Consider the following 57,671-nt stretch of genomic DNA (forward strand, 5'->3'; position numbering starts at 1 on the left):
AGACGTGCCTTCGCGCATTGACTTTAACTACAGCATTCCGGATGGTTATGATCAGGACATAAAGGATTTTATCAAAGAGAAAACCTATCCCTACGGCAGATGGTGACACCGACAGATGAAATCTGCCGGATAATATGCGCCGGAGCGGTGTGCTCCGTCTCTCCGATCGGGAAGCCTGGGGTTATCTGGCCATCGGTAGCGTGGCGGCACTGCTATTTGCTGTCACCATTGCGGTAATGTCGAACCGTGGCGGGACCAATGTGGGTCACATCTATTCGGTGATGACCTATATGTGGATGTTTGCCATGAGCCTGGATGATGGCCCACAGCTGCTGGAAAAATATTCCCAGTTGAAAGACATAGGTCGCCGGGTAAATACCGGCACGCACTGATTTGGCCGATTCATGCGCTGCCTTCTTTTGGGCGTTGTCTCAGTTGAGGGCTCAAGCAGCCGCCGGAGGGACCGGCGGCAACGGAGGTGAAGAATAACGAGCCGACTCGGGACCGAAAGCGATCACGGCTCAGGGAGGGGCTAATAATCCAGTTCACCTGGCGCAAATGCCCTGAATGCGTTATCAGACGGCGTATAGCCCAGCACTTCTCGCGTCTGTGTCAGATCAAAGCGCTTAAAGCGGTTATCGGAAATGCCGTAGCCAATAAAGAAGGTGATCTTCTCTGCCTCGACAGCGCCAGTCAGCAATCTGACGGCATCTTCCGGACTCAGCCATGCGCTGTAATCCCTCGCATTATGCAGGCTGTTATCCAGTGCAGGTTCAAACGCCCCGATTCTCAGCGCCACACAGCTCAACCCGTGCTGGCTGGCATAGAAGGCGCAAAGTGCTTCACCATAACATTTGGTGACGCCATACAGATTCGCGGGAGAGATAGCCATGCCAGGATGTATCTGCACATCCGCCGGGTAGCCCTCAATGGTCTGCGCACTGCTGGCAAAGACCAGACGACGACAGCGGTGCTCAGCTGCTGCCTTGAGTATCCAGGTCGTAGAGAGAATATTGGCGGGCAGCAGATCGTCGAAACTGGCCTGCGCATCCGGGATACCGGCGAGGTGGATGACGGTATCAACAGGCTCTTCAGCCAGTAATTTCTCCGCTGCACCAGGTTGTGACAGATCCGCCACAATAAAACGATGGGGTGCGGGTATCGCGTAATCCGGCTCACGTAAATCGGTCAGGATAAAACGGTAGTTGTTCTGGCTGGCCGCAAAGAAAGTGCGCCCGATTCGCCCGCTGGCACCGGTAAGAAGGATAACTCTGGTCGTCATCTGCTGATTCCTGTTATGCAAAAGAAGCGCTGAGAGGTCAGTTAAACAGAGATTCACGACTCAGGCCTGCGTAGCTTTCCGGATTGTGATCTTAAACAGGTCGCTATGCGCCAGAGTGGCACGGATAAATGCCCACGTTCCCGCAGCCTTCACTGTGCGCCAGATCACATAAATGGGTTGCTAAGCGTAGCCTGACTTTTTATAGTCTGCCCGCTTCACCCGGACGGGAACACGCGCTGCTTTCTCTCTCCGGCTCACTTCAGTTTTTTCAGTTCTGGCCATTGGGAATCAATTTTGTTAAGAAAAAATCATAAAACCGACGATGCCGGTTTTGTCCGCTGGGCATTACTGGCCCTCGCGCTGGGCGGCTTTGGCATCGGTACCGGTGAGTTCATCATGATGGGCCTGCTGCCAGATGTTTCACGCTCCCTGGCGATTACCGAGCCGCAGGCGGGCAACGCCATCGCCAGTTACGCACTGGGCGTGGTGGTCGGTGCGCCGTTTATTGCGGTGCTGGCGGCGCGAATGGCGCGTAAATCGCTGCTGCTGATCCTGATGGCGCTGTTCAGCATCGGGAATGTTGCCAGCGCGATGGCCGACAGCTATCACGGCCTGCTCGTGGCGCGTTTTCTGACCGGCCTGCCTCACGGCGCCTACTTTGGTGTGGCGTCGCTGGTAGCCGCCTCGCTGGTGCCGATTGAACGTCGTGGCCGCGCGCTGGCGTCACTGATGCTGGGACTGACGGTGGCGACCCTGATTGGTGTGCCGCTGGGCTCCTGGATAGGTCAATTATTTAGCTGGCACGTGGTGTTCACCTTTGTGGGCGCAATTGGACTGCTAACCTGCCTGCTGATTGGCCGCTATGTTCCTTACACGCCTGGCGATGTGGATGCGCATCCGCTGCGGGAACTGGGCGCGCTGAAAAACGCGCAGGTGCTGCTGACCCTGCTGGTGGGGGCGGTAGGATTTGGCGGGATGTTCGCCATCTTCAGTTATATCGCGCCGACGCTGATTAACATTGCTGGCATCTCCCCCTCGCTGATCCCCTGGGCGATGGTGGCGTTTGGGCTGGGAATGATCATCGGTAATCTGGTGGGTGGCCGTCTGGCTGATGGTCCGGTGCTGAATATTATTGGCTGGACGCTGTTATGGAACGTGCTGGTGATGCTGGCCTTCCCGGTGCTGGTTCAGCATGTGGCAACCGGCCTGCTGGCCACATTCCTGATCGGCACCTGCTCAGTGTTGCTGCCGTCATTGCAGATTCGCCTGATGGATGTCGCCAATGAGTCGCAAACCCTGGCGGCTGCGATGAATCACTCGGCGCTGAACATTGCCAATGCGATGGGCGCTTATCTTGGGGGCCTGACGGTGTCGCTTGGCTATGGCTGGATCTCAACAGCGTGGGTGGGTGTTGCGCTGGGCGTGGCCGGTCTGATGGTGTTTGTGCTCACGGCGCGACATGCTGCCCGTCAGCAGACTCAACTGGCCTGAGTTCTATAAAGCAGGGCGCAGCGATACTGTTTACGCTGCGCTTTATCGCTACATGGCCGCCGTATAATTTTTCAGCAATGATTAACCGCACTATTATTGACTCTCTGACCGTTCAGCGAAAATTATCATTCTGTCAGCCCTGATATTTCAAAATGCTCGGAAAATCAACAAGGGCGCTCCGGACGTCTGGATGTTAAAAGTAAATTAAAATAATGTTTGCTAATGTCGGCGAGGCGTGGCTTAATAGCGTCATCGGTTTGGAACACAGACCTTATCAAAGCAGTTTTAGTAAAGCAGTCCTCAGTGCAAGCGATATCACAAGATACCCTTATTCATGAGTCTCCTCCTAAAAGCCTGGTAAGTTACCTTCTGAAAGACAGGCCATCTTCGCCACTTTGTGGCTCATAAATTAAGGAATTATCGATGTCTAATAAAATGACTGGTTTAGTAAAATGGTTTGACGCTGGTAAAGGTTTCGGTTTTATCTCTCCTCAGGATGGCAGCAAAGATGTATTCGTACATTTCTCTGCAATTCAGAGCAACGATTATAAAACTCTGGACGAAGGTCAGCAGGTCGAATTCACTATTGAAAACGGCGCTAAAGGTCCTTCAGCGGCAAACGTTGTCCCTATGTAAGCCTTAATTATCAATAGTGCTTATCAACGCGTGATGGCAATAGCCTCAGCAGATAAGCCTGATATTGATAATTAATTAAAACCCGCCTTGTGCGGGTTTTTTGCGTTTATGATTTGCCTGATGCTTACGCGATGTTTTTTGCCCGCGCCAGATATCGGCGCAGGCCAGTAAAAAAATGTTCAGCGCACGCTGGCGACCAGCCACTGCTGCAATTCTGTCAGCTCCGCGCGTTGCTCCGGAAAATCCGCAATAAGCTGATTCAGCACCGGTTCAAGGGCATCGGGCCGATAGGTCACACCCTGCAACCGCTGCGCCAGCGCTTCCAGCGGCGCAGGGTTGAGGCTGTCGCTGAAAATCTGACAGCGGCTGATCACGCCGCGTTCTACATCGAAATGAATCTCCACACCACCCCAGACAAAACGCTGGTCCAGCAGATGCGAGAAATCGGGTGCCTGACCGAAATTCCACTCCCAGCTACTCTGCTTTGCGAACTGCTCTCTGAAACCCGGCAGATCGGGCAGGGCGTCGGGAGAGATCCTCTCTGGCTCACAGCGCTCACCGTAATAGTTGAAAAATGCGTCCGTCACCGCGGAGCAGATCGCCTGATAGCTGATACCCGGCGTTAACTCCGCCAGATTGGTCACTCTGGCGCGCACTGAGGTAATCCCCTTCGCCTGCAATTTCTTCACATCCGGATTAAGGTAATCCGCCAGGCGAGAGAGGTCGGCATCCATCAGAATAGTGCCGTGATGGAAACCGCGATCCGGCGTTTCACGGTAGGCTGAACCGGATATTTTGCGCAGTCCGTCAGCGGTGTTCACCACTAAGTCGTTACGGCCAGAGGCCTCCGCGGGTACGCCAAGCGAAGCCAGTGCGCGCAGGATGATCTCAGTCGAGACGCTTTTATCATACTCCGGCTTGCCGGCCATAAAGGTAAAACAGCAATTGCCGAGATCGTGAAATACCGCGCCACCGCCGCTGCTGCGACGCGCCAGCCGGATGCCATCTTCGGCCATGCGTCGGGTGTTGCACTCTTTCCACGGATTCTGTGCCCGCCCTATCACCACCGTCTCCGCATTACGCCACAAAAACAGCACCCGCTGGGTGGCCGGCATCTGGCGGAAAATGCACTCTTCTACCGCCAGGTTAAACCAGGGATCGTTGGATGCAGATAACAGTAAACGCAGCGTGGACATCGGTGACTCCCGTTCCTTAAGAGAAGAGGCCCATAAAGCAGGGCAGAAGGCAGAGTGTACCAGCCGGGAAACGGGACTACATGCCTCTTCATGCCGTGATGCTGCGGCAAAAAAAGATAAAATGCCGTCTGCAGAGTAATCGCGGCAGATTGGTGTACGACATTATGACAATATGGATAAGGAGTGTGCTGATTCCCCTGCTTATTTTCCCTTTGAGAGAACAAAAACCGTATGAACGCTTCCGCTGGCATAGCGATGAAGATCACCGCTGCATTAAGTAGCACGCTGATGCTGGCCTGTGTAAAAGAACTCGATGGGGCGATACCGGTCGGCGAAGTAATATTTTTTCGCTCGCTGCTGGCACTGGTGCCGCTGTTAATCTGGCTGCGCTTGCAGGGCAGCGTGCTGGACGGCATTCGCACCCGCAATATTCGGGGGCATTTTGTGCGCGGGCTGGCCGGAACCGGTGGACTCTATTTCAGTTATCTGTCGCTGCTCTACATTTCTCTGACCGACGCCACGGCTATCAACTATGCCGCGCCGCTGTTTACCGTGCTGCTGGCGGCGCTATTTCTGCGCGAAAAAGTGCGTCACCATCGCTGGGTCGCGGTCTTTACCGGTTTCAGTGGCATTCTGGTGATGTTCTCCGGGCATCTCACACTGACGCGCCAGGCAACATTTTCCCTTTCTGCATCGGCGGGTATTCTGCTGGCGTTGATGGCGGCCTTCTGTACGGCCTGTGCGCTGGTGCAGATCCGCTTTCTTAACGGCAAAGAGAAGCCGGGCGCCATCGCTTTCTGGTTCGCTATCACCACGGCCTTAACGTCGCTGGTCACGCTGCCAGGCGGCTGGAAAGTGCCGCATGGCAATCAGCTGGCGTTACTGGTGGGATGTGGGCTGCTGGGCGGTATTACTCAGATTCTGATGACTCTGAGCCTGCGCTATGCTGAAGCGTCCTTGCTGGCCCCGTTCGACTACACCACCTTAATCTGGTCAGTGGCGGTGGGTTATCTGCTGCTCGGCAATCTGCCAACCTCCACCACGGTGATGGGTGCGATTCTGGTGGTGGCAGGCGGCCTTTACTCGGTGCTGTATGAGCGTTACCGCTTCCGTAAAGCGCGGGTAGTTAATGCCAGTCGTTGATCGGCCCGTCCGGCATCGCCTTGTTATTTCCAGAGTGATAACGCAGAGTTAATAATTTGTGATCGCGGCGAAGGAACAGTCGGCTGCATTCGTTTACGTTGTGAGCAATCAGAATGTAATCGATTACTTATTCGTGAGGTTCCCATGATTGCAACAGTGCAGGAGAGAGCAGGCCAGCAGATGCAGCATAAGCTGCTGGTGCCGCGCCTCTCTCTGATGATGTTTATGCAGTTCTTTATCTGGGGCAGCTGGTCTGTGACGCTGGGGCTGGTAATGACCCGTCACAACATGCCGTTGCTGATTGGGGATGCGTTTTCGGCCGGGCCCATCGCCTCAATTCTCTCGCCGTTTGTGCTCGGCATGCTGGTGGATCGCTTTTTTCCCTCACAGAAAGTAATGGCGGTGATGAACCTGGCGGGCGCAGCGATTCTCTGGTTCGTGCCCCAGGCGCTAATCGCGGAGAACGGGGCGCAGCTGATCGCACTGTTGTTTGGCTATACGCTCTGCTTTATGCCGACGCTGGCGCTTTCAAATAACATCGCGTTTCACAGCCTCGCCAGCAGCGAGAAAAGCTTTCCCATTGTCAGAGTCTTCGGCACCATCGGCTGGATCGTGGCGGGGATCTTTATCGGCGTAACCGGCATTGCTGACAGCGTGGCAGTGTTCCAGCTGGCGGCGCTCTGTTCGGTACTGCTGGCGATCTACAGCCTGACGCTGCCACATACGCCGGCACCAGCCAAAGGATTGCCGTTAAAAGTCCGCGATCTCTTCTGCGCCGATGCCTTCGCACTGCTGCGACTGCGTCATTTCCTGGTCTTCGCTGTATGTGCCACCCTGATCTCTATTCCGCTCGGCACCTACTACGCTTTTACCGCCTCCTGGCTGGCGGATGCCGGTATCCGGGAAGTCAGCACCCTGATGTCACTGGGTCAGATGTCTGAAATTGTTTTCATGCTGATCATTCCACTGCTGTTCCGCCGTCTTGGCGTGAAAGTCATGCTGCTGATTGGGATGACAGCGTGGTTTGTCCGCTATGTACTGTTTGCGCTGGGCATGAGTGATGAGACGCGCACGCTGATTTATCTGGGCATTCTGCTGCATGGCGTCTGCTATGACTTCTTCTTTGTGGTGGGATTCATCTACACCGATCGGATCGCCGGTGAAAAGGTCAAGGGGCAGGCGCAGAGCATGGTGGTGATGTTCACCTACGGCATCGGCATGCTGCTGGGATCGCAAATCTCAGGTGCGCTCTACAATCAGCTGGTGGCGGGTAACGCCAGCGCAGAGAGCTGGGCGATATTCTGGTGGATCCCTGCCGTGGCGGCTGCGGTGATTGCGATTATTTTCTTCTTCTCATTCAAATACCGTGATTAAGCGGTAACTGAACTCAGGAGTCACAGATGAAAACAGTTAAGGGACCCGGCATCTTCTTGTCTCAATTCATTACCACCCAGCCGCCTTTCAACTCGCTGACGGGGCTTGCGGAGTGGGCCGCCGGGCTGGGATACCGGGCACTGCAGATCCCCTGCCACCAGCCCGCTATTTTCGACCTTAAGCAGGCAGCGGTCAGCCAGACTTACTGCGACGAGGTGCGGGGAATACTGGCCGGTTTCGGGCTGGAGATCAGTGAGCTTTCAACGCATCTGGAAGGGCAACTGGTTGCCGTGAACCCCGCATACGATCTCGCTTTTGATAATTTTGCGCCTGCCGCGCTGCGAGGCGATCCCGCCCGGCGCACCGACTGGGCCATCGCTACGCTAAAGCGTGCGGCTGCTGCTTCTGAAAAACTCGGCCTGCGCGCACATGCCACTTTTTCCGGCTCGCTCGCCTGGCCCTGGTTTTATCCCTGGCCGCCGCACCATGAAGCGCTGTTTAATGAGGCGTTTGCTGAGCTGGCGCGCCGCTGGCTGCCGGTGCTGGACAGCTTTGACCATCACGGTGTGGACCTCTGCTATGAGATTCATCCCGGCGAAGACCTGCATGACGGTGTCACGTTTGAGCGATTTCTGACGCAAGTGAATCACCACCCGCGCTGCAATATCCTGTTCGATCCCAGCCATCTTCTTCTGCAACACATCGACTATCTGCAGTTCATGGACCTCTATCATCCGCGTATCAAAGCTTTTCACGTTAAGGATGCGGAGTACCAGTTAAATGGACGCAGCGGAGTGTATGGCGGTTATCAGCCGTGGCTGGCGCGCGCCGGACGCTTCCGCTCGCCGGGCGATGGCCAGATCGACTTCAGCCGCATTTTCAGCAAACTTGCCCAGTACGACTATGACGGCTGGGCGGTGCTGGAGTGGGAGTGCTGTCTGAAGGATGGCGAGACCGGGGCGCGTGAAGGGGCGGAATTTATCCGCCGGCATATTATCCCGGTGGCTGACCGCGCTTTTGATGATTTTGCTTTATCAGAGAACGCCCCTTCGGTGCGCCATCAGCTGGGTCTGGATCGCGACGTCTGAGGCGGCATGGATTCAAAGGTTTTCTGTGGGTGAGTTTTAAAAAAGAGGGATCGCTATGTCTATTCAGAAAATCGCCCGGATGGCGGGTGTTTCGGTTGCCACCGTTTCCCGTGTGTTGAATAACAGCGACAGCGTAAAACCGGCTAACCGGCAGAAAGTCCTTGAGGCAATCGAAGAGAGCAACTATCAGCCTAACCTGCTGGCGCGCCAGCTGCGTACGGCGCGCAGCTCGATGATTCTGGTACTGGTTTCCGATATCTCTAACCCATTCTGCGCAGAGGTGGTCAAAGGCATTGAGGAGCAGGCGGAGAGAAATGGCTATCGCATCCTGTTGTGTAACTCGGGCGCCGATATTGCCCGTTCGCGATCCAGCCTGCAACTGCTCTCCGGCAAGATGGTGGATGGCATTATCACCATGGATGCATTCAGCAAGCTGCCGGAGCTGAGCCAGCTGATAGGCACGGCACCCTGGGTTCAGTGCGCCGAACATGATGATAATGGCCAGATCTCCTGCGTCGGGATTGATGATGACGTCGCTGCGCAGTCAGTGGTGCACTATCTGGCCGGACAGGGACGTCAGCGCATTGCGCTGATTAATCACGACCTCCGCTACCGATATGCCCGCCTGCGTCAGCAGGGCTACGCACATCAACTCAAAGAGCAACAACTCGCATGGCAGGCCATCGCTTACGCCAGTGAGTTAAGCTTCAGCGCCGGTAAAGCCGCGATGAATCAGCTGCTGGTGGGCGAGACACGACCGGACGCCGTGTTTGCGGTTTCAGATACGCTGGCAGCGGGTGCCATGGCGGCGATACAGCAGGCGGGTCTGCGGATACCTCAGGAGATTGCCGTGGTGGGTTTTGACGGCAGTGAACTGGCCGACATGGTATCGCCGCCGCTGACGACTCTGGCTCAGCCCTCCAGGGAGATTGGCCGTCGTGCCTGTGAGCTGGTGCTGCAAAAAATCATCCGGCCAGACTCTCCGCCACAATGTGTGATCATGCAGGGAGAGCTGGTGATGCGAGCCAGTAGCTGAAGGATTAATCCGCAAAACCTGGCCCCGCTATAACCTCGTCTTTATTGTCTACTAAAACGCGACAGTCATTGCCAGTTCACGCCATTGTGTGACTACCTGGTTTACTTATATGCTGTTTCCATCGAAGGGCATTCGCACTTCCCGAATCAACGAAGGGGCAGAATATGATTGAGCAAAGATTGTCAGAGCAACGCGGCGTGGGCGATCACGGCTGGCTGAATTCACGTCACACCTTCTCTTTTGCAAACTACTGGGATCCAAAGCAGGCGGGCTTTTCAGATCTGCTGGTGATCAATGATGATCGGGTAGCCAAAGGTCGCGGTTTTGGCGCCCATCCTCACAGCAACATGGAGATTATCTCCTATGTCCTGGAGGGCGCGCTGGAGCATAAAGACTCCATGGGCACCGGCTCTGTGATTGTTCCCGGGGATGTGCAGCTGATGAGTGCCGGTAGCGGTGTGACTCACAGTGAGTTCAACCACTCGGGCACCGAGGGTGTTCACTTTCTGCAAATCTGGGTGGTGCCGGCAGAGAAAAATAGCCCGCCAGGCTACCAGCAGGTCTCCGTCAGCGAAGCGGATAAACGCGGTAATCTGCGACTGATTATTTCGCCGGAAGGTGAAAACGGGGCATTGCGGGTGCGCCAGGATATTCGCATCTATGCGGGACTGTTCCAGGGGGATGAGCAGCAGACAATCACTCTGCCGGACGACCGCTATGCGTATATTCATGTGGCGCACGGCAGTGTCAGGGTAAATGGCCTGCAATTTAGTGCCGGAGACGGTGCGCGGGTTCGCAATGAGAAAACGCTGTCGTTCAGTCACGGTGAAGGAGCGGAGGTGTTGTTATTCGATCTGCGTCCCAACGAAGTGAATCATCCAACCCGTTAAAATGAAAACTGCGCGGCTGTCACCGCGCAGTTTTTTTTGCATCACTGCGCGTTAAGAAACGCCAGCAGATCCTGATTCAGTTGATCCTGATGCGTCACCGCAAAACCGTGCGGCGCATTGTCATAAACCTTGAGTTCAGCACCTTCTATCATCTCCGCCGCCACTTTGCCGGTGGATTCAAACGGAACGATCTGGTCGTTGCTGCCATGAATCACCAGCGTCGGCACATTCACTTTCGCTACATCAGCACGGAAATCGGTCTCAGCAAAAGCGGTGACGCAATCAACGGTGCTCTTCAGCGAAGCGAGCAGCGCGATGTTCAGCGTCTGCGTCATGACGCCATCAGAAACGGTCTGTCCGGCATTGGTACCATAAAACGGCGTAGCGAACTCTTTGATAAACTGCGCGCGATCCTTAAGCAGGCCATCACGAATCCCTTCAAACACCGACATATCGACACCCTGCGGGTAGTCTGCCGTTTTGCCAAAGATTGGCGTGACGGCACCGAGAAGCACCAGTGCCGCGACGCGATCGCTGCCATAGCTGCCGATATAGCGCGTGACGTCGCCGCCACCCATTGAGAAACCCACCAGCGTCACATTCTGCAGGTCAAGATGGGTGATCAAATCGTTGATGTCAGAAGCAAAGGTATCGTAGTTATTACCGGTCCAGGGCTGATCAGAACGACCAAATCCACGACGGTCAAAGGCGATAACCCGATAACCGTGCTCCGCCAGGAAGTTCATCTGGCTGTCCCACATATCGGCATCCAGCGGCCAGCCGTGGCTGAACAGAACCGGCTTACCGGTGCCCCAGTCTTTAAAGTAGATCTGTGTGCCGTCGGTCGTTTTAAAGGTGCTCATGGTATTGCCCTCTGTATGACGTGATGGATGAAAAGATGGTGTGCCAGTCACGCTGGCGCCACCAGATAGCGAACCTCGGGTGAATGTTCACCCTGATGAAAAGCGAAAACCCGTCGCTCTATCTTTTTGTCGTTGATGGTGTAGCGCTCTTTCTGACGCAGATGCTCAACCCAGGAGCCGACGACAAACGTCTCAACGAAAATGCCGGGCTGCAGAATATCTTCATACAGTGACCAGTTGATGGCGCCACCGCGACGCCTGACCCGCCGCATATCCTGCATGCAGACGGTAAAGGCATGTGCATCATCAATAGTAATCCGGTATTCGTAATTCACCATCACCGGGCCGCGTTCATGACGAATATCCAGTGCGGGCGCGTTGACGCCATCACCAATCATATCGAGATTAAGGTCGGGATCCTGGTCGAGACGCCAGCGCCAGACGGTGCTGCTGGCCAGCACCATGCCCAGTGCGGCGATGCAGAGCGACAGCGGAATGCTGAAGTGCGAGGCGAGCTGTCCCCAGAGTGCGCTGCCAGCGGTCATGGAGCCGAAGAACACCGTCAGATAGACCGCCAGCGCGCGGGCTTTTACCCATTTCGCGGCGCTGCGCTGTGCGCCGAGATTCAGCGTCGAGAGCACGGCAATCCAGGCAAATCCGGTAAAAAATTCAAACGCATTCAGTAGCCAGAAGTGGCGTACAAAAGCCAGCGCCAGCATGGTCAGGGCGAAAACAAGACTGGCGAGTACCATCAGGCGATCGGAGCTCAGGTGACGACGCAGGCGCGGCAGCAGCACCGCGCCGGTAATCGCGCCAACACCGATACAGGCCAGCATGATGCCGTAGCCGCCAGGGCCAAGGCCGAGTTCACGACGTGCCACCAGCGGCAGTAATGCCCAGCCCGCGCTGCCAAACAGGAAGAAGGCAAAGGTTCGCACCAGCACATTACGCAACACCGGTGCCGCGTGAACGTAGCGCAGTCCGGCACGCACCGCCGGAAACAAGTGTTCGGGCGGGAGGCGCTGCACGCTCGGCTCCGCCTTCCAGCGCCAGAGCACCCAGGTGACGCCCAGCACTGATAGCGCATTCAGCAGGAAGACCATCCAGGGACCAGTGAACGAGAGGATCAGGCCACCCAGCGCCGGGCCGACGGCACGACTGATATTAATACCGAGTGAGTTAAGGGCAATGGCCGCGCCCAGCTCAGGTTTCGACACCAGATCCGGCACTACCGCCTGAAAGGGCGGTGAACTCATGGCGGCACCGGCGCTCAGCAAGAAGGCTGCCACCAGCAGCACCTCGGGAGTGACATGGCCGGTCCAGGCGAGTACCGTCAGCCCACAGGCGGCGATAAAGGTCCATAGCTGGGAAAACAGCAGATATTTGCGGCGGTCAACGATATCCGCCATCACGCCTGAGGGCAGCGCGAACAGGAACATCGGCAAACTGCTGGCCGCCTGCACCAGCGCCACGGCCAGCGGATCGGCACTCAGCGTCAGCATGCTCCAGTTCACACCCACATCGTTCATCCATGAACCGATGTTGGAGACGACGGTGGCGATCCACAGCATGCGGAACACCGGCCTGCGTAGCGGCTGTAACGGCGAAATCTCGCCAGCGGCCTGGACCTCAGGCTGCTCCTGCTCCAGCTGGTGGATATCATTAACCTGCGCCATGACGAACCCCCTGATGTTTCACCGCGCCGATTCGCCAGCCGCCAGGCCCGGTCAGCGCCAGCGTGGTAAAGATAATCAGCAGCAGCCAGCCGAACTGGCCTTCCGCCAGTGACCAGCCAGGGTGTACCACCAGCATCGCGACCAGCAGCACCGCGATGCTCGGCAGGCAGGCAATCCGGGTACCCCAGCCGAGAATAATAAAGATCGGGCAGATGACTTCTGCCACTATCGCTGGCAGCAGGCTCATCATCGGTCCCAGACCAAACGGGTCTTCTATACGCGTCAGTTCTTCGCTGAAATGCAGAATTTTCGGCAGTCCATGCACCTTTAACAGCAGCAGGCTGCCGGTCAGGCGCAGGAAGAACAGCCCCGCGTTGATGCGGGGCGATTGAGTGATAGCGTTATTCATGATTAAAACGCGAAGCAGCTGCAGCCGAGCGCGCCCCAGAAGGCGTTATCTTCGGCAACCGGAACGCTGGAACCACGGGCGATCTCATGGGAGTGGCGATGAACACCGCAGGGGCCACTACAGTGGTGCACGGTGGGCATCGTACCCGCACGGCTCTGCGCAACCGGCGGAGCGCTGCGATAGTGACCTGGCACATTCACCACTGGTGACCACTCAGGCAGAACCGGAATAGCGGGCGGCGCATCCGCGCTGAACGATCCGGCGGCATAGACAATATTGCCATCCACCACCGTCAGCACTGACTCAATGCCTTTAATTTCCTCTTCCGGCACGCTGAAGAAATCTTTGCTCAGCACGGCCAGATCCGCCAGAAGACCTACCTGAATCCGACCTTTTTTATTTTGTTCGCTGGAGAACCAGGCGCTGCCCTGCGTCCAGAGCATCAGAGCCGTTTCACGGTCAAGGCGGGCATTGACGTCATACATCTGCATGCCACCCACGGTGCGACCGGAAACCAGCCAGTAGAGTGCGGTCCAGGGGTTATAACTGGCGACGCGGGTTGCATCGGTGCCGAGTCCGACCGGGACGCCGGTTTCCAGCATTTTCTGAACCGGTGGAGTATGGCGGGTGGCTTCAATACCGTAGCGCTCAGCAAAGTATTCGCCCTGGAATGCCATGCGATGCTGCACCGCAATGCCACCGCCCAGCTCTTTGATACGATCGATATTGCGCTGAGTGACGGTTTCCGCGTGGTCAAAGAACCAGTGCAGACCATTAAACGGGATATCGCGGTTGACCTTCTCAAAGACATCCAGCATCCGGCTGATCGACTCGTCATAGGTTGCATGCAGACGGAAAGGCCAGCGATGTTCCACCAGATGACGCACCACGCGCTCCAGTTCATCCTCCATGCCAGGCGCTAAGTCCGGACGTGGCTCCAGAAAATCTTCGAAGTCGGCGGCCGAGAACACCAGCATTTCGCCTGCGCCGTTGTGACGGAAATAGTCGCTGCCCTGGCCTGGCGTCAGCATGTCCGTCCACTTCTCAAAATCTTCCAGTTCATGACCCGGACGCTGAGTGAAGAGGTTGTAGGCGATACGCAGCGTCATCTGCTTTTTCTGATGCAGTTCAGCGATCACTTCGTAATCTTCGGGATAGTTCTGGAAGCCGCCGCCCGCATCAATGGCGCTGGTCAGACCCAGTCGATTCAGCTCGCGCATAAACTGACGGGTCGAGTTGATCTGCTGTTCCAGCGGCAGTTTCGGTCCTTTGGCCAGGGTGGCGTAGAGGATCATCGCATTGGGGCGGGCGATCAGCAGGCCGGTGGGATTGCCGTTGCTGTCGCGCTGGATTTCGCCACCCGGCGGGTTCGGTGTCTCTTTGGTGTAGCCGACGACTTTCAGCGCTGCGCGGTTGAGCAGGGCGCGGTCATAAAGATGCAGCACGAAAACTGGCGTGTCGGGGGCCGCTTCGTTGATCTCATCCAGCGTCGGCATCCGTCGCTCGGCAAACTGGAACTCGGTCCAGCCGCCTACTACACGCACCCACTGCGGTGACGGCGTGCGCAGCGCCTGCTCTTTGAGCATTCGCAGCGCATCGGCAACCGACGGCACCCCTTCCCAGCGCAGCTCAAGGTTGTAGTTCAGACCACCACGTATCAGGTGCAGGTGGGAATCGTTCAGGCCCGGCACGGCGGTGTGACCTTTAAGATCGATCACTTTGGTGCCGTCGCAGTGATACTCCATCGCCTCTGCCAGTGTGCCTACCGCAACGAATTTGCCATCACGAATCGCAACCGCTTCTGCCACCGGATTGCTGCGGTCAACAGTATGAAATTTGCCATGGGTCAGTATCAATTCTGCTTTACCCAGCGTAACCATAGATCCTCCTCAACGGGGTTGTCCGACGTAGTGCGGGACAGGAAGTGCCGCAGATAACAGGGCACGAATAAGCCGGATTATGGTGAGCGGGTTAATGCGTCGTCTAGTTATACAGAGGGATACCTATACCTTCGTATAGTTATACGCAGAGATAATAGTTTGCCTTCGCCCGTCGCCCTACACTGCGACCAGACAGCCAGCAGCAGGACGTTAAACCTGCACTGACCGTCCTTTTGCTCCGTGCCAATTGGCGAAAATTCCGTTACATAACCTCTATGGGTGAACGCATGTCCAACGCTAAGCTTGAAGTCCTCACGCCACATAACAGCCAGATTATTTTCATCGACCAGCAGCCGCAGATGGCCTTTGGCGTGCAGTCGATTGACCGCCAGGTGCTGAAAAACAACACCGTTGCGCTGGCGAAGGCGGCGAAAGTCTTCAATATCCCCACCATCATTACCACCGTCGAAACCGAAAGCTTCTCGGGCCACACCTATCCTGAACTGCTGGATGTGTTTCCGGGTCAGGACATTCTGGAGCGCAGCTCAATGAACTCCTGGGATGACCAGAAAGTGCGTGATGCGCTGGCCGCGAACGGCAAGAAAAAAGTGGTGGTGTCCGGTCTCTGGACGGAAGTGTGTAACAACAGCTTTGCGCTGTGCGCAATGCTGGAAGGGGATTATGAGATCTATATGGTGGCGGATGCGTCAGGCGGCACCACCAAAGAAGCGCACGACTACGCGATGCAGCGCATGATTCAGGCGGGTGTGGTACCGGTCACCTGGCAGCAGGTGATGCTGGAGTGGCAGCGTGACTGGGCCAACCGGGACACTTACGATGCGGTGATGAACATCGCCAAAGAGCATTCAGGTGCCTATGGCATTGGTGTGGATTATGCCTACACCATGGTACACAAAGCGCCGTCACGTCAAAAAAGTGAACACCGTACCCTGGCACCGGTTCACGCACCGGTCCGCTAAGGGGCGTCCTGCTGATCGGCTTACGTCTGCCGGTCAGCAGGCATAACAGGAGTCTGGTTATGAATCCTTTACTGCTTTCTCTGGCTGCAGGGGTATTGATTGGCCTGCTTTACGGCCTGCTAAAGGTGCGTTCACCGGCTCCGCCCGCGATTGCGCTGGTGGGGTTGCTGGGGATGTTGCTGGGTGGGGCGCTGGTGCACGCAGTCTTGCCCGCAGAGCATACGACCACCCTGCAGCGATCGGATGCGCCGTTTGTTACACCTGTTTCGCGGGTAAGCTGAACATGTTGAAATCCTACATTATTTCTCTCACGGTGGGGCTGCTTGCCGGGGTAATCTATGCCCTGATCAACGTGAACTCTCCGGCACCGCCGGTTATTGCTTTAGTGGGGCTGTTTGGCATGCTGGTGGGTGAGCAGTTGATTCCGCTGGGTACGCGTCTGTTCCGCCGTCAGCCGGTGACGCTGAAGTGGTTTCGCCATGAGTGTGTGCCAAAAATCAGTGGGACACCGCCACCCGATGGCGATAACCACCCTTAAGTCCTCGCGTGCCGTACGATGAGGCGTTTCAGAGGATAACTGCATGGCGCTGTCACAGCGTATTGTCATTGTGGACGATGAACGCGCGGTCCGCAGTGGACTAAGCAATCTGTTGCATTCAGACGGCTATTCGACCCGACTATTTGAGTCAGGTGAGGCGCTGCTGAGCGATGACGATGCACTTTCAGAGGTGGGCATGCTGATCATCGATGTCGGACTCAAGGGCATGTCCGGCTTTGAGCTGTTCACTATTTTGAAACAGCGGGCAGGTCTGCCACCGGTGATTTTTATCTCGGCAGATCTGGAAGAGACCACCCTGTGGTATGCCATTGCCTTGGGTGCCGTGACTTTTTTGCGAAAGCCGATTGATGTTGATACGCTGCTGACACTGATCCGTTGCGAGTTATCTCAGGGAAAGGTGCGCTGATGAGCATGCTTTCAGTTAATTTTCAGGAGAGTGACGACGCAGGGATCGCGATTGAAGATTTCGACACGCTGACGCCGCTGGCGCAGGATGGCTGTCTGCTCTGGATGCTGGCGCGCCGTCACTCAGGTGAGTCACTGATAATCGCCACCGGACAGAGTGACGACGTCACGTTTCAGGCGACGCAGCGGTTGAAAAATGAGCGCGCGCTGGCCGCTTATCTTTCGCCCCGCTGGGCCATCACCGCGACGGGCACCACCCGTTACCTCAACCGCTATGCGCTGATCTACCCCACGTTTCCGTTTCGCAGCCTGGCGAATAACCTCGCGACCCCTCCCGATAAAATCGCTGACTTCCTGCAGGTTGCATTGCAGCTTTGCTACACGCTCGGCCAGGCGCATCATCAGGGCATCGTGCATGGGGATATCAAGCCGGGCCATTTTTTTATCAGCGACGAGGGCCGGTTCCGGCTGGGCGGGTTTGGTCTCGCCTCGCTGGCGGCGCAGTCGGCGGAAAAAAACAGCCTGCGCGTCTCAGGCGGTACGCTGGCCTATATGTCACCTGAACATACCGGCCGCACGCCGCATCCGGTCAGCAGCCTCAGCGATCTCTACAGTCTGGGGGTCGTGCTGTATGAATATCTCACCGGTAAGTTGCCGTTTGGCTCACCGGATGCGGGGGAGGCGGAGTGGATTCATCATCACATCGCCAGCGCACCCCGGCCAGCCGGACAGGTCAGAGAGGATGTGCCGCCGATGCTCTCTGTGATTCTGCTGCGTCTGCTGGCCAAGTCACCTGCTGACGGGTATCAGACCGTGCAGGGGCTGATGGCTGATTTACGCCGCTGTCAGGCGACGCTGACCGCAGAAAACACCATTGCGCCGTTCACGCCCGGTCTGCAGGAGCGGTTCAGCACCAGTTTCCGGCCCGAGACACTCTTCACGCAACATCCGCAGGCTCGCGTGCTGCTGACGACGCTGGATGCGGTCAACCGTACCGGCACGCAGAGCCTGGTGATGCTGAGCGGTGCGCCCGGCTCGGGTAAGTCCGCCATTATCGCTTCCGCCCTGAAAACCCTGCAGCACCGACAGATTCTGCTGGCCGCCAGCAAGGCCGATCAACATTCGCCTGCCGCACCTTATGCCGCAGTCGCCTCAGCGTTTCGCACGGTCACGCTTTATCTGCTGGGATTGTCAGCCCTGGAGCTAAGCAAATGGCGGGTTCGCCTGTTGCGCTTGCTGGGAGGCTATACCGATTTAGCCATTGAACTGGTGCCTGAACTAAAACAGCTGCTGAATATCCGGACAGTGCAGCCGGTGGTGCGCCATGCTCCGGACGCCCGCGAGCAGTTTAATCAGATGGCGTCTGCACTTATCCAGGCCTTTGCCACGCCGGGCCGTCCGCTGGTGATGCTGATTGATGATGTTCACTGGGCAGACAATGCCACGCTGCAACTGCTGGAAAATCTGATTACCCGTAATGAGCATCTGCCTTTTATGCTGGTGCTCGCCTTCCGGGAGGGTGAGTCGATGCCCTGTCCGATGATTGCCGGGTTTCTGCTGCGCCTCAGAGCATCAGCGGCACGTGTCGTGGCGCTGACGCCGCAGCCGCTCAGTGTTAAAAGCATCACCCGCTGGCTGGCGGGAATGCTGCATACCCGTCCCGGTGGCAATCGTGAGCTGGCACAGATTATCTTTGAGAAAACCGGTGGTAATCCGCTCTCGATGCAGGAGTTCTTCCTTCAGGCGGTGGATGATGGGGTGATTGTCTATCGTCAGAACCCGCTGAAGTGGCATTACGACAGCCAGGCGCTGATTGCGCGTCAGTACACCGACAATGTGGCGACGCTGGTATTAAATCAGCTGGCGCGGATGCCGGAGGCAACACGCCAGCTGCTGGGTTCGCTGGCCTGTCTGGGGGCCAGCGGTGAACTGTCGCTGTTAAGTCATATTAACGCCACGTCCGTATCGCGGATTCAGCAGCAGCTTGAGCCTGCCGTCAGCGGCCGTTTTATAACCCTGACTGGCGGGAACTACGCCTTTACCCACGACCGCGTGCATAACGCAGCGTTTTTACTGCTCGACCTCCGGCAGCAACACTCTCTTCATCAACAGGCGGCGGCATGGCTGTCGGCCGCGGTGGCGAATGCCGATCACAGTGAGACGCTATTCCGCGCGGCTTATCACATCGGCATGATTGCTGAACTGCCGCTTAGTGTCGCAGATCGTGAACGCTATTATCCCCTCTGTTTACATGCTGCGCAGGGAGCAAAACGTGCCGGGGATTATCTCTCGGCGCTGCGCTATCTGCGCAGCGCCCAGCAACTCAGCCAGCGGATGGTGACCGGCAATGACTTTATGCTGGGCATCGATGAGGCGGAGTGCGAATTTCTGCACGGTAATCTCACGACCGCGCAAAAGCTTTGTACCCGACTGCTGAGTGAGCCAGGCACGCTCAGTGAAAAATCGATGGCAGCCTGTCTCTCTGCTGAAATTCATATGCGCCAGTCCGACAACCATCTGGCGCTGGAAACTGCGCTCGCCTGGCTGGCTGTCTTTGGTGTGCATCTCAGGCGTGATCCGGACGACGCGGAGATTGACGCCGCCTGGCAGGCGATCAGGGCGCGGATCGGCGATTCCCCGCAAGCGGCTTTTTCCCACCTGCCACGCAACACCGATCAGGAAACTGAGTCGGTGCTGAACCTGATGGCCAGCACCATCTTTGTCTCCGCCTACGACTACCCGCAGCTGCATCTGTTGCTGGTCTGCCGGATGCTGGAGATGACGCTGGATCACGGCGTGACCGGTGCCTCTGCGTTTGGTCTCGCCTGGTTCAGCGTGCTAATCAGCGAACGTTATCAGGCCTGGCATTTTGGCTATGCCTGCGGCCGGGTGGCCCGTGAGCTGGTGGAGCAGCATGACTTTACCCGCTATAAAGCCCGCACGCTGCTGCCTCTGGATCAACTGGGGATCTGGACGCAGCCGCTGGATGTGGCCGTAGAGAGTGCCCGTGAAAGTTTTCGCGTCGCGGTGATGCACGGTGACCGATCCTTTGCCTGCCTCTCGTTGCGTCATCAGATCATGAACACGCTGACACGCGGCGATCACCTGGAGTCGGTCATGACCTCCATTGAGCGCGGACTCGCTTTTACCCGCAAAACCTTTTATCCCGATGTTGAGAACGTGCTGGTCATGCAGAAGCAGCTGGTGATGCAACTGCGGAACAGCAACGGGTTCAGGGCAGGCGATCGCGATGGCGCTTTGCCGATGGTGGCGGGAAGCGAGCCGGGTGTGATCTCTGGCCCAAAAGCGATGGTGCTGTTCTGGGCGGGATTGTATCGGGGAATGGCGCATTTCTTTGCGGCAGAATACCGGGAGGCGCTGCGCTGTTTTGCAGAAATTCGTCCGCTGACCAGCGCAGTGCCCGCTTACATCTACCTGATGGATATGCATTTTTACAGTGCACTATCGCTGAGCCTGCAGCCCGGTGCGGCTGACAGCAACACGCTGCGCTGCGATCTGGACAAATTTGCGGGCTGGGCCGACCTCAATCCCGGACTCTTTGCTGATAAATATGCCCTGCTCAGGGCAGAATGTGCGCGTCTTGAGGGCAACACGGGTGAGGCGCTCAAGCAGTATGAAAATGCGATCTGTCTCTCCCGCCAGGGGGGATATCTGCACATTCATGCGCTGGCGAATCAGCTGGCTGGCCGCTACTGCAAAGCATTACAGCTAGATACCGCCGCCGATGCCTACGTTAAAGCGTCGATGAGAAGCTGGGAGAGCTGGGGCGCGCTGGCGATGGTACGCCAGCTTGAGCAGCACTATCCGCATCTGACCACGCCGATGCAAAACAGTGCGGTGGCGACCATTCCCTTTACGCAGGATGCCTCGTTCTACGACCTTGAGAGTGTGCTGACCGCCGTGCGCGCCCTGACGGAGGAGATCAACCTTGATCGGTTGATTCATACCCTGATGCGCATCCTGCTGGAGCGGGCCGGTGCCCAGCGCTGTCGGCTTATCCGGATTCTGGATGGTACGCTTCCGGAAACGCAGGCCTGGGCAGAAAGCACGGCTGATGGCGTGCGGGTGCAGATTGTCAAAGAGCGCCCCGTCGCAACTGACCTGCCGCTATCGGTACTGGCCGCGGTGATCCGTACCGGTCAGGAGATACGTACTGGCAAGCCGGAAGAGTTCAGTCCGTTCAGTCAGGATCCTTACCTGGTGGCCTCGGGCGCTGCGGTGTTATGTGTTCCGATGTTCAGGCAGGCCAATATGGTTGGGGTGCTCTATCTGGAGAATCGCCTGATGCCCGATGCGTTCACGGCTGAACACTCCCACATCGTGAAAACGTTGAGTGCTCAGGCGGCGGTTTCGCTGGAGACGGCGCGCCTCTACGCTGAACTGCTGGAGGAGAACAACCATCGGCGACGGGTTGAGAAGCAGCTACGCGCCAGCAAAACCTCACTGATGCTCGGCGAGAAGATCAGTCATACCGGCACCTGGCGCTGGGAAGTGGCAGAGGACATGATGATGGTGTCTGAAGAGTATGGCCGTATTCTGGGCCTGCCAGCCCATCAAAAAGGGTTGTCGATGGCAGACTTTCTGACCCGCGTTCATCCCGATGATTATGAGTGCATCAGCGAACTGGTAACCCACAGCGTCAGTCAGGGACGCAGTATGCAGGCTGAGTTCCGTGTGCTCAGGCCGGATGGGGAATGCCGTTATATCAAAGGCATCGGAGAGCCGGTAGAAAATTTCCCCGAGGTGAAAGAGTACTTCGGCACCATTTCCGATATCACTTCGCAGCGCCAGGCAGAAGATGCCGCGCGCATGGCACAGGCGGATCTGGCCCGTGTAACGCGCGCCACCACAGTCGGGCAACTGACTGCCTCAATCGCGCACGAAATTAACCAGCCACTGATGTCGATCGTGGCCAATGCCGGTGCCAGCCTGCGCTGGTTAAAGCGTGAACCGGTGATGCTGGAGAATGCCAGCAGCAGTCTGGATGAAATTATCAAAGAGGGAAAACGTGCCGGAGAGATAATTCGTGGCCTGCAGGCGCTGACCCGCAATCATGAATCGAGCTTTGCCTCGGAAAACCTGCATCTGATCGCCCGCGATATCCTGGCGCTCTCCAGAGTGGAGCTGGAGCGACGCGGAATTTCGCTGGAGCTGAAACTGAGGGCCGGAAAGGCGGATATCTATTGCGACCGCGTTCAGATTCAGCAGGTGCTGCTGAATCTGGTAATCAATGCCATCGATGCCATGTCCGACGATTTACCACGCGCGGCGCTTTTGCGGCTGACGTCAGAGAACCCGACGCCGGACACGCTGCGTTTTGAGGTGCTGGACAGTGGTTGCGGCTTGCCGGATGGCGTGCGTGAACGAATTTTTGAGTCGTTCTACACCACGAAGAAAAGTGGCATGGGCATGGGATTAACCATCAGCAAAGGGATTATCAAAAAGCATTGTGGTGAATTAGGCGCAGAGAACCGGGCGGAAGGCGGCAGCCGTTTCTGGTTCACTCTGCCACTGGGATAATCGTATTGAGGCCAGGTGTCTGCCTGGCCTTAGCGGCGTCGGGTATGATCAATATTGAGCCGCTCTGCCGCCCGCACCAGATCGGTGAGCGACCGCGCCTTCATCTTCTCCATCACCCGCCGCTTGTGAACTTTAGCCGTGATCTCACTGACGCCCATTTCGGCGGCGATCTGCTTATTCAGCAGGCCGCTAATGGCCAGCAGCATGACCTCGCTTTCACGCGGCGTCAGGGTCTGATGTCGCTCCAGTATCTCCCTTCGCTCCTCGGAAGAGGCCATATTCTGCCCGGCGATCTGTAAGGCTTCTGAGACAGCCTGCAAAATACGATCGGGATCGACAGGTTTAGTCAGAAACTCATAAGCGCCGGTTTTCATCGCCCGCACCGTGACCGGAATCGTCCCGAAGCCGGTTAAGAAGATAGTGGGGATGGCGTAGCCACGATCGATCAGTGCCTGTGCGACATCAAATCCATCTGCACCCGGCAGATTAATATCCAGAATCAGGCAACAGGGAAGGGGAGTAAAAGTGTGAGCCAGGAAATCATCAGCCGAAGAAAAAGAGATAACCGTGTAATCGTCGGCGGTGAGCAGATTACGCAGTGCAGCAGTCACAGCAGCGTCGTCGTCAACGATATAAACGATGGGATTCATAGGGACCTCGTTTCAGCCAGGTATTTACTGATAATTTAATTAAGCATGACGCGTAAAGAGGCCCTGATAAGAAAGCGTCGGGCAGGGTTAACAGGATATTACCATAACAGTTATCATTATCATCTTATAATTATCAGCTTGTTAAAATTAAGATAAATGGCTGATAGGTATGACTAAAATGTGAGCGCCAGCCTCGGTGAAGTGTGCCTTTATTCTGACCATCAATGCTGTTAACTGTCATTTAATCGACATAGCTATGCCATAAATTGTTCGCTCACTCACGGTCAGGAGAATAGTCCCGTTTAATAGCTAAAATAATCCATAAATCCGTTATCCAGATTAAATCGTTTCAGCCTGATATGTACCGGAATAAGTTAGTGGCGGTACGTAATTAATTCGGGAGTAGTCTGTTAACTCGTGGCGGACCTGATAATTAATTTGCCTGAGGGCAAAACGACGGATTGATAAGCGTATCGATCTTTACCCTGCGTCTTATAGCGAAATAAGATAGTTGATTATATAGTTACAACATACGTTATGTTTTGTTATTAACCCTCAACTTTACCATTGTGCGGCCAATGCTTATCAACGCGAAGCCACTCTGCCAGATTCTGACGATCAGCCGGGCAAAAACTGACCCGTTTTTAGCCGGTAAGAAGTCATTACATTTAAAAAAGCCTTAACTGTCAGCGAGTAACCTTGATAAGCGTAGCGGTATTCATGGCGTGGCTGTTAATCCTCACTAAGCTTGTGAAGCAACCCTTTAAATAGAGGGAGATTTTCCATTCGGTAGCTCGTCGCAATGTCGTCATGAGGCTTATATGAGTCAAAATTACTGCACCATTATCTACAATGGTGAACGGTTAAAAGGGTTAGCTGATCAACCGCTAATCGATTTTCTGGATGCTCAAGGGAAAAAACTACCTCATGTCTGTTACCACCCGGCGTTGCCGCCGCTGCAAAGTTGTGATGTCTGCTGGGTAGATGCCAACGGCGAGCGGGTTCGCGGCTGCACGCTCCGCACTGAAGAGGGGCTGGAGGTGCAGAGTGAAGGCAGTGCGCTTAAGGCCGCGCAGCAGGAGGGAATGGATCGGCTGCTCAATCGTCATGAGCTTTACTGTACCGTCTGTGAGCACAACACCGGCGACTGCACGCTGCATAATGCCGTGGCAGATATGCACATTCCGATTCAGTACTATCCTCATGAGCCCAAGCCCTACGCAAAAGATCATTCCAATCCGTTTTACACCTACGATCCTGACCAGTGCATCTTATGCGGTCGCTGTGTCGAAGCGTGTCAGAATGTCGAGGTCAACGAAACACTTTCGATTGACTACACCCAGGCACATCCTCGCGTGCTCTGGGATGGCGGAACGGAAATCGCCGGTTCCAGCTGCGTCAGCTGCGGACATTGCGTCACAGTTTGCCCATGCAATGCGCTGCTCGAAAAAACCATGCAGCCAGACGCAGGCCCCTTTACCGCGATGGATGAAGGGCTGAAGCGTCCGCTGATCGACTTTGTTAAAACGCTGGAAAACAGCATCGGCATGGAGCCGATTACCGGCGTTTCGAAAATCGATGTGGCGCTGCGCCAGTCTGAGATCAACCGCACCAAAACTGTTTGCACCTATTGCGGCGTGGGCTGTAGCTTTGAAATCTGGACCCGTGACCGCCACATCCTGAAAGTTCAGCCGGTTGCCGAAGCGCCGGCCAACGGCATCTCGACCTGCGTTAAAGGTAAATTCGGCTGGGACTTCGTCAACAGCCCGGAGCGCCTGACTACGCCGTTGATCCGCGAGAATGGCCACTTCCGGCCTGCCAGCTGGGATGAAGCACTACAGCGGGTTGCCGAAGGATTACAGGGTATCGCTCAGAATTATGGAGGCGATGCGATTGGCTTTATCGGCTCCAGCAAGGCCAGCAATGAAGAAGCCTATCTGGCCCAAAAAATCGCCCGTTTAATTTTTGGCACCAACAACGTTGATAACTCCTCGCGTTATTGTCAGAACCCGGCCACAGAAGGACTGTTCCGCACGGTGGGCTACGGCGGAGATGCCGGGACGATTGAGGATCTGCAGCAGACCGATTTGATCGTGTTGGTCGGCAGCAACCTGGCCGAGAACCATCCGGTGATTGCTTCACACATCAAACAGAGCCACAAACATCGCGGTCAGAAACTGCTGGTCGTTGATCCGCGCCGTCATGAAATGGCGGAACGTGCTGACTGCTATCTGCGCATCCGACCGGGTACTGACCTGGTCTGGGCCTCGGCGATGGCAAAATATATGTTCGATCACGGTTATGCGGATGAGGCTTTTCTGGCCCAGCGGGTCAACCAGGTTGATGAGTACCGCGCGTCACTCGCTCCCTTTACGCTGGTCTTTGCCAGTGAGACATGTGGACTGAGTGAATCAGAACTGATTGAAGCAGCGGAAATGATCGGCCAGGCGGGCAGCGCCTGTGTGTTGTGGGCGATGGGAATTACCCAGCACAGCCACGGGGCAGACACCAGTACGGCGCTGTCGAACCTGCTGCTGGTCACCGGCAACTATGGCCGGCCTGGCACCGGCGGTTATCCGATGCGCGGACACAACAACGTACAGGGCGCCAGCGACTTTGGCTGCCTCAGTAATCTCTATCCCGGCTATGAAAAAGTCACTGACCCAGCGGTGCGCGAAAAATGGGCGCGTGCCTGGGGCGTCTCACCTGAAGCGCTTTCCGATCAGCCTGGTGCTGATAATTTCAAAATGGTGCAGCAGGCCGGTGAAGGCAAAATTCGCGCGATGTATATCACCGGTGAAGAGACGGCGTTTGCGGATGCCGATGCCACTTCGGTGCATGCCGCCTTCAGCAAGCTGGAATTTATGGTCGTACAGGACATTTTCATGTCACGCACTGCCGAATTTGCCGATGTGGTGCTGCCCGGTGCGCCCAGCGTGGAGAAAGAGGGCACGTTTGTGAACACCGAGCGGCGGATCCAGCACTTTTCACCCGCCATGAAGCCGCTGGGTGATTGTCGGCCCGACTGGGAGATCTTTACCGATCTCGCCGCCCGTCTCGGTCATCCGTGGCATTACCCGAACCCAGGCGCGATTATGGCGGAAGCGGCAGGCATCGCAGAGATTTTCGCGGGTGTCAGCTATGAGCAACTGGTCGGCTGGCAGTCCCAGCTCTGGCCCGTCAGCGCTGCAGGCGAAAGCACGCCGCGACTCTACACGGAACGGTTTAATTTCCCGGATGGCAAAGCGCGACTCTATCCGCTGAACTGGCAGCCGCCCGCCGAGCAGGAGGATTCACAGTATAATCTGCTGCTGAATAATGGCCGGATGCTGGAGCATTTCCAGTCGATGAATCAGACCGGGCAGGGTGGCCGCATGATGTCGCTGTCGCCCAATGCCTTTGTTGAGATCTCACCGGAGCTGGCCGCCGAGCGCGCGCTGAACGAAGGAGAGTGGGTACGCATTACCTCGCGGCGCGGATCGCTGGATGTGCCTGTCGTGATCACTGAGCGTGTGGCAGGCAACGTGCTGTTTATGCCGATTCATCATGGCAAAGATGGCGTCAACGCCCTGACTGGCGAACATCACGATCCCGACGTCAACACACCGGCTTATAAAGAGATTGCCGTAAATATGAAGCGTGTCGATCGCCGGTCGCAGCCTAATCCGGTGCCACTACACAATTTCCGTCACGGCAGTCGTACGCCGCTGGATCACCTGCCGATAGAGCAAAAATGGCAGCAGGCAGGCTATCGGGAACCGCCTGAACATGTCGAAAAACCGGAGAAATTCTAATGGCAGAACGGATGAAATATCAGGTCCCGCCAACACGCACTGAGCCGACCGCCCGGGAGGCGATGGATGAGCTAATCGAAAATCTTCACCAGCACGGTTTTCTGCGGCTGGCGAACGACCTGGTTAAATCAAATAGCGAGGTGGGGAAAATCCTGGTTTCGGGCCTTAATCAGCCGGGTACGCAGAACGCGCTGCAGAATCTCTCGCTACTGATGATGACGCTGGGCAGCGTGCCGCCAGAACGGTTTAATCATCTGCTGTTGGCCGTTCGCGATGCCGCGATGGCCGTTAAACCAGCGCGCGATGAGGCCCGTCAGGATAAAGCCGCGCCGGGCATCCGCGGCATTATCCGGTTACTCAATGATGAGGATCTGTGGCGCGGACTGCGCCCCATCTTCGCGGCGCTTGAAGTCTTCTCACAACAGATCGACCGTGAAGAGCAGAAGCCGATTACCCGCTTCAGTGGTAAGCCCACACGGGAGTAGTTCAGCCTGCGATCGTTCAGGATTGCGTGGGGGTGTAGATCAGATGACCGGCTACACCGCCCGCGCCGCCATCTTTTGGATGATTGATCCCATCGGAGACCGGGACATCGGTAAAATCAAACGGCGAAACCCCCTCAAGGCAGGCGACATTCACCCCGAACTGATCGGGCTGTGAGCGGCTCTGATGAAAGGTGTAAATGCCGCAAACGGAACAGAAGTAGTGGCCCACCTCTTTGCTGTTGAATCGATATTCGGTGAGCTGCGCTTCACCGCGGGTCAGCTCCACTTTTGTCGCAAAGACCACCACCGCGCCGCGCATCCGGCAAAACGAGCAGTTGCAGCGGCGCACCGTATTAAATCCATCCTTCAGCGTCACCCGGTACGCCACCGCGCCACAGTGGCATTGTGCTGTCATTTCATTTTGCATCGTGATCTCCTGTGTAGTGAAACCAGCCAGCTTTCAGCCTACGCCAAAGCCTGGGATTTGGCAGCATCGGGGACGCATTTGTCGACTATTCAGAGTGAAAGTTTCACTCGTCTGATCTGGAAAGAGGTTTTACCTTGCGGACCGGTTCAGCCCGTTTCGCTACTGGTATACGGCGAAAAATAGCCTGCCGCAGAGTTGTCTCGTTGGTGTTCTCATCAAGTAATAGCGCAGCACGTCCCGGCTCCTGCAGCGTCATGAGCAGCTATTTCTGATCGATATTTTTCGCAGAACGAGAGATATCCATAATCAGCATGTCCAGCACATCCAAGGCAAAGACGTGCGCCAAAGTTCCCTGCGCTTTCACAAATGCTTGAGATACATGTTATAAAAAAGGCATAACTATCAGGTTGCTGGAGAAAAGGCTGAGTTCTAAATGAACGATGGTTATATCGGAAAGTCCAGACATCTTTACATCAATAACCGGGGACAATATGGATAATTATAATCAGTTGCTTGCATTCATATGGGCGTATGAATACGGCAACTTTTCTTCTGCCGCCCGGGCAAACGGATTAACGCCTTCAGCGATGAGTAAACTTATCAGCCGACTGGAGACGAGATTACAGGTAAGACTCTTCTATCGCGGGACGAGAACGTTAACGCTGACCGAAGAGGGACACGTTTATCTTAAAAGTGCCAGAGCAGTCGTTGACGCAATGACGGAGGCTGATTCACTGGCTGAAGATATGCCATCACGCATCAGCGGGCAGCTGAAAATCCGTACCATGACCACCTTTGCCCGTTATCATATCCTTCCATGGTTGCCCGAGTTTATTGAAGCTTACCCTGACCTCAACGTTGATATTGAAACGGGGCCGGTTTACCGGGATGACTTTGATAAAGGGCTGGATCTGGCCATTTATGGTGGTGTACTTGCGAGTTCTTCCCGTATAGCACGTCGTATCGGTGAGAGCCAGTGGATTACCTGCGCCTCGCCAGCCTACCTCAGCAGGTACGGCATACCCTCCCATCCACGTGAACTGATGGATCATCGCTGTTTTCACTTTAATTTTGAAAGCCACTGGAACCAGTGGTTATTTACCAAAGGCAGCCAAAGCATGATAGTCCCGGTAAAACCGGTTGCCTCGTTGTCGCAGGGTGATTTGCTGCGCGATCTGGCTATTAAAGGAGAAGGTATCGTCCGGCTGGCTGACTTCCACATAAACCAGGATATCAGAGAAGGAAGATTAGTACCGCTTTTGAAGGCATTCCAGTCTCCTGTCAGAGAGCCGCTCTATATAATTTACGCGAAAAGGCAGCATCTGAGCCCACGCATCCGCTGTTTTATTGAATTCATTGAAAAACAGATAGCGCTTCATCCCTGGAGTGTTTGAATTTCCAGTCAGCTCACCTCCACTTGTTCCCTATGTCCAATTTGAATTGCTGCTGTGAAACTACGTCACAATGGGTATTCCTGCTGCTCGAATCCCCTCGCTAACGGAACATGATACTGTTTTATGGATTTCCACAGAACGAATCCATTTTCCAAAACAGAAGAAATTACTATGTCAGACAGACAAACATCACGGGCAGCGATCGCACTGGCCCTGACTTTCTTTACCGGCATGCTGAGCAGCAGTCTTCCTACTCCTCTCTATCCCGTGTACATCAGTTTATATAGCTTCAGTGCTTCTCAAATAATGGCGGTATTTGGTGTTTATGCGGCAGGTGTTCTTTTAGCGCTGATATTTACTGCCAGGGTTAATATCATGACTAACCGGTATACAAGACCTCTCTATGCAGGTCTGGCCTGCGTTTTACTGTCGTCACTATTAATGATGTTTGCAGATAAATTTATGATACTTATCCTTGGCCGTTTTGTTACCGGTCTTGGCTCAGGTATTTTAATGGCCTATATCAACCGCTCGCTGATTAAATTATTTGATACAGAAGTCAGTAATAGTGCTGCATTAACCGCTTCTGCCTCATTAATCCTTGGACAGGCTATTGGTCCTTTAATCACGGGGGAAATCGTACATCGTAGTTTTTATGCACTTAAGACTCCCTACGTAATTCTTTTTATTCTGGTTGTAATCTCAATGTTTGGGATCTGGAGCAGTCGCCTGATGATCAACAGGGACAGCACCCCAGTAACCATTGAACGGAAAAGTGTTGTTGCTCAAAGTTACAGGGGACTCTCTTTCCGGGACGTTATCGTCTGCTGCATGGCCATATTTCTTTCCTGGGCGATGGCGTCTACGTTTATGTCCCAGGGGCCAACTCTCGCTCGCACCTATTTCAATGTCACCAGCGTGCAGCTGGTAAGCTATTCACTGTCGGCATTTCTGCTGGTTGCAGGTATCACCCAGATAGTGATGAGGAAAAAGCACCACTATTCGTCACTAAAAATCGGGATTATTGCCCAGTTTGTTGCCGTTTTTCTGGCCCTCTGCAGTGTGCACACAATCGCCCCGTCTCTTCTCTTCATATCCATTATGCTGGAAGGGTTTGCCTATGGGGCAATACTTGTCGGGGCTGCCACTATCGTTAATGTGGTCGCCAGGCAGAGTCAGCGACATCATCTGATAAACCTGCTTTACATTGTGGGTTACGTGGGTAACTGGCTGCCATTTTCACTGAGCATGATGATGGATCATTTTCCCCAGGAAACAGCCCTAAATGCCTATCTTATACTGTGCTGTATTTTAAGTGCGTCTATTTTATTATCAGTTTATTTCACGGTAAGAAACCAAAGGAAATTACGGACCGGATGAGAAAAAATGCATACCGCATAAATTTAACCTGAAGTAATCTCCCGATCCTGTGCTGCCGGATGAGATTAAAATAATAAGATTATCATCAGAGCATTATTCCCAGGGTAACCCTTGATCCCAGCTTTCAACAAGCAAGTCGATAAAGGAGCGAATTCGCGGGGATAAATGTCGTTTACTGGGATAAATGATCCGAACAGGTTCCGGAGGGAAGGGGTACGCCTCAAGCACGGGTATCAATTTCCCGCTACGCAAATCTTCTCCAAGCAAATAGGTCGGTAGATGGACTATACCAAATCCGGAAATTGCTGATGCCCGCATGGCTTCCGAACTGTCGAGGTTTAGCCGCCCGGGCCCATCATACACAAAAGTGCCTTCTGGAGTTGTAAACCGCCAGCTACGTCTCTTTTCCGCACTCAGAAGAAAAATAGTGTCATGCCTGGTTAAGCCTGCGGGTGTTTCCGGAACACCCCGTGAGGACAAATATTCGGGCGAGGCACAAGTAACAATGTGCTGCGAAGCAATTGTTCTGGTAAGAATGCGGGAGTCATCTCGAGGTTCACCGATGCGGATGGCAATATCATAGCCTTCTTCAATAAGATCAACAAACCTGTCGCTAAAGGAGACCTCCGCACGAAGTTCCGGCCACTTTTTCAGATAAATATCCAGAATGGGAAGGATATGGCGCTGCCCAAAAGAGAGTGGTGCACTCAGCCGGAGAGTCCCCGTTGGCTTATCTCTGCGCATCGCCATGGCGGCATCAACCTCTTCCAGGTCATCCAGTATCTGTCGGCATCGATCGAACATGACCCTTCCTTCATCGGTCAGACTCAGGCTTCGGGTAGTACGGTTAAGGAGACGAACCCCCATACGTGTTTCGAGCCTGACAATACTCTTGCCAATGGCAGAACGTGTGAGCCCGAGGGAACCCGCTGCGTGGGTGTAACTCCCGGCTTTTACAGCCGCGACGAATGCGGCAATATCCCCAATGCTGTTGATTTCCATTCTTTATTTATCTCTTTTGATATGGGCTTTAACGTACCCTGATATGGGAAGCACATTCCCTAAATGTTTATATAATATAGTTTCCTGTTATTTTTTATCGCAAATACAAACAGGAATAAAAATGCTGAATCAACAAACCAGGCAAGCCGTAAAAGAATGGTCAGAAAGCCTGGCCGGTCTGGGGCCAATTCTTACCGGTGCAGACAAATTAACGCCAATGAGTGAAGTGCGTGGCGCCTATACCCGTATGCTGGCGAAAAATCCTGCACCTGCAGGTGTTGGCTTTACTGAGGTCGATATGGGAGGCGTGCCGGGAACGCTGGTAACCCCCGACAACCTTGAAACTGATGCCATCGTGATGTACATCCACGGTGGGGCATACATTGTCGGTGAATCTGCGGGCTATCACGGTATTGGTGGCAACTATGCCAGCATGCTGGGCGCACGGGTTTACATGCCTGATTACCGACTGGCACCGGAGTATCCTTTCCCTGCGCCCGTCACCGATACCGTTCGTGCGTATGAGTGGTTAATTGAGCAGGGATTTGACGCCAGCAAAATCGTACTTGCGGGAGAGTCAGCGGGCGGCGCGATGGTGGTTACCGTTATGGTAGCTGCACGTAATAAAGGCCTGCCACTTCCAGCCGGCGGTGTTTCCATTTCCCCATGGGCTAACCTTGAGCACACGGGCGTCTCCATGACCAACCGGGAAGGCCTTGATCCTCTGAACACCAAGGCTGGCCTGGATTTCCTGGCACGCACCTTCCTGGGCGATGCGTTGCCTAATCACCCAATGGCATCACCGGTGTTTGCCGATGTAACGGGTCTGCCGCCGGTGCTGGTTCAGATTGGCGAAAACGAACTGATGCTAAGCGACGCGATGCGTCTGGCAACTCATCTGGGTGATAACCGCGTTCGTGTAAATCTGGAAGTCTGGCCGGGTATGTTCCACGCCTGGCATTTCTTCTCCACGTTGCAGCCAGAAGCGGTGCAGGCGCTGGAGAGCTCCGTCGTCTTTATGAAGCAGGCGCTGCGGGATGCAGCAAGCTAATTATCAGTGAGGAATTAAATAACGGGCGCGACTGACTGCGCCCGTCGAAAATGAAAAGCCCTTTACAGACACAATTCACTTATCCGCCAGACCTGCCTCTTAAATTAAACGCATAATGCTGGATACAACGGGTTTGGAGTTACCCCTGCGGTACTTAATCATATTCATGAACAGGTTAAGCCCCGCATTCCGATGAATGTGGCAGTGCGAGCTTGTTTATTTTGACTGCAACCCGCTTTTGAAGATTGCGCCCATATCAGACCGTGATAAGCGTCATCTCTTCCGCTTCAAACGCCTCAAGCAGTTCTTTATCGAGCTTCTCTTCCACGACGAGCGTTGAGATTTCACGGCATTTCGCCACGCTGAATCGCGCTACTGCGGGGATTTTATCCGCTGTCAGCCCGACAATGACCTGATTGCTTTGCGCCATAGCGACTTTCTTGAATTCGCAATCCGCATAGTTAAAACCGGTCAGACCGGCCTCCGGGCTCATGGCACAGCCGCCAATAAACGCCTGATCAAACAGAATCCCCTGGATCTGGTTGATCGCGGTTTGCCCGACCGCGCCGCCGGTGCTCTTCTGTATCTGCCCGCCCAGCATAATCACCTCCGCAGCAGGATGGTTGATCAGTAGCGCAGCAATATCGGGTGCATTGGTGACGACGGTGATATTCAAATCTGGTGATAGCGTCTGTGCCAGCGCCAGATTGGTTGTACCGGCATCAATAAAGATGCAGCTATTGGCTTTCACCAGGCTGGCACAGCGCTGCGCGATCAGGGCTTTTGCTGCGTGATCGTGAGCTTTCCGGCTGACAAAGCTGCCCGCCTCCTGAAGCTGTAACACCGCACCGCCATAGACCTTTTTACATAAACCCTCTTTACTGAGTTCATGGAGATCGCGGCGGATAGTGTGCTCTGACACGGCCAATTGCCGTGCCAGGTCAGCGCAGACCACCCGTCCTTTGTCCTGCAATATCTCACGAATCAGCGCTTGTCGCTGCTGCGGGAAAGCTGCATAATCGAGCATATAAACCTCAAAATATTCACAATCGAGCTATAGTGAGCATGATCGTTCACTGCCGGGCAGGGAGTCAATAGCGATCTCTCGGTCCTGTCAGCTCTACCTGACATCCCTCAAAGGAATGCAATGGCTAATAACGTCTCTTCCACGCTGGCAACACGCATCATCTTTTTTATAGCCGGATTTATCACCGCGACCTGGGCGGTGATTGTGCCCTTCGCCCGCGGCAATACCGTCGTTAATGAGGCGCAACTCGGCACCTTGCTGCTTTGTCTTGGCGTCGGCGCGCTGATTGCGATGCCGGTGACGGGCTGGCTGACCAGCCGCTTTGGCTGCCGCCGGGTGATTCTGGTCGCTGTCGCGCTGGTCATCATCAGTACGCCATGGCTATCGGTGCTGAGCAACCCGCTGTTGCTGGCGCTGGCGTTGCTGGTTTTTGGCGTCGGCATCGGAGTAACCGACTGCGCCATGAACATCCAGGCGATCCTGGTGGAGAAGCAGGCGGCAAAGCCAGTCATGTCAGGCTTTCACGGCATGTATAGCGTGGGCGGCATTGCCGGCGCGGGCTTTATGACGCTGCTGCTGGCGATGGGATTTAGCGTGCTGACCGGCTGTTTGCTGGCGGTCGCGGCGGTGATTATCATGACGCTGGTCAGCGCATCGGGCTTACTGACCTACGCGAACCCCGCTGAAGGCCCGGTGTTTGCTGTTCCGCGCGGCAGCGTACTGATTATCGGCATCATCTGCTTTGCCGTCTTCCTGACCGAAGGCACCGTGCTGGACTGGAGTGCTGTCTATCTGACCGACGTCCGGGCCATTCCGGCATCACTGGGCGGACTGGGCTATACCTGCTTTGCCATTGCGATGACCGTGGCGCGTCTGACCGGGGATCGGATTATCTCATCGCTGGGACGTTTACCGGTTGTGCTGGGCGGCGCACTGATTGCCGCCGCTGGCATGGCGATGGTGACCTTTATCGCCTCCTGGCCGATGGCGTTGCTGGGCTACACCCTGGTCGGCGCAGGCTGCGCCAATATCGTGCCGGTAATGTTCTCCGCCGCCGGACGTCAGACGGTGATGCCGCAGGCGGTCGCCGTGCCTGCCATTACTACTCTGGGCTATCTGGGGGTCCTGAGCGGGCCAGCCGTGATTGGCTACGTGGCGCATTACACACATCTCGCTTTCTCGTTTTCACTGATTATGGCGCTAATGCTGGTTGTCGGTGCGGTCTCTCTGACCCTGGATCTGGGCCGTAGCCGCGCGGGGGAGAATGCATAAAATTACCCAATCCGCGCTCCTGACAGAATTTCATTGAACGGGGCGCGGAGTCATCTTCAGGAGGAACGGAAGCGGCGTGCCATTACTCTCCCAGCCTGACCCAGCGGCGGCCTGCCAGCACCGTCAGCGCCACGATGGTGATGCCCGCAGCCAGATGCATAGAAAAATCGATGGCGTGCAGATGGGTATCGTGGCACAACGACAGCAGCATCGATGAGGTAAACGCACTGCCGCAGCCGCTCAGCGCCAGACTGCGCGCGGGATAGAGGGATCGGGTGCGCTGCAGGGCGAACACGGACATCAGCATCATCGGGACACTGGCCGACAGCATAAACAGATAGCAGTGCATCCCTTCACCCAACCGGTTCGCGCCCGATGGCGGTGCTGAAGATGACATATTGATCAGATTCAGCACCAGCCACATCATCGCCATCAGCAGCGGCCAGCGCAGGCTGATCGGTTTTCTGCCTGCAATACTCAGCGTAAAGGCTGCCGCCAGCGTGCTGCCCGCGATGATGAGTGACAGCAGCAGGGCAACCAGCGCGAAAAACGCGCCAGGCTGCGACCAGTCAGTGAAACGGCTGTGAAATGCCCAGCTGGTCAGCGCGCCACAGGGCAGGGCAAGCGCAATCCAGCCCGCGACGCGCCAGGCGGTGGGCCAGACGCGCTGCACCGGCTGGGCAGACGCGCTGAGCTGATTAATTAACTGGTCATGATTTCTCATGATGACCCCGTCCATATTTACGAAGGTTGACCATTGCGCGATGCAACAGAGATTTAACCGCAGAGAGCGACTGATTGGTTTCAGCTGCTGCCTGCGCCAGGCTCTGCTCGCGCAGATGCACGGATTCGACGATCTCTCGCTGGCGCAGCGGAAGGTTATCCAGATAACCGGAGAGGATATCCGTATCGGCTGAGGACTCTGCACTTGCAGCGGGTTGCCGTTGCAGCTCTTCCTCATCCTGTACTTCCTGGCGACGGCCGCGATGGCGCAGCGCATCTATGGCCCGGGCAGAGGCGATGGCAGCAACCCAGGGGAGTATCGGACGCTGCGGATCGTAGGTATGCCGCACCCGATGGATCGCCAGCAATGTCTCCTGAATGACATCCTCAACCAGTCCCTCATCACGGATTTTTTTGCATACCAATGCCCGGATGGCAGGAACCATCGCTTTCAGTAACTGGTTATAGGCAGCTCTGTCACCCGCCTGCGCCCGGGCCATTAATGCTGGCCACTGCTGTGCGCGTTGATCAGTTTCTGGCATCGATCATCAGCAGTTCAGCATGCTGTCGCCGCGCCCTGGCCACGCGCCAGGCAATCGTTTCATCAGTAATCTCAGGATTTATTTCCTTTTTCTGTTGCCTGATTCAGCGCTGAAATCACAATGCCAGGCGTCAGCACCTGCGGCAGTACCTCAGGTTTACCGCCGTCAGCCGGATAGACCACGTAGAGCGGTAATCCACCGCGTCCGAAATCGCTCAGCGCCTGTTCAACATCGGGATTGTATTTGGTGGAATCCGCGACCATATAAATGGTGTTGGTTCGCGCCATCGCCGCTTTTACCGCCTGCGTCGAAAGCGAAGTACGATCGTTAACCTGGCAGGTAATACACCATGATGCGGTAAAGTTCACCAGTATTGGTTTGCCCTGACCTTTGATGGCATCAACGTTCTGTGGCGACCAGGCCACAGCGGCGGCAGCCTGTGAGGCGGTTGCCGTTTCAGCCGGAGCTTCGGCAAACCTGTTCAGGTTCAGTAACGGCACTACGACCAGCGCCAGGAAGAATGCGGTCGCCACATGCAGCACCCAATGACGCTGTCCCATCATACGGCGTTTCTGCGCCATGCCATACAGCCAGGCGGCGAAACTAAACAGTAAACAGCAGGCCAGAATGGCAGCCAGCGCCGCCGATCCCGCCTGACGTTCAAGTACCCAGATCAGCCAGCCCACCGCGCCCAGCATGGGAAACGCCAGCCCCTGCTTTAAGGTGATCATCCAGGCACCCGGTTTTGGCAAAATTCGCGCCAGCACCGGGAAGAATGAGATGAGGGTGAAGGGCGCAGCAAAGCCCAGCGCCAGTGAAATAAAGATCACCAGACTGATTAGCGGAGGCTGGGTAAGCGCATAGCCTACCGCGCTGGCCATAAAGGGCGCGCTGCAGGGAGTGGCGACAATGATGGCCAGCGCGCCAGTCAGAGCTGAACCGACCAGACCACCGCGATCGCCTCCCACTTCGCCAACCCGCTGTACCGATAATCCTACTTCAAACAGACCGAGCAGGTTCAGTGCCGACCCAAGCATCACCAGAATCAGCGCGGCGATGACCAGCGGCGATTGCAGCTGGAATCCCCAGCCCACCGATGCACCGCCCGCCCTGGCCAGCAACAGAACTGCGGTCAGAGCGACCATCGTCACGACTACGCCCAGCAAAAAGGCCAGGCCTTCGGCTCTGGCGTGGGAAGGTGATTCGTGATGCCGGATCAGGCTCAGTGCTTTCAGCGAGATCACCGGAAACACGCAGGGCATGAGGTTCAGAATAATGCCGCCCAGGAAGGCGGCTGCAATCGCAGTCAGCATGATGTACCTGCTCTGAAGATGAAGTTATGCCGGATTGGCCTGGCGGTATTTTTTAACGGCATCCATCGCTTTCTGGATATGCGTATCAGGATTTTTATCGGTGAAGCTCAGCAGGATTTTGCCATCGGGCGCAATCACGTAAGAGGTACGGTCTGAAAGCTTCTGACCTTTCATCTCCATAGTGCTCTTATATTCTGCCGCCACTTTGGCACCGGGATCGGCTGCGACGGTAAATTTGTCACGGCATTCAAGCTGCGAGAATTTCGCAATCTGATCGGTATTGCCCGCGGTCACGCCAATGACGGTCGCACCCTGCTTTTTAAATTCATCGGTCGCTTCAGCAAAATCGTGTGCTTCCAGCGTACAGCCTGCACTGAAAGCAGCAGGGAAGAAGTAGAGAACAACCGGGCCTTTCTGCAGCGCCTGTTGCAATGAGAAGGTGGTCGATTTACCGGCAAGCGCGGCTTCCAGTTTAAAGTCCGGCGCTTTTTCACCGACCTGTAACGCTGCAAAAGCAGATGTTGCCGGAACACTCAGTGCCAGCAGCGTTGCGACGGCCAGGTTTTTCAGGGTGTTTTTCATTGGCTTTACTCTCTCCATTGACGAACAGACGGAGTTGTCTGACGTCCCTGATAACAGGTTCGTTCAAAAATGGAAAAAGTTGCGCGGTTGAGGAATTTTTTTCGTGTTTTTTTTATGGTGCTTCACCAGCCGTCCTTTATCAGATCCCTCATTTTGAGCTGAATCGTATAAAGCTAATGTCAGCAAATTTCACCTGGTTCGCTGTAGTTATTCCTCTCTGGCCGTAATCACTGTGATTTGGCCCACAATAATAGGGCTAACTCACTGCCTTTTCTCAACAGGTGAGCATCATCACGTTTATCTTCAGTCCCATTAAGTAAATTTCCCTTACGGAATGAAAAAACGATTCAGCCAATGGGATGACTTATGAAGATTAAACTGGCGTTAACGGTACTGGCAGTGCTGGTTTCAGGCTCTGCAGCGGCGAAAACCTGGGTGCTGACGAGTGCTGAACAGGGCACTGAGCAAGGAAACTGGAAGATTTCCAGCAGTGAGCTGAAGTTTCAGGGCAAACCGTTCAGCATCGAGCAGAAAGTCCTGCATGGCGGCAAGCAGGAAGGCAGTAAAATTCTGACGATCCGCAGTGAGGATGGCCTGACGATTACGCTAAGCCCGACACGTGGCATGAACTTACTGCGTGTTGAAGGCTTTGGCACCCGCATGGGCTGGGATTCACCAGTTAAAGAGGTCGTCAATCCTGCCTACATCAATCTTGAGAGCCGCAACGGTCTGGGCTGGCTGGATGGTTTCAACGAGATGATGGTGCGTTGCGGCTACGAATGGACCGGTCATCCGGTCACCGATGAAGGCCGAATCTATACGCTGCACGGTAAAGCGGGGAATACGCCGGTTTCTCAGCTGGAAGTTGAAGTGGCAGATGCGGCACCACACGAAATTCGTATTCGCGGCCTGATTAAAGAGAGCACCTTTAAGAAAGCTGATTTGCAGACCATGACCGAGCTGCGTTACGTGCCAGGCAGCAACAGTTTCAGCCTGCATGATGTGTTAACCAACCACGCCGACTATCCGCACGATTACCAGATCATCTATCACAGCAACTTCGGCAAACCGATTCTGGAAGAGGGCGCACGCTTCCTGGCGCCGATGTCCGGCATCAGCCCATTCAATGACTACGCGAAAGCCGGGTTAAAAGAGTGGCAGACCTATAAAGGTCCGACCAAAGACTTCGATGAGATGGTGTTCAACATCAAGCCGCTTTCAGACAGCAATCATCAGACCGTCGCTGCGGTGATAAATAAAGCGGGCAACAGCGGCGCATCCATTCAGTTCGATACGCGTCAGCTCCCGATGCTGACCTTATGGAAAAATACCGACACCCTGAAACAGGGCTACGTGACCGGCATCGAACCTGGTACCAGTTACGCCTATCCGGTCACCATTGAACGTGAACAAAAACGTGTGAAGCAACTGCAACCGGGTGCGAGCACAACATTTGATCTGACGTACACCTTGCTGCACAGCAGCGAGCAGGTTAATGACGTTGAGAAACGCATTAAGGGCATTCAGGGTGACACGAAGATTGATGTAAGCGAGACGCCGATAGCGAAAGAGTAACGACCCTTCATAACCCCAGCTAAATTGTTGGGGTTTTTACTTAACTGGTCAGTCAGTTATGTTTTGCCATAACTGATAATGGCAGTAATCGACATAGGGCGTTGTTAATTGTACCGTCACGAGATGACAATACCGATGCGGGAGAATAGCGCAGACCTGCGATGGATACTGGCGATGCGATAACATCGTAGCATTGGACATCACAGGTAAATATTCGGCATAGCTGTGGGAGGGTTTTAAGCCGAAAGTTGATGGAAAAGAGTAACTCTGAAATACTAACAGTTAATAACTGATAGTAACTCAGCGGGAGAGGAATCATGCCAACCAGCGTAGTACTTAGTCCTTATTTCGAAGCGTTCATCCGCGAACAGATTGAAAGCGGGCGATATAACAACATCAGTGAAGTGATCCGTGCGGGCCTCAGGGCTCTGGAAGAACGGGAGCAGCAGATGAAACTTGATGCTCTGCAAACAGCGGTCAGCGCAGGTATAAACAGCGGCGAAAGCAAAAACGCGGAAGAGGTATTTGATCGCCTTTCGCAAAAATATCGGCGGCAGGCCGAAGGTGGTAAAGCGTAGTGAGGTACATGTGTGATATGTTATTTAACATAAGATAGATTATACGCACTTAAGTCAAAGCGCTAAGATAAAGGCTAAAGCTCTAAGCTAACCTTATCCGTGGACTTCAGACAACCTGCTGAAGCCCCTGTATGACGGCCTCTGGTGCGGGATTTTCGCGATCAATAAAGCCGTCGCCTCACCACCGCTGTATCTCTCACGGCGATCGGTTCAGGATAGACAGCGGCAATCATCGCTGGTTTAAGAAACGCGGTTCAGCCTGCACGCTGTTGCTCTCAGCCCGTCGCGCCCTGACACACTGCGAATCGACAGCCTCTATCACTGCGGCAATGAAGTCTCGTGCAGATGTCGCCACAAAACCTTGCCAGCATTATTTACCTCGAACACAACCGTAGAAAACCGCAGCGTGGCCTCCTGACCCGGAAGCTGCTGCAACTCCTTATATACCACAGTGGCATTTCCTTCACTCTCAGCAACCATCTGCATGTCGCAGATATCAATCGCTAAACCCGGACGTGCACCGCGCTGAGTGCGGAAAAACCCATTTAGTGTCGTGAAATCCAGTAAGGCACCGCCCGGTGTCACCATGGAATATGCAGGACTAAAACGCGCTAAAAGTTCCTCACAAACCTCATCATGTGCTTCTTTGTTACCCAGCCAGTTGCGAATCAATTCGTGGGCGTCCAGTACTTCCTTAAAATAACGGTTCATTTTTGGTCCCTTTTAAGCATAGAAATAACCTTCTGATTTGAAATGCGTAAACAGCACAGAAGCGGAATCACAGCGCTGAATGCCGCTATAACAAAACAGAGGTGATAAGCGTGTTCTTCAGGCATGCCGCTATTCGCAATCAGATTGAACAGCAGGCTGACCAGCGTAACGCCGAGACAAAAACTGAGCTGGCGATTGATATTCCAGAGTGCGCTGGCATCAGCAAGTTCGCTGTCGGTGATGTGAATAAAAGCAGAACTCTGAGCCGTGCTGCTGCACAGGCTGCCGCCAAATCCCATCAAGGCGAAAGCAAGTGCAAAGACTAAGGTGTCCGATGTCTGGACAGTCAGCGCCAGCAGGCCAATACCCAGCGCCTGAAACAGACAGCCGGTGATAAATAGCGGGCGTGGTCCCCAGAGGTTGAACGTCTTACCTGTCAGACTAATTGCCGCAAAGGAAGCCAGAGACCATGGCAGCATGAGCGCGCCAACAAAGCCGGCATGCATACCCAATTGATTTTGCAGGTATAGCATAGTGATCATACTGACGCCGGTGAACACGCCTGGTATAAACTGATAGATCAGCATTGCTGTTTGTAAGAGCGGATCCTTTATCAGATGCAGGTTAATGAGTGGATGGCTTTTTCGAAGTGCGTCCCACACATAGCCCGCCAGAGTAAGGACGCCAGCAAGCAGCATCATCGCCCCCTGATAAAGCCTGTCAGCATCGCCCAGGTAAGTCAGCCCGAGAAGGATCAGCGTGAGCGCGGTACAACCACTGACTAAACCTACCAGGTCCAGCGGTTCAGATGAGTTCACCGGTTTGTCTGCTTTGAGCCAGCATCCCGCCAGCAGCAATGCCGCAACCGCGAGCGGCAGGCTCACAAGAAAAACCCAGCGCCAGCTAAGGCTCTCAACCACTATTCCACCAACAGCTGGCGACAAGGCGGGTGCCAGCAATGCAATTAACATCACGACTGACGATAACTTCGCACGTTCATTGCTTCTGTATAACGCATAGGTCATCGTCTGACCGATGGGGATCAACAGTCCGCCGCCGATGCCCTGTATCCATCGGAAGGCGATGAGCTGAGAAACTGACGCTGATGCCCCCACACCACAGGTGCCCGCAATGAAAATAAGAAGTGAGAGCATGAACAGACGTTTTGCGCCCATGCGCCGTACCAGCCAGCTACTGAGCGGTATGACCAGCGTCAGGCCTAAGATGTAGCCATTACTGATCCATGCCAGCTGGTTAACGGGGGCATCAAAATGTCTGCCAATCTCAGGATAAGCAACATTGGCGATAAACATGTTGACCAGATCAATAAAAAATCCCAGCAAATAGACACTGGCTACGCGCACACGATAGCTCATTTTTTTCCCAGACAGATCAGCGTAAGGCGCGCAGTATAGGTGCTTAAATTATCGGGATAAATTCACTTTCTGTTGTTACACTGTCAAAGATATTTTGACAATGAGATGTCGTTAACGGAGTTCACGATGATCAATATGCAACGGCTGGGGATCTTTGTCGCAGTTGTCGAGGCAGGCAGTTTTACAGGTGCAGCTCAGACACTCGGGTTAACTAAAGCCGTTGTGAGTTTCAATATTAAACATCTCGAAGAGGAGCTGGGTGTCTCGCTCCTTATCAGGAGCACCAGACGCGTTTCAGCCACGGATACGGGTGAAAGATTTTATCATCGTTGCCTTCAGCTTCTTCAGGATGCGGAAAGCGTATTAGAGGATGTGAGAAGTGATCACGCTGGATTAAGCGGGACACTCCGGATCACAACCACTCTGGAATATGGCGCTCGTGTGATCGTCACTGCCCTTGCTGACTTTGCAGCCCAACACCCGCAGTTACGCATACATCACGTCTCTTCATCAAAAAATGACGACCTGATTGCCGGCCGCTTCGATGTGGCGATACGACTTGGGCATCTTGCCGATTCCAGTCATCACGCCCGCCTTATCGATCAGTTTGATATCCTGCCGGTCGCTGCACCTTGTTATCTCAACAGCCTGAATGAAGCGTCTATCCGGGATCTTTCACATCTCGCGTCAGCAAAATGGATTGCGCATAGCCGTTTATCGACGCCACTCAGCTGGCAGGTGACCACGCCCGAAGGTGAGTCTGTGCTGATGAGCGCATTTCAGCCTGCCATGATCACAGCTGACAGTGCCTCTTCTTTACTCGCTTTTGCTTTAGCCGGTGCTGGCGTGGCGATTCTGCCCGCCTGGCTGGTACAGGATGAGATTGAAAAAGGTGGATTAGTACGGCTACTGCCCGATCATCAATTCCCCCGTCAGGGAATTTACGCGCTCTACCCTAATACGCGTCATGTGCCAGAAAAAGTACGCGCGTTTATAGATTTCCTGCATGAACGTTTGGCGCACTCCAGCAGAAAATAAGCGCATCCATGACATTATTCTGATGGGCTAACCGTTAATTTATCTCAACTGATTTAAATCCCATAAACTTTATTTTATGCAGGGCGGGAAGGTAAATATTTACTGTCTGGCTAATGACAATTCAGTTTAACGCAGGCGCATTCCTTAATTCCCTGTCATGATAAATCACTGCCGCGCGATAATCTAAAAACTGGCGCTGGGGCTTGTCTTGTTATCCCATCCCTAGCGCCAGCGCCTGCGGCTTCAGGCCCGGACCTGCGCCACACCCTGGTGTGGCTCAGTCATTTGATGCACAGTATTAAGTAAAAATTAACGCCGTATAAATAATTCGCACAGTATCTTAATAACATAAGATTTTAATCTGGATGATTGCGGTTTATTCGCTGGCAGGAAAACAGGTCGCATGTTATTAAATTTGAATGTCGCGATTAAATTCATTTGCATCCGGGAATTAAAACATGAAAAAGAGCTTATCCCTCGCATTACTGTTTTCGCTCACAACAGTTAGTCACGCGGCACTGGCGCAGCAGACCCTGCGCTTTGGCGTTGACCCTACGTTCCCACCGTTTGAATTCAAGGCGGCTGATGGATCATTGCAGGGCTTTGATGTTGATCTGGGCAATGCCATCTGCGTTCAGGCAAAGGTGAAGTGCCAGTGGGTGCAAATGGGTTTTGATAGCAGCATCCCTGCCCTTAAGGCGAAGAAATTTGATGCCATCCTGTCAGCGATGTCGATGACCGATAAGCGTCGTCAGCAGGTGGCTTTCAGCGATATGTTGTACAACACGCCCAGTGCTTTACTGGCACCGGCTGCCAGCACGCTGACGACCGATGTTGCCTCATTGCGCGGTAAGACGATCGGTGTGGCACAGGGCACCATCCAGGAAACCTATGCCAAAACCAAATGGGAGCCGGAGGGCGTTAAAGTCATCTCCTATCCTAACCAGATGGAAGTTTATCCGGATCTGGTCGCCGGGCGTCTTGATGGCAGCCTGGCCAATGCGGTCTCTGCTGAACAGGGATTCCTGACCTCAGCCGAAGGCAAGCCGTACGCCATCAAAGGGACCCTGGTGGATAAAGTGATTTTTGGTGATGGCGTGGGTATCGCGCTACGCAAAGGAGATGAGGCAAACCTGAAGATGATTAATGCGGCACTGGCGGAGATGCATAAAAACGGGACTTATGACCAGCTCACCAAAAAATATTTTAAATTCAGTGTTTATCCCTGAGCCGCTCAACGTGAAGAATCGCAGGAATATGAAGACTATGGCATTGCCCGAATACCACGTTCAGCGCGCGCGGTTTATGGCAGCGGCGCAGAGCAAAGGTGCTGAGACGACCTCGTATCCGCATCCTCTGCCTGGTCCTCTGGGAGAAGCCCTGTATACAGACGTGGCACGGATAGGACCGGCCAGCGCATCACGTCTGATGCTGGTCGTTTCCGGCACTCACGGCGTTGAGGGCTATTATGGTTCCGATTGTCAGATAGCCTGGCTCGAGACGCTGGATGAAAAAGCATTGCCCGCTGATACCGCCCTGTTGCTGATTCATCTGCTCAATCCATGGGGCGCGGCGCATTTACGGCGCGTGAACGAAGACAATATTGATCTGAACCGTAACTTTATCGATTTCAGTCAGCCACCTCCTGCTAACCCGGATTATGCACAGTGGCACGGTATTTATCATGGCGACCGTGCAAGCGCCGATCGGCAACTGGCCGACGCACTCGAGGGCGCAGGCTGGCAGGCGGTTAAACGTGTCACAGAAGCCGGACAGTATAGTTTTGCTGACGGCTTTTTTTTCGGCGGTGAGAAGCCCTGCTGGTCACACCTTACGATGGCGGCAATCGTTGACCAGCATCTCTCTGTAGCGAAAACCATCATCAGCTTTGACCTTCATACCGGGGCTGGCGCATGGGGGCATCCGATGCTGCTCTCTATTGCGGAGCAGCGTTATCCGGCGCATGACTGGGGCAAAGTCATTTACGGTAAGTGGCTGACCTTATTGTTTACTGGTGCCGGACGTGACAGTGTAACTGGAATTACAGCAACGGCAACCGGCTATCTGTCGCACTATCTGCTGACGTCGCTGGCTGACACCCGGATTTTGCCTCTGGTGGTGGAATGCGGGACTTACGAGGGTCAGGATATGCATCAGCGGGTGCGTGAAGATCACTGGCTGCACCTCTATGGCGATCCTGCCAGTGAGGGCGGCCAGGTGATAAAGCAGCAACTGGTCGAGGGGTTCTGGCCAGAAGATGCGGACTGGCGTGCATTGGTGGCTTTCCGCACGCAGCAAATCTTTCTGCGCGGCTGGCGTGCCCTTGCAGACACGCCATGATGTCATAGTCTGCCGTAAAAGGTCATACGCGCGGTTTCTGACAACGCAATATCCGGCTGCGTATTGTAAGCCAGCACGGCCAGCATCCGGGTGACCTCGCCTTCAGTTGGGGTCACACGGTGCAGGGAATTACGGCCACGAAACAGCACCAGATCCCCGGCATCTATCTCCAGCGCGTCAACGGTCTGGCGTTCTTCCAGCACTGCGTCGACACCGGCAAAGTTCATCTCACCGGCATCAGCATCCCGCAGATCTTTCACATACTGAAACACGCCGCCCGCCAGCGGTTTCTGTACCAGTAAGGTGATGGCAAATGAGGAGTTGTCGAAGTGCCAGCCCAGCTCCTGACCGTGTGATGCATAGTGTAGGTTGATCGAGGAAAGCGGGTCAGCATAGGGATAGAGCGCTTTTTCACCCAGTACATCGCACAGGAAATGTTTGAACAACTCATCATTATAAAGCTGACGCAGCGGCGAGTCAGCAGCGATAACATCATCAGTGATGCAGCCTTTGGTGCTGATCACATCCCTGTTACGCGGATGCTCAGCACTGAAAGCGTCATCAGGTTTCATCAGATAGACATTGTGCATGCTGCGGGTGTGATAAGCCTGGTGACGTTGTGCATTGCCCTCTTCGATGATCGCCTCTAAAGCGTGTGGTTTTAAAAACTGACGCAGTACCAGCGCGCCGGACTGGTTTAACTGCTCACGACAACGTTGACGCCAGCCATGATCGGCCAGTGGATGAAGATCGAGACGGACAAGGGAACCAGACATAGCAACAATTCTCATGATGAGCAGGTGTGATGTTACTCTACCGGTCGCCTGCAACGCTGCGTAACGATAAAAACTTAATGCCCTGATAAGGAAGTGTTAATGCCTGCCCAATTACCAAGGTTGCCAAGGTTGCCAAAGATCAGCGTCATACAGTCATTTAAAGTGGCTGCCGAACTGGGCAGCCTGGCAAAAGCGGCCGCTCAACTGGCCTTAACCCCGGCGGCAGTCAGTCAGCAGATTCGCCAGTTGGAGGAGCAACTCGGCAGCGCCCTTTTTTTACGTACGCAGAGCGGCGTGATGCTGACCGAAACCGGAAAAGAGTATCTGCGCTATGTTACTGAGGCGTTTGATATTCTGCATCTCGGTCAGCAAAACATCCGCCATGCGGCCAGCGCGCCAAAACTCACGGTTTACACATTGCCGGCGCTGGCGTCCAAATGGCTGTTGCCCCAGCTGGCGAGCTGGCGCGACCATTGCCCGAATATCGATCTCTCGTTACACGGTACGCATTCTCAGGTCGATTTCACCGCGATGCCCGCCGATTTTGTGATCTGCTTTGGTGAGGATCGTTACCCGCAGTCAGATAAGCTGAAGTTGTTTCATGATGACGTACTGCCGGTGGCCAGTCCTGCTCTGTTACATCGCTTTACGCCGGAAACGATCTTAAGCCAGGCGCCGCTGATCCACCTCGACTGGGGTAATGAAGGCCGTTTTCTGCCGGACTGGCGAAGCTGGTTTCAGGCTAAAGGCATGGACGAACCTCTGCCGCAGCCCGCGTTCAGCTTTAATCTGACCTCGCTGGCGATTGATGCGGCTGTCGCGGGAGCTGGTGTGCTGCTGGGGCAGCGACGCCTTATCGCGGCGGAACTGGCGCGGGGCGATCTGGTGGTAGTGGATGATCTTTGCCTGCCGCTGAGCAAACCCTATTACCTTGTCTGGCCGCAACGCACCCTTAGCCAGCCAGGCAGTGAGGCGATGATCAGCTGGTTAAGCCAACTGGGCGCGAGCTGCGAATAGCCCGTCGCCGTGATCGGACTCGCCTGCGCCCGCCAGTCTGGAACCCTCAGCGGGCGCAGGGTCAGATTATCACTGCGCCACCAGGTGACCAGGTGTCATCATCCTTCCGCATTATCCTCAACAATCACCGCCACGCGTTGCCCTGCACGTACAGCGCTGCCTGGCTGCACGCTGACCTGCTGAACAATGCCGTCGCACGGCGCCAGAAGCGGGATCTCCATCTTCATCGACTCCAGCACCACCAGTGTATCCCCTTCCTTCACCCGGCTGCTCGCCGTCGCCTGCACCTCCCATAAATTGCCGGAAACCGGGCTTTCAACCCCCTGCTCGCCTGGCTGCAGCGGCGCATCGCCGCCTTCATCGGCCACACTTTCCTGACTGTCAAAATGGGCCTGTCCGCTGGCGATCCAGCGGTCACGTTCCGCATGGAACGCGGCTTGCTGGTGATGGCGAAACCGACCGATGCTCTGCGCTTCACGGGCGAGGAAATCCTGATATTCCGCCAGCCGCAGCGTGCTGTGCTCAATGCGCAGCGGATAGCGACCGAGGGGAAAATCGCGGCGAATCTGCAACAGCTCACTGGCTGAAACCGGATAAAAACGGATCTGATCGAAAAAGCGCAGCAGCCAGGGTTTACCGCCAAAATCGGCGACTTCATGATACCGGTTCCACATCTGCAGCGTGCGGCCGACAAACTGATAGCCGCCTGGCCCCTCCATGCCATACACACACAGATAGGCACCGCCGATGCCAACCGAATTTTCCGCCGTCCAGGTGCGGGCCGGATTATATTTTGTCGTCACCAGCCGATGACGGGGATCCAGCGGCGTGGCGACCGGCGCGCCGAGGTAGACATCGCCCAGCCCCATCACCAGATAGCTGGCTTCAAAGACCGTGTTCCAGACAGCCTGCTCATCCGGCAGATCGTTTATACGGCGGATAAATTCCAGATTACTCGGGCACCACGGCGCATCCTGCCGCACGGTGGTCATATATTTTTCGATGGCCTTCTGACAGGCCGGATCGTCCCAGGAGAGCGGCAGATGCACCACGCGTGTGGGAACCTGAAGGTCATCACTCATGCAGACCCTCTCCCACTCACCGCGCACCCACATCAGCAGCACGTCGGGCGTCAGCGTCTCCGGCTGAAAGTGGATTTGCAGCGAGCGGATCCCCGGCGTGATATCAATAATACCGTTGCGGGATTGCGCTTCCAGCGCCTGCATCAACGCATGAATGCGAAAACGTAACACCAGATCCAGTTCCGGCTCGCCAGCCTCCAGCAGCAGATGCGTATCACCAGAGAGGCGCGCCACCAGGCGTTTATCCGCTGCGCCGCAGGTCATCACGATGGGCGAAATCAGCGGCGCAGGCTGCCAGTCTGTTTCCTGTGGCTGGAGCGTGGTCAGCTCGGTGCGTCGGCCCTCTGCCAGTCGGCGGGCGGTAGGAATATCCACCGCGACAAACTGCACTTTGTCACCGGCTTTGAGCTGTCCCAGTTGCCAGAGGTCCGCCTCGATTACCGTCACCGGGCAGACGAACCCGCCAAGGCTCGGGCCATCCGGCCCCAGGATCACCGGCATATCACCGGTAAAATCGACCGCGCCGATCGCGTACGGGTTGTCATGGATGTTTGAGGGGTGCAGCCCTGCTTCACCGCCGCTGTCGCGGGTCCAGATTGGCTTTGGCCCGATTAGTCGAACGCCGGTGCGGCTGGAGTTAAAATGCACTTCCCATTCTGTGGCAAAAAACGTCTCCATATACTCCGGCGCAAAAAACTCAGGCGCACCGTGCGGACCATAAATGACGCGCAGCGTGCGCACCGTGGCAAGCTCTGTTTGCAGTCCGACGGGCAGTTCCGATCCGGTTGCGCTCGCAGAACGCGGAGCGAGATGCAGCACGTCACCGCTACGCAGTGCCCGTCCGGCATGTCCGCCAAACTGACCAAGGGTGAAGGTGCTTTTGCTGCCTAAATAGTCCGGCACCTGAATGCCGCCGCTCAGACAGAGATAACTTCTGACGCCAGCGCCACTTATCGCGCCCAGCTTCAGCGTTGTCCCGGCCGGAATGGTAAATACAGAATTCATTGACTGCCCGACGCCATCCAGTGTGACAGTGAGCGGCGCGCCAGAGATCACCGCCTGAATCTCAGTGTTAAATTTCAGGGTGGGTCCATTCAGGGTGATTTCCAGCGCGGCGTCACCCTCCTCATTGCCCAGCAGACGGTTGCCCAGACGCAGTGCGCGATCGTCCATCGGCCCCGACGGCGGCACGCCCACCGCCCAGTATCCCAGACGTCCGGGATAATCCTGAACGCTGGTCTGGGTTCCGGCACTCACCACTTCAACCGTTGCCGCCTGATAGGCGAGCTGCTCCAGGCAGCGGGTCCAGGGTTCGCCAGCCGTGAAGGGCGAGAAGGCCAGAATCTGCAACAGATAGAGGCGATTGGTTTCGACGCCATAGAAACGGGTCTCCGCCAGCGCCTGTGACAGGGTGGCGATGGTTTCCTCGCGAGTGGGGCGCCAGGTGATAACTTTTGCCAGCATCGGGTCGAAGAATGGCGGAACTTCGCACCCCGCTTCCACCCAGCGGTCAATACGCAGGGTTTTACCCTCGGCTGCCGGAAAGAGGACCTGGGTTAACAGCCCTGGCGAAGGCTGGAACTGCCGCCCCGGATCTTCCGCATAAATTCGCGCCTGCACGGCATGGCCCTGAGGATTCAGCGCGGCGGCTAACGAGGGAAGCGGAGGAAGATCGCCTGCTGCCAGCTCAATCATCCACTGCACCAGGTCAACACCCCACACCTGCTCCGTGACGCCATGTTCAACCTGCAGCCGGGTATTCACTTCAAGAAAATAGAACTGCTGCGCCACGCTGTCATAGACAAACTCAACCGTTCCGGCGCTGCGATAGTTCACCGCTTTTCCCAGCGCGATAGCCGCCGCGCATAAAGCCTCCGCCATACCTGCGGGCAGATCCGGCGCTGGCGTCTCTTCGACCACTTTCTGGTTACGCCGCTGTACCGAGCAGTCGCGTACGCCCAGCGCTATTACCTCGCCCTTGCCGTCACCGAAAATCTGCACTTCAAGATGACGGGCGCGTTCGATATATTTTTCGAGAAATACCCCGGCATCGCTGAAGTTGTTCTGGCCGAGGCGCTGGACCGTTTCAAACGCCTCTGACAGCGCATTCGCATCACGACAGACCCGCATACCGATGCCACCACCGCCCGCGGTGCTTTTGAGCATTACCGGATAGCCGACCCTCTCTGCGGCGCGGCGGGCTTCGCTGATATCCGCCAGCAGTTCACTGCCTTCCAGCAACGGCACCCCTTCGGCTTCCGCCAGCGCGCGGGCCGTGTGTTTCAGGCCAAAAGTCCGCAACTGCTGCGGTGTGGGGCCGACAAAAATCAGACCAGCAGCCTCGCACGCCTCAGCAAAGGCGGCGTTTTCCGAAAGGAAACCGTAGCCAGGATGAATCGCTTTCGCCCCGCTCTGCTGCGCGGCGGCGATGATCTTTTCCGTTACCAGATAGGTTTGTGCGGCCGGGCCTTCGCCAAGACTTAGCGCCACATCCGCCTCGCGGATATGTAAACTGCTCAGATCGGCTTCGGAGTAAACGGCGACCCCTTTCACCTGCATGGCACGTAGCGTGCGCAGGATGCGACAGGCGATAGCACCGCGATTAGCAATCAGTAAGGTATCAAACATAAGCGAACTCTCAGGGATGCGGGTCGTCCCGCAAAATTCGATATTCCCTGGGGCCGTCCCCGGGGCTGACCGGCACGTAACAGGCGTGCGCCGGTCGTGTGTTGAGAGGTCTGACGCAAAAGGCTGAGAAACTCAGTCCCGCTTGTCGCCATGGCAACGCTGACTCAGTTCCACACCAGCACTTCGGCGGGCGTCGGGTCCCAGCCGTTACAGGGGTTATTCAGCTGCGGGCAGTTGGAGATCAGCACCATCACATTGCATTCGGCTACCAGCTCAACGTATTTGCCGGGCGCCGATAGCCCATCCTCAAAGGTCAGACCGCCTTCCGGCGTGACCGGAACGTTCATGAAAAAGTTGATGTTGGCACCGATATCACGTTTGTGAAGGCGGCCATCGTGCAGGCAGGCGCAGAGAAAGTTATCCCGACAGCTGTGCATGTAGCGCTTATCCTGGGCATAGCGCACCGTGTTGCTCTCCTGCGAGCAGGCTCCGCCCAGGGTATCGTGACGACCGCAGGTGTCGGCAATGATAGTCAGCAGCGGATTGCCCAGATTCGAATAGAGCACGCTGCCGGTGGTCAGATAGACGTTTCCCTGACGACGCAGCGTGCGCTGAGGATCGTAGCGTTCCCGCGGGTTATCGCTGTTATAGAACAGGGTATCAATTGCCTGATTCCCTTCGAGGTCGAGCAGGCGCAGCGTCTGCCCTTTTTTCACTTCGAACAGCCACGGCTCGCCTGCCGGTATCACGTGGCGATAGACGGCATCTTCAGGACGACGATCAGAGTTGATAAGGGTCATCGCAGCCTCCTTACAGGGCAAAAAGTTGGGTGTTATGAAGCGCGCGCTGGTTTTCACCACGCGTGACCATCGCTTCGCTGACGGCCTGCATATCGTCGGCCTGATACCAGCTCAGCTGGACCGGACGCGGGAGATAGTCAGCGGCGGGATCCTGCGGATGTGGCAGCGCGGTCAGCACCATCAGCACGTCCATGGGTGCGTACAGTTCAGTGAAATCGCCGGCGCGGCTGTTGCCAGCGCTGAACCTGAAGCGGCCCTTCTCATCAACCGTGACCTTGCTGAAAAAGTTGACGACCATCAGCAGATCTTCCAGACCCAGATCCCATTTGCCCATCTCAACCAGCAGGTTATCGGTGCCGTTGCGGTAGAAGCCGTTGCGCAGCTCCTGATAGCGTCCGGCTCCATACTTATCGTGCGTTTCCGCCGCGTTGAGTACGCCGCCAAACGGGTCGTGCCAGCCGCAGCTATCCGCCACAATCGCGGCCAGTACGCGTCCCATGTCGGAATAGAAACAGTGCCCGGTAGTCAGGTGAGCCGTATGCTGGCCTTTCAGGGTATCCGGCAGATTCAGGCGTTCACTTTTCTCGTGGGGATTGAGCATCATCATGCTGACGTTCGCGCCGCCCTCGATGTCGGTCAGGCGCAGGATCTGCCCTTTCCGCAGAATCAGCGAGGTGTGCCCTCCGCCAGGCAGCTGCTCTTCGCGCAGGCTCGGAGCTGAATGAAAAAGTGCGGTCATTGAGCGGTCTCCTTGAGGGGATAAATGTTGTTTTTGTTGCGGGTTGCCAGCTGCGACAGCCGCGTTTCATTAAGCGGGATGTCGTAAGTGATACGCGCGCCCCAGGCATTGGGGGCCTGAGGATCGATGCGCACTTTGTCGAAAACCAGCAGCCGGGTGCCAAGATTGAAGCCTTCGGCAAGGTCGTGAGTGACCATAAACACCGTCATGCGGGTTTCGCTCCAGAGCTGGAGCAGCAGCGCATGCATATCTTTGCGGATGCCGGGGTCCAGCGCGCCGAAGGGCTCATCCAGCAGCAGTACGCGCGGCTGCATGACAAAAGCCTGCGCAATCGCCAGCCGCTGCTGCATCCCGCCCGAAAGCTGCGCCGGATATTTATCGAGAGAATGGCCCAGCCCGACTTTCTCCAGCATCTGTTTTGCCTGCTCACGGGCATGGCGTTTTCGGGTGCCAAACAGCCGGCCAATAAACGGTGAAACCGGAAGTTCGAGGCCAATGGCGACGTTATCCAGCACGTTGAGATGAGGGAAAACGGAGTAACGCTGAAACACCACGCCACGGCTGCGATCGGGTTCCGCGCGCAGCTGTTCGCCATCCAGGGTGATCGATCCCCGTGCCGGCTTTTCCTGACCCAGCAGCAGGCGTAAAAATGTCGACTTTCCACAGCCGGACGCCCCCACCAGCGAGCAGAATTCACCTTCTTTGACCTGCAGATTGATGCGTTCCAGCACCACGTGGTCGCCATACTCCTGCCAGATATTTTTGATATCGATAAAACTCATTCCCGGCCTCCTTCCGCCCAGGGGAAACAGGCTTTGTGCAATTGACGCAGGGCGAGATCCATCAGCCACGCCAGCAGCGTGATCCAGATGACATAAGGAATGATCACATCCATCGCCATATAGCGACGGACCAGGAAAATGCGATAGCCCAGTCCGGCGGTTGCGGAAATCGCTTCGGCGGAGATCAGAAAGAGCCATGCGGATCCCAGCAACAGGCGCAGCGAGGTGATCAGCCGCGACAAGAGCTGCGGCAGCACAACCCGCAGCACCACCGTCCAGCTGTTCGCCCCCAGGGTTTGTGCTTTGATAAACAGCTCTGCGGGGATTTCCCGCGCCCGATGTTCAAGGTCGCGCGCCAGCATCGGCGTAATCCCGATAACAATCAGCATCACTTTTGACAGCTCATCCAGCCCGAAGACGATAAACAGCATCGGCAGGAGCGCCAGCGGCGGGATCATCGACACCACGGTCATAAAGGGTGACAGCGCCGCGCGACTCATCGGGAAGACGCCCGCAGCAACACCGATGCAGAGACCAATCAGTGAAGAGATCGCCAGGCCAGTCAGCAGACGGCTTAAGCTAATCCACGTATCCGCCCACAGCAGATATTCGCCGCTGCGCTTGTCCGGCGTGAAGGCCATCCGATCAATGGCGGCGATCATCTGTGACAGTCCGGGCAGCAGTTTGTCGTGTGGGTTGGCTTCAAGACGCACCGCCGAACTGATAAACCAGACGGCGATCAGCAGTACAAAAGGTAATAGCATCAGCGTCAGGCGCATTCCCTGCCGGGGATAGCGGTTGATGTGGCGCATGGCAAATACTCCTGAGATCGGTGATTACAGCTTGCCCGCAGCGGCCATCTTCAGATAGCTGTCGTCAAAGCGCAGTTTGATGTTCGCTGTATCACCGACGGTGATGTTGCCAGGGAAGCTCATGCCGATGAAGTCAGCGCTTTGTGCACCCTCGCCCAGTAATCCCTTATCAAAGGAGAACGCGGCGACGCGCTGCATGGTTTTCGCCAGATCGGGGGAAGAAACAAATGTCTGGGTTTCGGCTGGGGTCCAGAACAGATGGGTGGTTTTCAGCTGCGCCTTGTATCCGGCGAGGTCAGTACCGGAATCGGCAGCCATCGCGCTCAGCGCCTGCGCATCTCCGGCCTGCATTTTCGCCATCATCTCAAACCAGGCCCCGGTCAGTGCCTTACCCAGCGCGGGGTTATCTTTCAGGGTCTCGGTGTTCACCACCATCATGTCAATCAGTTCGCCCGGCACGGCCGAAGAGCTGAACACCTCTGTGGTTTGCGGGGTTTTCTTGATCACTGAAAGCTGTGGATTCCAGGCAACCGCCGCCTGCACGCCGCTGGTACCAAAGGCGGAGACGATATCGGCATCGGAGGTGTTCACGACCTTAACGTCTTTTTCATGTAAACCGGCCTTCTCCAGACCGCGAACCAGCAGGTAGTGCGAAACCGACAGCGCAGGAAGATAGACAGACATCCCTTTCAGGTCGCTGAGTTTTTTGTTTACGCCTTTCAGCACCACACCGTCATTGCCATCAGAGAAGCTGCCGGTGATCAGCGCCGTGGAATCAATGCCGCCCGCCGCAGGTATGGTCAGGGCATCCATGTTGGTCATGGTGCAGCCGTCGAACTGACCCGCGGTGTACTGGTTGATCGACTCGATATAGTCATTGAGCTGAGTGATATGAATTTTGATGCCGTATTTGCTGGCCCATTTATCGATGATTTTCTCGTTGCTGATGGTGCCCCACGGCATCCAGCCCGCATAGATGGTCCAGCAGATATTGAACTCTTTTTTGACCGCGGCGAAAGATGGCGCGCTGACCAGCAGCGTCAGCGACAGAATAAGCGTCAGGAGGGGTGATTTCTTCATAGTTGACCTCTGGTTGGCACAAAAAAACGGGAGCAGCGCAAGACACCATTTGGTGCCGCTGTCTCCCGGGCTTTTGTCCCGCCGTGTAACCTCGCAGAGGTCGCCAGCTCTCGGACCAGACATTCACCTGCGTGAACCGGAACCCTAGCCAGCTATTTGCTATCAATTGTGTCGAACGCTGCTTACTGTTCAGACTTCAGCAAATGGCGTGCCAGAAATTAAATCACGATAAATCAGAGAAATAGAGAGAGCATAATCCAGAAAGCACCGGGATGGTGAGTCAGTAACGGGCGTTGCACATTATCAGTGCCGGGCAGGCAAGAGTTATCAGAACCCGCGCTCAGTCTCTTTTCGTACTCACATCTATGCCGGAATGCAGACCCGGACCGTGACGCCCATCACTTATCGCTATATAATCCAATGCATAACGTATTTTGAGGATGGTTAATGAAGCGCTTCTGGCAGGCATGCACACTCGGTTTACTGATACTCCTTCCGCTCTCTTCCCAGGCATCGCGCCAGATAACCGATCAGACTGGCCGCCAGGTCACGATTCCTGATCGTGTTGATCGTATTGTGGTGCTTCAGCATCAGACGCTGAACCTGCTGGTGCAGATGAACGCGACCGATAAAATCGTCGGTGTGATGGCGAACTGGAAGCAGCAGCTTGGCGACAGCTATGCCCGCCTGGCTCCTGAGCTGAATCAGAAAGCGACACTGGGGGATCTGACGCATGTTGATCCCGAAAAACTGGTGGCGCTGCATCCGCAGGTGGTGTTTGTGACCAACTATGCGCCGCATGAGATGATCGACAGCATTACCGCGCTGGGCATTCCGGTGGTGGCTATCTCACTGCGTCATGACGAGCCGGGTGAAAAGGCAAAAATGAACCCCTCTATCCGCGACGAGGAAATGGCCTATGACAAAGGACTACGTGAAGGGATTACGCTTATCGGCGAGATCATCAATAAACCGGCAGAAGCAAAAGCGCTGATTACGGCCACCGATGAGGGCCGCAAAATCGTCAGCGACCGCCTGAAGGATGTTCCGGCGGAAAAACGCATTCGCGCCTATATGGCGAACCCGGAACTGACCACCTACGGCTCAGGAAAATATACCGGCCTGATGATGCTGCATGCGGGCGCGGTCAATGTCGCCGCAGCGACCGTAAAGGGATTTAAAACCGTGTCGATGGAGCAGGTCATCGCCTGGGATCCACAGGTGATTTTTGTGCAGGACCGTTATCCCTCCGTCGTGAATGAAATCAACAGTTCACCACAGTGGCAGGCTATCGACGCGGTAAAAAATCATCGCGTCTGGCTGATGCCGGACTACGCCAAAGCATGGGGTTATCCAATGCCGGAAGCGATGGGGATTGGCGAATTGTGGATGGCGAAAAAACTCTATCCGCAGAAATTTCAGGATGTGGACATGAATAAGCTGGCCAATAAGTGGTATCAGCGCTTCTATCGCACCGCTTATCAGGGAACAGAGTGATGCGCGTACTGGCGGCGGGCAGCCTGAAAGCGGTCTGGCCCGCGCTGATGGCGTACTTTCCTGAGCCAGTTGAAACCCGGTTTGGCCCCGCCGGTTTGCTTCGCGAACGGATTGAAGCCGGTGAGCCCTGCGATCTCTTTGCTTCAGCCAGTGAGGAGCATCCGCAAAAATTGCTGAACGCTGGGCGAGCGCTGGCAGTCATACCGTTCACAACTAATAAACTCTGCATCACGGTTCGCAGCGATCGGCTACAGGCGGGAGACGACTGGTATCAGCTAGTGACCCGCGACACACTGCGGATCGCAACCTCTACGCCCACAGCCGATCCCTCTGGCGACTACGCGCAGGCCCTTTTCACCCGGATGGGCAAAGCCGGTGAAGCGGTGCGCCAGCGCGCAAAGGCACTGGTGGGTGGGCGCGACTCTGCACTCATTCCCGCAGGCAGGCTGGCGGCAGAATGGATTATCCTGGAGGATCAGGCGGATCTGTTTATCGGTTATGCCAGCCATCGGGCGGCCCTGAGTCAGATTGCCGGGCTGACAGTCGTTGATATCCCTGCGGCTTTCAATTCTGTTGCGCGCTACGCCTGTGCAGTCATTACGCCAGAGGCGCGTCGGCTGGCGGATTTTTTAGAATCTGAGCAGGCAAAAAAGGTACTGCGGGAAGCGGGGTTTGGCGGGGAGTAAATGCCTTTTCTGTCGCGGATGACTTTGCGCCCTGCCAGCATCTCGCTTTAAGGGCGCGAAACA

49 protein-coding genes, 1 pseudogene and 1 riboswitch are annotated in these 57,671 nt (G+C 55.3%); of the genes and pseudogenes, 27 read left to right on the forward strand and 23 right to left on the reverse strand.

Annotated features, from left to right (window positions below; genetic code table 11):
* Nucleotides 1-152: 152 nt before the first annotated feature.
* Nucleotides 153-392: pseudogene (locus NR201_RS08300) on the forward strand (hypothetical protein); the annotation flags it as partial.
* Between the two features lie 140 nt (nucleotides 393-532).
* Here NR201_RS08300 and NR201_RS08305 read toward each other — a convergent pair.
* On the reverse strand, nucleotides 533-1,282 hold the full coding sequence (locus NR201_RS08305; protein ID WP_256849631.1) for an NAD(P)-dependent oxidoreductase: 750 nt from the start codon (nucleotides 1,280-1,282) through the stop codon (nucleotides 533-535).
* 294 nt (nucleotides 1,283-1,576) lie between these two features.
* Between NR201_RS08305 and NR201_RS08310 the strand changes: the two genes are divergently transcribed.
* On the forward strand, nucleotides 1,577-2,773 hold the full coding sequence (locus NR201_RS08310; RefSeq protein WP_033760352.1) for an MFS transporter: 1,197 nt from the start codon (nucleotides 1,577-1,579) through the stop codon (nucleotides 2,771-2,773).
* 423 nt (nucleotides 2,774-3,196) lie between these two features.
* On the forward strand, nucleotides 3,197-3,409 hold the full coding sequence (gene cspA, locus NR201_RS08315; RefSeq protein ID WP_003855207.1) for an RNA chaperone/antiterminator CspA: 213 nt from the start codon (nucleotides 3,197-3,199) through the stop codon (nucleotides 3,407-3,409).
* 179 nt (nucleotides 3,410-3,588) lie between these two features.
* Here cspA and NR201_RS08320 read toward each other — a convergent pair whose 3' ends face one another.
* The gene (locus NR201_RS08320) at nucleotides 3,589-4,605 is read right to left on the reverse strand and encodes a lipoate--protein ligase A (protein WP_172609066.1); all 1,017 of its coding nucleotides are present in this window, start codon (nucleotides 4,603-4,605) and stop codon (nucleotides 3,589-3,591) included.
* Nucleotides 4,606-4,836: 231 nt separating this feature from the next.
* Here NR201_RS08320 and NR201_RS08325 point away from each other — a divergent pair, with 231 nt between their 5' ends.
* The 5 genes from NR201_RS08325 (at nucleotide 4,837) to NR201_RS08345 (ending at nucleotide 10,136) form a co-directional block, all read left to right on the forward strand.
* Nucleotides 4,837-5,748, forward strand: a complete 912-nt coding sequence (locus NR201_RS08325; protein WP_031292565.1) for a DMT family transporter — start codon at nucleotides 4,837-4,839, stop codon at nucleotides 5,746-5,748.
* A gap of 144 nt (nucleotides 5,749-5,892) precedes the next feature.
* Nucleotides 5,893-7,122 carry an MFS transporter gene (locus tag NR201_RS08330; protein ID WP_172609067.1) on the forward strand — a complete coding sequence of 410 codons (1,230 nt, stop codon included), beginning with the start codon at nucleotides 5,893-5,895 and terminating at the stop codon, nucleotides 7,120-7,122.
* A gap of 26 nt (nucleotides 7,123-7,148) precedes the next feature.
* The gene (locus NR201_RS08335; RefSeq protein WP_172609068.1) at nucleotides 7,149-8,210 is read left to right on the forward strand and encodes a sugar phosphate isomerase/epimerase; all 1,062 of its coding nucleotides are present in this window, start codon (nucleotides 7,149-7,151) and stop codon (nucleotides 8,208-8,210) included.
* A gap of 55 nt (nucleotides 8,211-8,265) precedes the next feature.
* Complete coding sequence (locus NR201_RS08340) at nucleotides 8,266-9,246, forward strand: LacI family DNA-binding transcriptional regulator (RefSeq protein ID WP_172609069.1); 981 nt, start codon at nucleotides 8,266-8,268, stop codon at nucleotides 9,244-9,246.
* A 164-nt stretch (nucleotides 9,247-9,410) separates the two neighbouring features.
* Nucleotides 9,411-10,136 carry a pirin family protein gene (locus NR201_RS08345; protein WP_182504980.1) on the forward strand — a complete coding sequence of 242 codons (726 nt, stop codon included), beginning with the start codon at nucleotides 9,411-9,413 and terminating at the stop codon, nucleotides 10,134-10,136.
* Nucleotides 10,137-10,177: 41 nt separating this feature from the next.
* Here the strand turns inward: NR201_RS08345 and NR201_RS08350 are convergent, their stop codons facing one another.
* Genes NR201_RS08350 through NR201_RS08365 form a run of 4 tightly spaced genes read right to left on the reverse strand, consistent with a single transcriptional unit; the run spans nucleotide 10,178 to nucleotide 14,964 of the window.
* Entirely contained in the window at nucleotides 10,178-10,999 is an 822-nt protein-coding gene (locus tag NR201_RS08350; RefSeq protein ID WP_010247190.1) for an alpha/beta fold hydrolase, read from the reverse strand.
* A gap of 47 nt (nucleotides 11,000-11,046) precedes the next feature.
* The gene (locus NR201_RS08355; RefSeq protein ID WP_256849632.1) at nucleotides 11,047-12,675 is read right to left on the reverse strand and encodes an MFS transporter; all 1,629 of its coding nucleotides are present in this window, start codon (nucleotides 12,673-12,675) and stop codon (nucleotides 11,047-11,049) included.
* Nucleotides 12,662-13,084 (reverse strand): DoxX family protein, encoded by a 423-nt coding sequence (locus NR201_RS08360; RefSeq protein ID WP_256849633.1) that lies wholly within the window; start codon nucleotides 13,082-13,084, stop codon nucleotides 12,662-12,664. Before NR201_RS08360 ends, NR201_RS08355 begins: the two co-directional genes overlap by 14 nt.
* A 2-nt stretch (nucleotides 13,085-13,086) precedes the next feature.
* Entirely contained in the window at nucleotides 13,087-14,964 is a 1,878-nt protein-coding gene (locus NR201_RS08365) for an amidohydrolase (protein ID WP_256849634.1), read from the reverse strand.
* Nucleotides 14,965-15,251: 287 nt separating this feature from the next.
* Between NR201_RS08365 and NR201_RS08370 the strand changes: the two genes are divergently transcribed.
* From NR201_RS08370 to NR201_RS08390, 5 genes are read left to right on the forward strand one after another with little or no spacing between them, the layout of a single operon-like run.
* The gene (locus tag NR201_RS08370; protein WP_010670331.1) at nucleotides 15,252-15,944 is read left to right on the forward strand and encodes a hydrolase; all 693 of its coding nucleotides are present in this window, start codon (nucleotides 15,252-15,254) and stop codon (nucleotides 15,942-15,944) included.
* Nucleotides 15,945-16,003: 59 nt separating this feature from the next.
* Entirely contained in the window at nucleotides 16,004-16,225 is a 222-nt protein-coding gene (locus NR201_RS08375; RefSeq protein ID WP_033773924.1) for a XapX domain-containing protein, read from the forward strand.
* Nucleotides 16,226-16,227: 2 nt separating this feature from the next.
* Nucleotides 16,228-16,482, forward strand: coding sequence for a XapX domain-containing protein (locus tag NR201_RS08380; protein WP_033780211.1), 255 nt, complete (start codon nucleotides 16,228-16,230; stop codon nucleotides 16,480-16,482).
* A gap of 43 nt (nucleotides 16,483-16,525) precedes the next feature.
* The gene (locus tag NR201_RS08385) at nucleotides 16,526-16,909 is read left to right on the forward strand and encodes a response regulator transcription factor (RefSeq protein WP_010670332.1); all 384 of its coding nucleotides are present in this window, start codon (nucleotides 16,526-16,528) and stop codon (nucleotides 16,907-16,909) included.
* Nucleotides 16,909-22,449 carry an AAA family ATPase gene (locus tag NR201_RS08390; protein WP_256849635.1) on the forward strand — a complete coding sequence of 1,847 codons (5,541 nt, stop codon included), beginning with the start codon at nucleotides 16,909-16,911 and terminating at the stop codon, nucleotides 22,447-22,449. Before NR201_RS08385 ends, NR201_RS08390 begins: the two co-directional genes overlap by 1 nt.
* Before the next feature lie 29 nt (nucleotides 22,450-22,478).
* Here NR201_RS08390 and NR201_RS08395 read toward each other — a convergent pair whose 3' ends face one another.
* Nucleotides 22,479-23,099, reverse strand: a complete 621-nt coding sequence (locus NR201_RS08395; protein ID WP_031590647.1) for a response regulator transcription factor — start codon at nucleotides 23,097-23,099, stop codon at nucleotides 22,479-22,481.
* Between the two features lie 821 nt (nucleotides 23,100-23,920).
* Between NR201_RS08395 and fdhF the strand changes: the two genes are divergently transcribed.
* Both fdhF and NR201_RS08405 read left to right on the forward strand, forming a co-directional pair.
* On the forward strand, nucleotides 23,921-26,893 hold the full coding sequence (fdhF, locus tag NR201_RS08400; RefSeq protein WP_256849636.1) for a formate dehydrogenase subunit alpha: 2,973 nt from the start codon (nucleotides 23,921-23,923) through the stop codon (nucleotides 26,891-26,893).
* Entirely contained in the window at nucleotides 26,893-27,378 is a 486-nt protein-coding gene (locus NR201_RS08405; protein WP_060679143.1) for a DUF1641 domain-containing protein, read from the forward strand. The genes fdhF and NR201_RS08405 overlap by 1 nt, the downstream gene beginning before the upstream one ends.
* 16 nt (nucleotides 27,379-27,394) lie before the next feature.
* Here NR201_RS08405 and NR201_RS08410 read toward each other — a convergent pair whose 3' ends face one another.
* A complete protein-coding gene (locus NR201_RS08410) occupies nucleotides 27,395-27,805 on the reverse strand; it encodes a GFA family protein (RefSeq protein ID WP_033769017.1) in 411 nt (136 codons plus the stop codon).
* A 491-nt stretch (nucleotides 27,806-28,296) separates the two neighbouring features.
* Between NR201_RS08410 and NR201_RS08415 the strand changes: the two genes are divergently transcribed.
* A complete protein-coding gene (locus tag NR201_RS08415) occupies nucleotides 28,297-29,199 on the forward strand; it encodes a LysR family transcriptional regulator (protein ID WP_256849637.1) in 903 nt (300 codons plus the stop codon).
* A gap of 171 nt (nucleotides 29,200-29,370) precedes the next feature.
* The gene (locus NR201_RS08420) at nucleotides 29,371-30,579 is read left to right on the forward strand and encodes an MFS transporter (RefSeq protein ID WP_256849638.1); all 1,209 of its coding nucleotides are present in this window, start codon (nucleotides 29,371-29,373) and stop codon (nucleotides 30,577-30,579) included.
* A 93-nt stretch (nucleotides 30,580-30,672) separates the two neighbouring features.
* Here NR201_RS08420 and NR201_RS08425 read toward each other — a convergent pair whose 3' ends face one another.
* Complete coding sequence (locus NR201_RS08425) at nucleotides 30,673-31,581, reverse strand: LysR family transcriptional regulator (protein WP_256849639.1); 909 nt, start codon at nucleotides 31,579-31,581, stop codon at nucleotides 30,673-30,675.
* Between the two features lie 121 nt (nucleotides 31,582-31,702).
* On the opposite strand from NR201_RS08425, the gene NR201_RS08430 reads away from it, so the two are divergent.
* Entirely contained in the window at nucleotides 31,703-32,632 is a 930-nt protein-coding gene (locus tag NR201_RS08430) for an alpha/beta hydrolase (protein WP_256849640.1), read from the forward strand.
* A gap of 256 nt (nucleotides 32,633-32,888) precedes the next feature.
* Here NR201_RS08430 and NR201_RS08435 read toward each other — a convergent pair whose 3' ends face one another.
* Nucleotides 32,889-33,659 (reverse strand): DeoR/GlpR family DNA-binding transcription regulator, encoded by a 771-nt coding sequence (locus NR201_RS08435; protein ID WP_256849641.1) that lies wholly within the window; start codon nucleotides 33,657-33,659, stop codon nucleotides 32,889-32,891.
* Between the two features lie 120 nt (nucleotides 33,660-33,779).
* Here NR201_RS08435 and NR201_RS08440 point away from each other — a divergent pair, with 120 nt between their 5' ends.
* Nucleotides 33,780-34,931 (forward strand): MFS transporter, encoded by a 1,152-nt coding sequence (locus NR201_RS08440; protein ID WP_256849642.1) that lies wholly within the window; start codon nucleotides 33,780-33,782, stop codon nucleotides 34,929-34,931.
* An 82-nt stretch (nucleotides 34,932-35,013) separates the two neighbouring features.
* Here NR201_RS08440 and NR201_RS08445 read toward each other — a convergent pair whose 3' ends face one another.
* The 4 genes from NR201_RS08445 to NR201_RS08460 all read right to left on the reverse strand — a co-directional run bounded on the left by NR201_RS08445 (nucleotide 35,014) and on the right by NR201_RS08460 (nucleotide 38,091).
* Nucleotides 35,014-35,655 carry an NrsF family protein gene (locus NR201_RS08445; RefSeq protein WP_010247152.1) on the reverse strand — a complete coding sequence of 214 codons (642 nt, stop codon included), beginning with the start codon at nucleotides 35,653-35,655 and terminating at the stop codon, nucleotides 35,014-35,016.
* Nucleotides 35,642-36,196: a sigma-70 family RNA polymerase sigma factor gene (locus tag NR201_RS08450; protein ID WP_010247151.1), complete on the reverse strand. Its 555-nt coding sequence runs from the start codon at nucleotides 36,194-36,196 to the stop codon at nucleotides 35,642-35,644. The genes NR201_RS08445 and NR201_RS08450 overlap by 14 nt, the downstream gene beginning before the upstream one ends.
* Before the next feature lie 71 nt (nucleotides 36,197-36,267).
* The gene (locus tag NR201_RS08455; protein ID WP_010247150.1) at nucleotides 36,268-37,509 is read right to left on the reverse strand and encodes a protein-disulfide reductase DsbD; all 1,242 of its coding nucleotides are present in this window, start codon (nucleotides 37,507-37,509) and stop codon (nucleotides 36,268-36,270) included.
* 24 nt (nucleotides 37,510-37,533) lie between these two features.
* Nucleotides 37,534-38,091 carry a peroxiredoxin gene (locus tag NR201_RS08460; protein WP_010247149.1) on the reverse strand — a complete coding sequence of 186 codons (558 nt, stop codon included), beginning with the start codon at nucleotides 38,089-38,091 and terminating at the stop codon, nucleotides 37,534-37,536.
* Between the two features lie 366 nt (nucleotides 38,092-38,457).
* Here NR201_RS08460 and NR201_RS08465 point away from each other — a divergent pair, with 366 nt between their 5' ends.
* Both NR201_RS08465 and NR201_RS08470 read left to right on the forward strand, forming a co-directional pair.
* On the forward strand, nucleotides 38,458-39,666 hold the full coding sequence (locus tag NR201_RS08465) for an aldose 1-epimerase family protein (RefSeq protein WP_256849643.1): 1,209 nt from the start codon (nucleotides 38,458-38,460) through the stop codon (nucleotides 39,664-39,666).
* 317 nt (nucleotides 39,667-39,983) lie between these two features.
* Nucleotides 39,984-40,244, forward strand: a complete 261-nt coding sequence (locus tag NR201_RS08470; protein ID WP_256843837.1) for a type II toxin-antitoxin system ParD family antitoxin — start codon at nucleotides 39,984-39,986, stop codon at nucleotides 40,242-40,244.
* Nucleotides 40,245-40,562: 318 nt separating this feature from the next.
* On the opposite strand, the gene NR201_RS08475 is transcribed toward NR201_RS08470, so the two are convergent.
* On the reverse strand, nucleotides 40,563-40,955 hold the full coding sequence (locus NR201_RS08475; RefSeq protein ID WP_167423179.1) for a DUF4440 domain-containing protein: 393 nt from the start codon (nucleotides 40,953-40,955) through the stop codon (nucleotides 40,563-40,565).
* The gene (locus NR201_RS08480; RefSeq protein WP_256849644.1) at nucleotides 40,952-42,331 is read right to left on the reverse strand and encodes an MFS transporter; all 1,380 of its coding nucleotides are present in this window, start codon (nucleotides 42,329-42,331) and stop codon (nucleotides 40,952-40,954) included. The genes NR201_RS08475 and NR201_RS08480 overlap by 4 nt, the downstream gene beginning before the upstream one ends.
* 126 nt (nucleotides 42,332-42,457) lie before the next feature.
* Here NR201_RS08480 and NR201_RS08485 point away from each other — a divergent pair, with 126 nt between their 5' ends.
* The 3 genes from NR201_RS08485 (at nucleotide 42,458) to NR201_RS08495 (ending at nucleotide 45,709) form a co-directional block, all read left to right on the forward strand.
* Complete coding sequence (locus tag NR201_RS08485) at nucleotides 42,458-43,369, forward strand: LysR family transcriptional regulator (protein ID WP_256849645.1); 912 nt, start codon at nucleotides 42,458-42,460, stop codon at nucleotides 43,367-43,369.
* A 458-nt stretch (nucleotides 43,370-43,827) separates the two neighbouring features.
* Entirely contained in the window at nucleotides 43,828-44,598 is a 771-nt protein-coding gene (locus NR201_RS08490; protein ID WP_256849646.1) for a transporter substrate-binding domain-containing protein, read from the forward strand.
* Nucleotides 44,599-44,635: 37 nt separating this feature from the next.
* Complete coding sequence (locus NR201_RS08495) at nucleotides 44,636-45,709, forward strand: DUF2817 domain-containing protein (protein WP_256849647.1); 1,074 nt, start codon at nucleotides 44,636-44,638, stop codon at nucleotides 45,707-45,709.
* A gap of 2 nt (nucleotides 45,710-45,711) precedes the next feature.
* Here NR201_RS08495 and NR201_RS08500 read toward each other — a convergent pair whose 3' ends face one another.
* Nucleotides 45,712-46,485 carry a 2OG-Fe(II) oxygenase family protein gene (locus tag NR201_RS08500; protein ID WP_033780229.1) on the reverse strand — a complete coding sequence of 258 codons (774 nt, stop codon included), beginning with the start codon at nucleotides 46,483-46,485 and terminating at the stop codon, nucleotides 45,712-45,714.
* A 99-nt stretch (nucleotides 46,486-46,584) separates the two neighbouring features.
* On the opposite strand from NR201_RS08500, the gene NR201_RS08505 reads away from it, so the two are divergent.
* Nucleotides 46,585-47,502: a LysR substrate-binding domain-containing protein gene (locus NR201_RS08505; protein ID WP_256849648.1), complete on the forward strand. Its 918-nt coding sequence runs from the start codon at nucleotides 46,585-46,587 to the stop codon at nucleotides 47,500-47,502.
* Nucleotides 47,503-47,600: 98 nt separating this feature from the next.
* Here NR201_RS08505 and uca read toward each other — a convergent pair whose 3' ends face one another.
* The 6 genes from uca to NR201_RS08535 all read right to left on the reverse strand — a co-directional run bounded on the left by uca (nucleotide 47,601) and on the right by NR201_RS08535 (nucleotide 55,425).
* Complete coding sequence (gene uca, locus NR201_RS08510) at nucleotides 47,601-51,212, reverse strand: urea carboxylase (protein WP_256849649.1); 3,612 nt, start codon at nucleotides 51,210-51,212, stop codon at nucleotides 47,601-47,603.
* A gap of 164 nt (nucleotides 51,213-51,376) precedes the next feature.
* A complete protein-coding gene (locus NR201_RS08515) occupies nucleotides 51,377-52,012 on the reverse strand; it encodes an urea amidolyase associated protein UAAP2 (protein WP_256849650.1) in 636 nt (211 codons plus the stop codon).
* Nucleotides 52,013-52,022: 10 nt separating this feature from the next.
* On the reverse strand, nucleotides 52,023-52,751 hold the full coding sequence (locus tag NR201_RS08520; protein WP_010670354.1) for an urea amidolyase associated protein UAAP1: 729 nt from the start codon (nucleotides 52,749-52,751) through the stop codon (nucleotides 52,023-52,025).
* Nucleotides 52,748-53,533 carry an ABC transporter ATP-binding protein gene (locus NR201_RS08525; protein WP_256849651.1) on the reverse strand — a complete coding sequence of 262 codons (786 nt, stop codon included), beginning with the start codon at nucleotides 53,531-53,533 and terminating at the stop codon, nucleotides 52,748-52,750. The genes NR201_RS08520 and NR201_RS08525 overlap by 4 nt, the downstream gene beginning before the upstream one ends.
* Nucleotides 53,530-54,345, reverse strand: a complete 816-nt coding sequence (locus NR201_RS08530; protein ID WP_010247123.1) for an ABC transporter permease — start codon at nucleotides 54,343-54,345, stop codon at nucleotides 53,530-53,532. The genes NR201_RS08525 and NR201_RS08530 overlap by 4 nt, the downstream gene beginning before the upstream one ends.
* 24 nt (nucleotides 54,346-54,369) lie before the next feature.
* Nucleotides 54,370-55,425 carry a putative urea ABC transporter substrate-binding protein gene (locus tag NR201_RS08535; protein ID WP_256849652.1) on the reverse strand — a complete coding sequence of 352 codons (1,056 nt, stop codon included), beginning with the start codon at nucleotides 55,423-55,425 and terminating at the stop codon, nucleotides 54,370-54,372.
* A gap of 60 nt (nucleotides 55,426-55,485) precedes the next feature.
* Nucleotides 55,486-55,584, reverse strand: a riboswitch (guanidine-I (ykkC/yxkD leader).
* A gap of 288 nt (nucleotides 55,585-55,872) precedes the next feature.
* On the opposite strand from NR201_RS08535, the gene NR201_RS08540 reads away from it, so the two are divergent.
* Nucleotides 55,873-56,922 (forward strand): ABC transporter substrate-binding protein, encoded by a 1,050-nt coding sequence (locus NR201_RS08540; protein WP_033768993.1) that lies wholly within the window; start codon nucleotides 55,873-55,875, stop codon nucleotides 56,920-56,922.
* Entirely contained in the window at nucleotides 56,922-57,608 is a 687-nt protein-coding gene (locus tag NR201_RS08545) for a molybdate ABC transporter substrate-binding protein (RefSeq protein WP_256849653.1), read from the forward strand. The genes NR201_RS08540 and NR201_RS08545 overlap by 1 nt, the downstream gene beginning before the upstream one ends.
* Nucleotides 57,609-57,671: the final 63 nt, after the last annotated feature.

This window comes from Pantoea sp. Fr-CA_6, from assembly GCF_024520895.1.
GTDB classification, from domain to species: Bacteria; Pseudomonadota; Gammaproteobacteria; order Enterobacterales; family Enterobacteriaceae; genus Pantoea; species Pantoea agglomerans.

Coding starts and splice junctions, on each gene's coding strand:
- NR201_RS08515 (WP_256849650.1), bottom strand. CDS start 52,012: ATGACCCTTATCAACTCTGATCGTCGTCCTGAAGATGCCGTCTATCGC.
- NR201_RS08420 (WP_256849638.1), top strand. CDS start 29,371: ATGTCAGACAGACAAACATCACGGGCAGCGATCGCACTGGCCCTGACT.
- fdhF (WP_256849636.1), top strand. CDS start 23,921: ATGAGTCAAAATTACTGCACCATTATCTACAATGGTGAACGGTTAAAA.
- NR201_RS08345 (WP_182504980.1), top strand. CDS start 9,411: ATGATTGAGCAAAGATTGTCAGAGCAACGCGGCGTGGGCGATCACGGC.
- NR201_RS08440 (WP_256849642.1), top strand. CDS start 33,780: ATGGCTAATAACGTCTCTTCCACGCTGGCAACACGCATCATCTTTTTT.
- NR201_RS08425 (WP_256849639.1), bottom strand. CDS start 31,581: ATGGAAATCAACAGCATTGGGGATATTGCCGCATTCGTCGCGGCTGTA.
- NR201_RS08355 (WP_256849632.1), bottom strand. CDS start 12,675: ATGGCGCAGGTTAATGATATCCACCAGCTGGAGCAGGAGCAGCCTGAG.
- NR201_RS08350 (WP_010247190.1), bottom strand. CDS start 10,999: ATGAGCACCTTTAAAACGACCGACGGCACACAGATCTACTTTAAAGAC.
- NR201_RS08485 (WP_256849645.1), top strand. CDS start 42,458: ATGATCAATATGCAACGGCTGGGGATCTTTGTCGCAGTTGTCGAGGCA.
- NR201_RS08360 (WP_256849633.1), bottom strand. CDS start 13,084: ATGAATAACGCTATCACTCAATCGCCCCGCATCAACGCGGGGCTGTTC.
- NR201_RS08455 (WP_010247150.1), bottom strand. CDS start 37,509: ATGCTGACTGCGATTGCAGCCGCCTTCCTGGGCGGCATTATTCTGAAC.
- NR201_RS08305 (WP_256849631.1), bottom strand. CDS start 1,282: ATGACGACCAGAGTTATCCTTCTTACCGGTGCCAGCGGGCGAATCGGG.
- NR201_RS08445 (WP_010247152.1), bottom strand. CDS start 35,655: ATGAGAAATCATGACCAGTTAATTAATCAGCTCAGCGCGTCTGCCCAG.
- NR201_RS08385 (WP_010670332.1), top strand. CDS start 16,526: ATGGCGCTGTCACAGCGTATTGTCATTGTGGACGATGAACGCGCGGTC.
- NR201_RS08540 (WP_033768993.1), top strand. CDS start 55,873: ATGAAGCGCTTCTGGCAGGCATGCACACTCGGTTTACTGATACTCCTT.
- NR201_RS08470 (WP_256843837.1), top strand. CDS start 39,984: ATGCCAACCAGCGTAGTACTTAGTCCTTATTTCGAAGCGTTCATCCGC.
- NR201_RS08390 (WP_256849635.1), top strand. CDS start 16,909: ATGAGCATGCTTTCAGTTAATTTTCAGGAGAGTGACGACGCAGGGATC.
- NR201_RS08530 (WP_010247123.1), bottom strand. CDS start 54,345: ATGCGCCACATCAACCGCTATCCCCGGCAGGGAATGCGCCTGACGCTG.
- NR201_RS08335 (WP_172609068.1), top strand. CDS start 7,149: ATGAAAACAGTTAAGGGACCCGGCATCTTCTTGTCTCAATTCATTACC.
- NR201_RS08430 (WP_256849640.1), top strand. CDS start 31,703: ATGCTGAATCAACAAACCAGGCAAGCCGTAAAAGAATGGTCAGAAAGC.
- NR201_RS08365 (WP_256849634.1), bottom strand. CDS start 14,964: ATGGTTACGCTGGGTAAAGCAGAATTGATACTGACCCATGGCAAATTT.
- NR201_RS08475 (WP_167423179.1), bottom strand. CDS start 40,955: ATGAACCGTTATTTTAAGGAAGTACTGGACGCCCACGAATTGATTCGC.
- NR201_RS08545 (WP_256849653.1), top strand. CDS start 56,922: ATGCGCGTACTGGCGGCGGGCAGCCTGAAAGCGGTCTGGCCCGCGCTG.
- NR201_RS08495 (WP_256849647.1), top strand. CDS start 44,636: ATGGCATTGCCCGAATACCACGTTCAGCGCGCGCGGTTTATGGCAGCG.
- NR201_RS08395 (WP_031590647.1), bottom strand. CDS start 23,099: ATGAATCCCATCGTTTATATCGTTGACGACGACGCTGCTGTGACTGCT.
- NR201_RS08520 (WP_010670354.1), bottom strand. CDS start 52,751: ATGACCGCACTTTTTCATTCAGCTCCGAGCCTGCGCGAAGAGCAGCTG.
- NR201_RS08325 (WP_031292565.1), top strand. CDS start 4,837: ATGAACGCTTCCGCTGGCATAGCGATGAAGATCACCGCTGCATTAAGT.
- NR201_RS08435 (WP_256849641.1), bottom strand. CDS start 33,659: ATGCTCGATTATGCAGCTTTCCCGCAGCAGCGACAAGCGCTGATTCGT.
- NR201_RS08410 (WP_033769017.1), bottom strand. CDS start 27,805: ATGCAAAATGAAATGACAGCACAATGCCACTGTGGCGCGGTGGCGTAC.
- NR201_RS08405 (WP_060679143.1), top strand. CDS start 26,893: ATGGCAGAACGGATGAAATATCAGGTCCCGCCAACACGCACTGAGCCG.
- NR201_RS08320 (WP_172609066.1), bottom strand. CDS start 4,605: ATGTCCACGCTGCGTTTACTGTTATCTGCATCCAACGATCCCTGGTTT.
- NR201_RS08370 (WP_010670331.1), top strand. CDS start 15,252: ATGTCCAACGCTAAGCTTGAAGTCCTCACGCCACATAACAGCCAGATT.
- NR201_RS08525 (WP_256849651.1), bottom strand. CDS start 53,533: ATGAGTTTTATCGATATCAAAAATATCTGGCAGGAGTATGGCGACCAC.
- NR201_RS08460 (WP_010247149.1), bottom strand. CDS start 38,091: ATGAAAAACACCCTGAAAAACCTGGCCGTCGCAACGCTGCTGGCACTG.
- NR201_RS08380 (WP_033780211.1), top strand. CDS start 16,228: ATGTTGAAATCCTACATTATTTCTCTCACGGTGGGGCTGCTTGCCGGG.
- NR201_RS08535 (WP_256849652.1), bottom strand. CDS start 55,425: ATGAAGAAATCACCCCTCCTGACGCTTATTCTGTCGCTGACGCTGCTG.
- NR201_RS08375 (WP_033773924.1), top strand. CDS start 16,004: ATGAATCCTTTACTGCTTTCTCTGGCTGCAGGGGTATTGATTGGCCTG.
- NR201_RS08340 (WP_172609069.1), top strand. CDS start 8,266: ATGTCTATTCAGAAAATCGCCCGGATGGCGGGTGTTTCGGTTGCCACC.
- NR201_RS08500 (WP_033780229.1), bottom strand. CDS start 46,485: ATGTCTGGTTCCCTTGTCCGTCTCGATCTTCATCCACTGGCCGATCAT.
- NR201_RS08415 (WP_256849637.1), top strand. CDS start 28,297: ATGGATAATTATAATCAGTTGCTTGCATTCATATGGGCGTATGAATAC.
- NR201_RS08465 (WP_256849643.1), top strand. CDS start 38,458: ATGAAGATTAAACTGGCGTTAACGGTACTGGCAGTGCTGGTTTCAGGC.
- NR201_RS08490 (WP_256849646.1), top strand. CDS start 43,828: ATGAAAAAGAGCTTATCCCTCGCATTACTGTTTTCGCTCACAACAGTT.
- uca (WP_256849649.1), bottom strand. CDS start 51,212: ATGTTTGATACCTTACTGATTGCTAATCGCGGTGCTATCGCCTGTCGC.
- NR201_RS08505 (WP_256849648.1), top strand. CDS start 46,585: ATGCCTGCCCAATTACCAAGGTTGCCAAGGTTGCCAAAGATCAGCGTC.
- NR201_RS08450 (WP_010247151.1), bottom strand. CDS start 36,196: ATGCCAGAAACTGATCAACGCGCACAGCAGTGGCCAGCATTAATGGCC.
- cspA (WP_003855207.1), top strand. CDS start 3,197: ATGTCTAATAAAATGACTGGTTTAGTAAAATGGTTTGACGCTGGTAAA.
- NR201_RS08330 (WP_172609067.1), top strand. CDS start 5,893: ATGATTGCAACAGTGCAGGAGAGAGCAGGCCAGCAGATGCAGCATAAG.
- NR201_RS08480 (WP_256849644.1), bottom strand. CDS start 42,331: ATGAGCTATCGTGTGCGCGTAGCCAGTGTCTATTTGCTGGGATTTTTT.